The following is a 57191-nucleotide window of genomic DNA, read 5'->3' as shown; positions in this document are numbered from 1 at the left end:
CGGTCTCGCCCACCCGCAGGTCGGCCCGGTCGAGGAGGGTCTCGAGCTGGTCGAGCTCGGCGTTGACGGCGGTGTGCAGCGCGGTCAGCGTGGGGTGGGGCCGGCTGGAGAGTTCGACCTGCCCGCCGGGCTCGAGGGTGACGGCGGAGCCGTGGCGCAGGGGCAGTCCTGGACTGCTGGGGCGTAGGGTGCCGGGGGCATGATCGCCGAGGGCCTGACAGAGCCGCTCGCGATCGATCGGCGTGGAAGGGTCGTGCTGGTCGTGGACGGTGTACTCGATCTCGACGCCGACCGTCTCGGGTGGCCCGGTTTTGAAGCAGATCGATGCAATGTACCCTTCGGCCTGCTCGATCTCGCTGATCACCGCGTCCGAGTCGGCGGACTTGCGCGCGCTCTGCAAGGTCGCCATGCGAACCGACGCTACCCGCGGATCCGGCGTGCGGCGACTGCTGTGTGTGAACAAACCCTTACGAGTTGCCATGCCGTGGAAATGCGCGTGCAACGCCCCGCGCCGGATGCTGCCATGTCAGGATGAGCCCCGACCGGGACGGTCTCGGTGACCGGATGAAGACGTACGAGCAGGTCACCCGTGCGCTCCTGCCGCGTCGGACGTTCACCGTGCTGCGTGTCGACGGCCGCTCGTTCCACACGTACCTGCGCGGCGCCGCCCGCCCGTACGACATCGGGTTCATGGCGGACATGGACGCGGTGGCCGAGGGACTGTGCGCGGAGATCGCCGGGAGCGTGTTCGCCTACGTGCAGTCGGACGAGGTCAGTGTGCTGGCCGTCGACTTCGCGGGCGAAGGTACGCAGCCGTGGTTCGGTGGCGAGGTGCAGAAGTGGTGCTCGGTCGGCGCGTCGATCGCGACCGCGGTGCTCAACGCGCGCCGGCCGGGGAGCATGGCCATGTTCGACGCCCGCGTGTTCACCATCGCCGATCCGGTGGAGGTCGCGCGGTACTTCATCTGGCGCCAGCGCGACGCGGTGCGCAACTCGGTCGCGATGGCGGCGCAGGCCGAGTTCCCGCACCGGCGGCTGCAGGGCGTCGGGTCGGCGGGCATGCAGGAGCTGCTGTGGTCGGAGCGGGGCATCAACTGGAACGACTACCCCGACGGCTGCAAGCGGGGCCGGGTCGTGGTGCGCGAGCGGGCCGAGCGGCCGGTGACGTTCACGCACACGCGCACGGGCGTGGCGGAGACCGTCGTGGCGCTGCGGTCGTGGTGGCAGACGCGCCCCGCCCCGCACTTCACGACCGACGCGGGCGGGTTCCTGGCGGCGACGGTCCCGGTCCGACCGGCGCTGGGGGCGGCGGCGTGACGGCGCCGGTGTGGCTGCTCGACGTCGACGGTGTGATCAACGTCAAGCAGCCCGCGTGGCATGCGCCGCCGTGGACGGGCAAGGCGTATGACGCGCAGCTGGAGTACCCGATGCGGTGGGCGCCGCAGCTGACCACCCGGATCCGGCAGCTGCACCGGGCCGGGGTGGTCGAGGTGCGGTGGTGCACGACCTGGTGCGCCTACGCCGACCAGCTGGAGCGGCTGTTCCGGCTCCCGGTGCTGGACCGGGCGTTCACCGACGACCTCGACGGTGACGACGTACCACCGGTGAAGCTCGCGGCGGCCCGCGCCGTGCTCGCCGAGGGCCGGCGTCTGGTGTGGACGGACGACGCCGAGGTGCCGGAGCCGGGGCCGCTGTTCGACGAGCTCGCCGCCGGCGGCCGGGCGCTGCTGATCCGGCCCGACGCCCGGCGCGGGCTGACCCCGGCCCACCTCGACACGATCGAGGCGTTCAGCGCAGCGCCCGGTAGAGCGCCAGCGCGTCGCGGGTGACGGAGCGCAGCACCGGCAGGCGGGACATGCCGACGAGCCGGTCGACGAGGGGCACGGCCCGGTCGACGAGCAGGTCGGTCTTGGCCTGCTCCGGCGAGCTGTCGTGGACCCAGTAGAGGGTGATGCCCATCATGCACAGCCACAGCAGCTCGGGCAGGTCGCGGCGCAGCTCCGGGTCGATCTTCGTGGTGCTGCCGTCGACGACGGTGCGCATGATCTGCATCGAGCGTTCCCGGGCGGGGGCCGAGTCGGCGCTGAACGGGCTCACCGGCGAGCCCGGGTCGAGGGCGGTGCGGATGAACTTGCCGGCGAACCCGTGGTACGGCCGCATCGTCTGCATCAACGACCGCCAGGCGATGCCGAGGCGGTCGGCGAACGGCGCGGGGGCGGTGAGCGCCGCGGCGCAGGCGGCCGCGTGGTCCTCCTGCACCGTGGCGTAGAACTCCTGGACCAGATGGTCCTTGGAGGGGAAGTAGTAGTAGGCGTTGCCGACCGACAGGCCCGCGGCCTGGGCGATGCCGCGCATCGTCGTCTTGTCGTAGCCCTGCTCGCGGAACAGGCGAACGGCGGTGTCGACGATCAGGCGCTTGGTCTGCTCGCCCTTCTCAGATGGCGCAGGTTCCGTCACAGTCTCGACCATAGTTGCGGATGCGGGCGGCGGTCGCGACCACCGCGCGGGCGAGTGGTTGCATCGACGGTTCGGCGAGGCGCGCCGCCAGCCCCCGATAGTCGTCCAGCGCCCACAGGCAGATCAGCCACGCCCGGTCGCCGGTGTAGACGCCGCCGTCGTCGGCGACCACCGTGATCTCGGCGAGGGTGTCGTGCACGGTGAGCGCCGGATACCGGCGGCGCGCCTCGGTCGATCCGGCCGCCACGAACTCGAGCGGCACGAGCTGGGTCCGCGCCGCGAGCCACGCGCGTGCCGTCCGGCACAGCCCGCAGCCCGCGTCGTAGAGGACGGTGAGGTGGGTGATCACCGCTGCGGGACCGGCGGTAGCGGCTGGACGTACCGCTGCGGCTCGATCGGCGGGGCCATCCGCTCCAGCATCCGGCGCCGCCGGAACCGGCTGAGCACGAAGAGGTTGAAGAAGTGCACGGCGCCGAGCACGAGCAGGACCAGGCCGACCTTCCAGGCGAGGGCCTCCATGGCGGTGCTGGGGTCGAGCAGCGGCTCGCTGATCTTCAGGGCCACCGTGACGTAGCCGAGGTTGAGCAGGTAGAACCCGACGACGAGCAGGTGGTTGACCGACCGGGCGAGCTCCTCGTTGCCGAGCGCCTCGTCGAGGAACACCTGGCCGTTCTTGTGCAGGGTGCGGGCCACCCACACGGTGAGCAGCCCGCTGACCGCCAGGTAGATGAGGTAGGTGCCGAGCTTGTAGGTCATCGCCCCTCCTTGAACGTGTTCAAGAGTCAGCCTACGACTGAACTTGAACGTGTTCAAGTGGGTACTCCGCCGCGGTGTTACAGCGCGGCCACCAGCAGGGCGGAGACGAGCAGGGCGCCCTTGTGCAGCGCCTGGTCGGCGACGTACATGCCGTTGACGGGGGCCACGGTCTCGGCGAAGCGGGGCGAGCGGGTCGCGCGCAGCACCGCCCGCACCGGCCAGCGCCGGTCCAGCAGGCCGTGGGTGAGCAGCGAGAACGCCAGTCCGGCGACCACGCCCGGCGCCGACAGGGGCAGGCGCAGGGCGGCGGCGGTGACCAGCAGTACCACCGCGACGGTCAGGTGGTAGGACAGCAGGTGCCCGGCGAGGGCGCGCCAGCCGGCCGGGCCCGGCTCCGACTTCCGCGCCGCCTGCCGGTCGGTCTGCGCGATGTGGTCGCCGAGCGAGTGCCCGACGAGCATCGCGGCCAGCGCGACCAGGAAGACGACAGACCGGGTGAGTTCGTCATTTCCCACGATGGAACGGCTCCTCACGCGCGGATGACAGCTTGGAGCCGTCATCATGCGCCCCGTGACGGGCCCAGTTCTATGTCGAACCTTGCAGATGGCCTGTGTTACTGATCGCGTGTGACGGCCATCCCGCCAGGGAACACAGCTCTTCGGACATGTCCGACGTTGTCCGGACGTGCCCCTGCTCGACGCGTGGGCCAAGCGCTACCCGGACCGGTCGTACAGTCGTAACCTTCGAAGGATGGACCGGCTGCAGCAGGTCGCCGACGAGCTCGTGGAGTCCGGGGCGGAGCTCGGGCTGCAGGTCGCCGTGCACCGCGACGGGGTGCCGGTGGCCGACGTGGCCGCGGGCATCGGGCCCGACGCGCTGGTGCACACCTACTCGATGGGCAAGGCCCTCACCGCCGCCGTCGTGCACGTCCTGGTCCACCACGGCGCGTTCGGCTACGACACCCCACTCGCCGCGCTGTGGCCCGCATTCGGGCAGCAGGGCAAGGGCGCGGTCACGATCCGGCATGTGCTGACGCATTCGGCGGGGGTTCCGGCGGTACCGCCGCAGACCTGCCCGGAGGACCTGTGTGACTGGGACGGCATGTGCGAGCGGCTCGCCGCCGCCGAGCCGTGGTGGCCCGCCGGCGAACGGACCGGCTACCACGGCCTCGCGTACGGGTTCCTGGCCGGCGAGGCGGTCCGCCGGGCCGCCGGCGCGCCCGTCTCGCAGGTGCTGCGCGAGTACGTCGCCGCCCCGCTCGGCCTGGAGGAGGAGCTGTGGTTCGGGTTGCCGCCCGACCGCCACCACCGGCTCGCCCCGCTCGTCGACGGCTTCGACAACGCGCCGCCCGGCGACGCGCCGGTGCTGGCGATCACCCCGCGGGCGGTGCTGCCGACCGCCGCCTTCGGCAACCGGCCCGACGTCCTCGCCGCCGACATCCCGTCCGGCGGGACGATGACCGCCCGGGCCGCGGCCCGCCTCTACGGGGCGCTGCTCGACGGCAGCCTCATCCCGCCCGAGCAGCTCGCCGAGATCGCCGCCGTCGCCGTCGCGGGCACCGACGCCGTGTTCGGCAACCCGGTCCGCTGGGGCCTCGGCTTCGCGATCGGCCGCCCCGGTACGGATGCCGCGGACGCGTTCGGGATGGCCGGCGCCGGCGGCTCGTGGGGCTGGGTGGACCTGCCGACCCGCACCGCGGTCGCGGTGGTCAAGAACCGGCTCAGCCCCGACTTCGCGACCGCGTCCACGGTCGCCTCAGTGATCTAGGCCCACCAGGTGGCCTCGACGATCTTCTGGAAACCCAGCGACTCGTACAGCGGGCGCCCCAGCCGCGACGCGGTCAGTGTCATCGGGAGTTTGTCGTAGCGGCGCAGCACCGCGTGCATGATCGCCCGGGCGACGCCGCGCGAGCGGTACTGCGGCATCGTCGTGACCCAGTAGAGCCCCACGGTGCCGGCGTCCTGGATCGCCAGGCTGGCGCCGGCCGGCTCGCCGTCGATCGCGGCCACGAACAGCTCGACCCGGTCGAGGATCGCGTCCGGGAAGACCACGCCCGCCTGGTACGGCTGGAAATGCTCCAGCGCGAACCCGTCGACCACGATCCGCTCGGCCGTGCGCAGGTCGCCCAGCGACGTCACCCGCTCGACCTGCAGCGCCGGCTCCGGCAGCGGCTCGCCCTGGCCGGGATGGCGGATCATGACCGGCAGCTGCCGGGCGCCGAGCCCCAGCGGGCTCATGTCGACCGTGCCGTAGGCGTCCTCGACCACCACCCGGCCGCCGCGCTGGTCCCGGGCCAGCGCGATGAGCTCGGACAGCTCGGCCCCGGACAGGTCCGGCACCAGGGTGAGCACCCGCAGGCCGGCCCGCTCGTCGCCGGCGACGGCCAGGAACCCGGGGCGGCGGACCAGCGCATAGCCGCGGGCCTCGCCGACCGCGGTCCAGAAGGTGGCGGCGTTCTCCGTCGCGAGGGTGAGTGGCTCCGTCGACACACGGTCAGGGTAGGGCGTGCCCCGCCCGGCCCGCCGCCCGCGCCGCCTATGATGACCAGCGTCGATGTCCTCGCAGGTGATAAACTGGAGGATGGCCTCCACAACGCCCGAACCGAGGGAACCGCGACCGTGACCGAGCCGACACCCGCCGTGCGCCGACCCCAGCGCGCGGATGCCCGGCGCAACTTCGACGCCCTGCTCGCCGCCGCCCGGGACGCCTTCGCCGAGCACGGCACCGGCGCCTCCCTGGAGGACATCGCCCGCCGGGCCGGCGTCGGCATCGGCACGCTCTACCGCAACTTCCCGACCCGCCAGGACCTCTTCGACAGTGTCTACGTCGGCGAGATCGAGGACCTGTGCCGGGCCGCCGAGCAGGTCGCCGAGCTGCCGCCGTGGGAGGCGCTGACCGCCTGGCTGCGCCGGTTCGTCGCCTACGTGGCCACGAAGCGGGCCATCTCCGAGGCGCTCAACCGCGACTCGGAGATGATGCGCAGCAGCCGCACCGCGATGTACGCGGCCGGCGAGCCGCTGCTGGCCCGCGCCCAGGCCGCCGGCGTCGCCCGCGCCGACGTCACCTTCGACGACCTGCTGCGCCTCGTCGCCGGCCTCACCGGCGGCGGCTACGTCGACGACGCCCAGCGTGAGCGGGTCCTCGCCGTCGCGCTCGACGGGGTTCGCCTCAGGTAGGCGGCATCCCGCCGGGTAGCCTGGTCCGACGCGCGCTTCGAACGGCGGTCACGGGGCAGTGACGCCGCTAGGGGCGACTGCCAACGACTGGATGAGGTGCATCGCAGATGTCCGACCTGGCGCAGATCGGCGTGACCGGCCTCGCGGTGATGGGCCGTAACCTGGCCCGGAACCTGGCCCGCAACGGTTACGTCGTCGCCGTGCACAACCGTTCGCCCGAGCGGACCCGCCGGCTCGTCGACGAGTTCGGCCACGAGGGGACGTTCGTGCCGGGCGAGTCCATGGCCGACTTCGTCGCCTCGCTCGCCCGTCCGCGGGCCGTCATCATCATGGTGAAGGCGGGCGGCCCGACCGACGCCGTCATCGACGAGCTCGTCCCCCTGCTGGAGGAGGGCGACATCGTCATCGACGCCGGCAACGCCCACTTCGCCGACACCCGCCGCCGCGAGCAGGCCCTCCGCGAGCACGGCCTGCACTTCGTCGGCACCGGCGTGTCGGGCGGCGAGGAGGGCGCCCTGCTGGGCCCGAGCATCATGCCCGGCGGTTCCCCCGAGTCGTACCGCACGCTCGGCCCGATGTTCGAGAAGATCTCCGCGAAGGTCGACGGCACCCCGTGCTGCACGCACATCGGGCCGGACGGCGCCGGGCACTTCGTCAAGATGGTCCACAACGGCATCGAGTATGCGGACATGCAGCTCATCGCCGAGGCCTACGACCTGCTGCGGGCCGGTCTGGGCGCGACCCCGGCCGAGATCGCGGACATCTTCCGCACCTGGAACACCGGCGACCTCGAGTCGTTCCTGATCGAGATCACCGCCGACGTCCTCGCGCACGTCGACGGCGACACCGGCAAGGCCTTCGTCGACATCGTGCTCGACCAGGCCGAGCAGAAGGGCACCGGCCGCTGGACCGTGCAGAGCGCCCTCGACCTGGGCGTGCCGATCACCGGCATCGCCGAGGCCACCTTCGCCCGCTCCCTGTCCGGCCACGCCGACCAGCGCGAGGCGGCCCGCGACGCCTTCGGCACCGACCGCACGGCGATCCAGGTCGCCGACCGCGACCAGTTCGTCGAGGACGTGCGCCGCGCCCTCTACGCCTCGAAGATCGTCGCGTACGCCCAGGGCTTCGACCACATCGAGGCCGGCAGCGCCGAGTACGGCTGGGACATCGACCGCGGCAGCCTGGCCACGATCTGGCGCGGCGGCTGCATCATCCGGGCCCGCTTCCTCAACCGCATCCGCGAGGCCTACGACGAGAACCCGGGCCTGAAGAGCCTGATGGTGGCCCCGTACTTCGCCACCGCCATCAACGACGGCGTCCCCAGCTGGCGCCGCGTGGTCGTGGCCGCGGCCGAGGCGGGCATCCCCACCCCGGCGTTCTCGTCGTCGCTGTCGTACTTCGACGGCCTGCGCGCCGAGCGCCTGCCCGCGTCCCTGATCCAGGGCCTGCGCGACAACTTCGGTGCCCACACGTACCGCCGCACGGACCGCGACGGCACGTTCCACGTCGAGTGGGCCGGCGACAAGAAGGAACACACCGCCTGACGCACCGCGGCGTGGGGTGGACCGGCACCGCCCGCTCCACCCCACCGCCCCGCTCCCGTATGCGCAGACGCGTGTGGTCACGCCGGGGTCGGGGACGCGTGATCCTCAGTCGGTCGTGCCGGCCCGGCGAGCGGTGGCCGGGGGCGGCGGAGTGAGAGTGCGGCGCCCAGGGCCGCGCACCCCGCCGTGATCCAGAAGGCCGCGCCGAAGTGGTTGCCGGCCAGGACCAGCGTGAGGGTGGCCACCGTCACCGCGCCCGACAGGTACTGGGACGTCGTCAGGAGGGCGGCGGCCGACGACTGCTGCTCCGGCGGTACATCCCGAGCACCCAGGATGAACATGGACGTGTAGATCATCCCGTGGGCGAAGCCGCTCACCAGCAGGCCGGGCAGCAGGCCGGTGACGTAGGAGCCCCCGCCGCCCGCCGCCAGCGCCGCGAGGCCCGCCGCGGCCAGGCCGAAGGCGGCCGACAGGGTGCGGGCCGTGCCCAGCCGGCGGATCGTCGCGGCCGTCGCGGAGCTGCCCAGCGTCACCATCGCCGCCAGGGGCAGGAACGCGATGCCCGCCAGCAGCGGCTCGTAGCCGCGCAGCCGCTGTAGCAGCAGCGTCACCACGTAGAACTCGGAGCCGACGCTCGCCATGTACAGCGCCGTGGCGGCCGCGCCCAGGCGGAGCGAGCGGATGCGGCGCAGGGAGCGGTCGACGAGGGGTGCGGGGGAGTACCGCTCGTTGGCCAGGAAGGCCGCCGCCAGTACCGCGGCGAGGGTCCAGGCGACGAGGCTGCCGGCGAACGTCAGGGCCAGCACGACCGCCAGCGCGGCGCCGGTGCCGAGCAGCGACGCGCGCAGCGGGACCCGCCGCCGCGTGGCGCCCTGCGCGGCCAGCCACAGCAGGCCGCCCACGGCGCAGAACACGGTCACCGGCACGTTCACCAGGAACGTCCACCGCCAGCTGGCCCGGGTCAGCAGGCCGCCCAGGACCACGCCCGCGGCCAGGCCCGATGCGCCGACCGCGCCCCACACCGACAGGGCGCGGGTGCGGGCCGGGCCGGGCGCGAACGACATGCCGATCAGGCCCAGGATCGCCGGCTGGAGCAGCGCCGCGGCGACGCCCTGCGCCCCACGGGCGGCCAGCAGCACCGCGCCGTCGCCGGCCAGGCCGCCGGCGACGCTCGCCACGCCGAACAGCGCGGTCGCCGCCACGAACAGCCGCGACGCGCCGACCCGGTCGGCGAGCCGGCCGCCGACCAGCAGGAACCCCGCGAACGGCACCGCGTACGCGCTCACCACCCACTGCGCCGTGCCCAGGTCGAGCCCCAGGTCGTCGGCGATGCCGGGCAGCGCGACGTACACGATGGAGTAGTCCAGGGCCAGCAGGAACTGCGCCAGCGCGAGCACCACGAGGTTCATGTGGCGCATCGTCGGACGTTCACACTAGTGTGAAGGTCAATTGGGTTGGGGGGCACGTCACATGCGCATCGGCGAGCTGGCGGGGCGCACCGGCACGCCCGCCCGGCTGCTGCGCTACTACGAGGAGCAGGGGCTGCTCACCCCCGGGCGGCTCGCCAACGGCTACCGCGACTACGGCGAGCAGCTCGTCGGCCGGGTCCAGCAGATCCGTGGCCTGCTCGACGCCGGCCTGCCGACCCGCGTGATCAAGGACGTCCTGCCCTGCCTCGACACCCCCTGCGCGATCACCATGTCCGACGCCGGCCCCGAGGTGCTCGAGCTGCTGCGCCAGGAGCGCGACAAGATGGACGCCCGCATCGCGTGCCTGGCCCGCAACCGCGACGCCATCGACGCGTACCTGGCCCGCGTCACCGATGACAACCTTCGCGGCGCCCCGGGTCGTTGACCCCCCGTGGAGGACTTCGAGTCGTACGTGAGCGTCGCCTGGCCGCGCCTGCTGCGGTCGGCGTGGCTGCTCACCGGCGACTGGCACAAGGCGGAGGACCTCGTGCAGACGGTGCTGGCCCGCGCCTACGGCCGCTGGGCGCGCATCCGTGACGGTTCGCCCGACGCCTACCTGCGGGCGATGCTGGCCACGACGTACCTCAGCTGGTGGCGCCGCCGCTGGCGGGGCGAGCTGCCCACCGAGCGCCTGCCGGAGCCGCCGGCGGCGCCCGACCCGCAGGGCCAGGTGGAGCTGCGGCACGTGGTGGCGGAGGCGCTCGCCCGCCTGCCGCGGCAGCAGCGGGCGGTGTTGATGCTGCGGTACCTCGGGGACTTCACCGAGGAGGCGACCGCCCGCACGCTGGGCATGAAGGCCGGCACCGTGAAGTCCCACACGGCCCGCGCCCTGGCCGCGCTCCGCCAGGACCGGCACCTGTCGGAGGCGATCGGACGATGAGCTCCAATTCCGACCTTTCCCAGCTGGTCGAGCTCGGGATCCCGGAGGTACCGGCCGAGCTGCTCACTCCGCCGACGGCCCGGATCCTGCGGGCGGCGGCCCGCCGCCGTCGGCTCGCGGCCGCCTTGAGCGCGGCCGGCGCGGTCCTGGCGGTGCTCGCCGCCGGTGTCGCGCTGCGCCCCGCGGCGGCCCCCCTCGTGACCCCGCCACCGCCCAGCGGCGGCCCGTTGGAGATCGTCTCGGGGGTCGGCTGGCAGGTGGCCCGGGTCGCCCGCGACGGCCGCTCGGTCCGCCTGTACCTGGCCGCCCCGCCGTGCGCCGGCTACGGCGAGCTGAGCGTGGCGGTCGACGAGTCGGACGAGCTGGTGACGCTGACCGTGACGGGCGGCGAGCTGGTCGAGTCGTCGTGCGCCCCTGGTGACGACCCCGGCGCGGCCGAGGTCCGCGCCACCCTGGACCGCCCGCTCGGCGACCGCGCGCTCTCGGACGGCTCGGCGGCGGGCCGCGACCGGCTGGTGGTCCGCGAGGCCGACCTGCCGGCGTTCACGGGCTGGACGTCGATCCCGGCGAAGTACCTGAGCCTGACGGGCGAGTCGTTCCCGTTCGGCTACACCCGCCTGGGCGGCCCCGACCTGCGCTTCGAGGCGTTCCTGACCCCGCCGCGGCGGACGTCGCCGGCCGGCACGGTGCAGCTGGGCTCGCACACCGGCAAGCTCTACCCCACGGGCGACTGGTTCGAGGTCCTGTGGGAGGCCCACGGCGTGACCTACTCGCTGGCGGCCCAGCCGTCGGAGGGCCAGCGTCTGGAAAAGCCGCAGTTCGAACAGCTGATCCATGATATGACGTGGCCGTGACGACCCCTGACATCACGCTCGCGACGCCGGCCGACCGCCCCTCGGTGGTGGCGACGTTCGTGGCGGCCTTCGAGTCCGACCCGGCGATCCGCTACTTCCTGCCGTCCCCGGACACGTACGAGTCGGAGGCGGCGACGATGGCGGCGGCCCTGTTCGACCCGAGAGCGGCACGGGGCACGGTCTGGCTGGCCAACGCGGGCGCGGCGGTGGCGATGTGGGACGCCCCGACGAGGGCCCGCCACACGCCGGCCCCGGCGACGGACGACGCCTGGGGCCGCTACCAGTCGACGGTCCACGCGGCGCTGCCGGACTTCCCGCACTGGTACCTGGGCGTCCTGGCCACCCACCCGACATCGCGCGGCCGGCGCCTGGGCCGCGCGGTGATGGCGGCGGGCCTGGCGCGGGCGGACGCGGACGGCCTGCCGTCCTACCTGGAGACGTCGAACCCGGCGAACGTGGAGGTCTACCGCTCGGTGGGCTTCGAGGTGCAGCACCACCTGCTGGTGGACGCCCTCCCGGTCTGGATCATGTCCCGCCCCCCGGCGACATCGCGCTGACCACTCCCGCCGGGTGACGCGCCGGCCCGGGTGATGAAAGTCCGATTTGTATGGAAACGCGGCCACGGAAAAGTCACTAAGCTTGACTGTTGACTAGCGGAATGTTTTGCGGCCGGGCTATGTTGTAGCGCGCAGAACGAGGGGAACAGCCCCACGAAGGCCAGCGGAGCGTGCGAGATGCAGTTCGGAGTGTTCACCGTCGGTGACGTCACGCAGGACCCGACCAACGGGCGGACGCCGACCGACGCGGAGCGGGTCAAGGCGATGATGACCATCGCGCTCAAGGCCGAGGAGGTCGGGCTCGACGTCTTCGCGCTCGGCGAGCACCACAACCCGCCGTTCGTGCCCTCGTCGCCCACCACCATGCTGGGGTGGGTCGCCGCCAGGACCAGCAAGCTGCAGCTGTCCACGGCCACGACGCTCATCACCACCAACGACCCGGTGAAGATCGCCGAGGACTACGCCATGCTGCAGCACCTTGCGGACGGGCGGGTCGACCTCATGATGGGGCGTGGGAACACCGGGCCCGTGTACCCCTGGTTCGGCCAGGACATCCGCAACGGAATCGCTCTCGCCATCGAGAACTATGCATTGCTGCGGCGGCTCTGGCGCGAGGACGTCGTCGACTGGGAGGGGAACTTCCGCACGCCGCTGCAGGGGTTCACGGCCACGCCGCGGCCGCTCGACGGGGTGCCGCCGTTCGTGTGGCACGGGTCGATCCGCAGCCCGGAGATCGCCGAGCAGGCCGCGTACTACGGTGACGGCTTCTTCGCCAACCACATCTTCTGGCCCAAGGAGCACACGCAGCGGATGATCGACCTCTACCGGCGGCGGTTCGCGCACTACGGGCACGGCGACGCCGACCAGGCCATCGTCGGGCTCGGCGGGCAGGTCTTCATGCGCAAGAACTCGCAGGACGCCAAGCGGGAGTTCCGGCCGTACTTCGACAACGCCCCGGTCTACGGGCACGGGCCGTCGCTCGAGGACTTCACGGCGCAGACGCCGCTGACCGTCGGCAGCCCGCAGGAGGTCATCGACCGCACGCTCACCTTCCGGTCGTACGTCGGTGACTACCAGCGGCAGCTGTTCCTGCTCGACCACGCCGGGCTGCCGCTCAAGACGGTCCTCGAGCAGCTCGACATCCTCGGCGAGGAGGTCGTGCCGGTGCTGCGCAAGGAGTTCGCGATCGGCCGGCCGGCGCACGTGCCGGACGCGCCCACCCACGAGTCGCTGAAGGCTGCTCTCGACACGGAGAAGGTGCAGGCATGACGCGCAAGCTCGTAGCGGTCTCGGCCGGGCTCAGCAACCCGTCGTCGACGCGGCTGCTCGCCGACCGGCTCGCCGAGGCGGCCAGGAACGCGCTGGCCGCCCGCGGTGAGGACGTCGAGGTCCGGGTCGTGGAGCTGCGCGACGTGGCGCACGACATCACCGACCACCTGCTCACCGGGTTCCCGTCGCCCGCGCTCAAGGACGTGCTCGACGCGGTCGCCGGCGCCGACGGGCTGGTCGCGGTCAGCCCGATCTTCAACGCCTCGTACAGCGGCCTGTTCAAGTCGTTCTTCGACGTGCTCGGCGACGGCGTGCTCGACGACAAGCCGGTGCTGCTCGGGGCGACCGGCGGCACCGCGCGGCACTCGCTCGCGATCGAGCATGCGCTGCGGCCGATGTTCACGTACCTCCACGCCGTGGTCGCCCCGACCGGCGTGTTCGCGGCCACCGAGGACTGGGGGCACGAGGGCACGCTGCACCAGCGCATCAGCCGGGCCGGCGGCGAGCTGGCCGCCCTGGTCGCGGCGCGCGAGGCGGTCACCGTGACCGACCCGTTCGAGCTGACGACGACGTTCGACGATCTCCTCAACGGCGGCGGCCGCACGGTCACGAACGACATGCGGCTCTAGAAAGACCGGGCGGCGGCGCCGTCGAGCAGGGTCCGCAGACCGCGCTCGACGGCGCCGCCACGCCGTCGTTGTCCAGCGGAGGGACTAGGAGCCCGCCCCCTCGTAGCGGCGCAGGCCGCGGGAGAACACGAACCAGGCCACCACCGCGCAGTACACCGCCACCAGCGGCGTGAGCAGCCCCACCCAGGCCGGGCCGTGGCCGAACACGACGCTGACCGGGAAGAAGCTCACGAACGCGAACGGCAGCACGAAGCCCAGCGCGGCCTTCAGCGCCAGCGGGTACACCGACAGCGGGAACCGCGCCAGGTCGCCGACCTGGTGCACGGCGAAGGCGAACAGCGGGCTCGGGCTCTGCATCCAGAACGAGACGGCGTTGGTGCCCAGGTTGATCGCGACCTTGATCACGATCGCGCTGAGCAGCACGAGCAGCGCCAGCCCGACCCGGCCGGCGGACCACGCGATGTCCACGTTGGCCACCGCGAAGCCCAGCATCAGGCCGCCGGTCACGATGTTGCTCAGCCCGTTCAGGCCGATCTGCATGCTGCTGACCTGGAGCAGGATCGGGTACGGCCGGACCATCATGTAGTCGAGGTCGCCCTGGTTGATCTGCCAGGCCAGGTTCCACATGCCCTCGAAGAACAGCGAGCCGACGCCCTCGGCCACCGCCACCATGCCGAACATCGCCACGACGGCCCAGAAGGACCAGCCGTTGATGTGCGGCACCTTGGCGAAGATGGCAGACAGGAACGCCACGTTGACGACCTGCATCATGAGGGTGCCGAACATCATGAGCCAGAAGTCGGCCTCGTACTCCAGCAGGGACCTCAGGTGGGCGCCGAGCAGCCGCCCGTACAGCCGGATCATCGTCATCCCCCGTGCACCGTGAGCTGTCGAAGGGCGCCGCGGAACAGGGCCCGCGCCGCGTACCAGAGCACGACCGCCCAGCCCAGCTGCACGGCGACGAGCAGCACCGCCTCGCGGCCGCTCACCTGCCCGATGAAGATGAGCGCGGGGGTCGAGGTGAGGCCGGCGAACGGCGACCAGGTGGCGGCCGTCGCGAGCCAGTCCGGGAAGTACGCCAGCGGCACCAGCGCACCGGAGAGCAGGGCGGTGACCGCCTGGCGCGCCCACAGCACGCCGACGAAGTTCTCCGTCCAGAAGCAGGCGAGCGTGCTGAGGTACGACACGGTGAACTTGAGCGGCACGAGGAGCGTCATGCTGCACAGGAACAGCGCCAGCTCAGGCCCGTCCGGCGTCACCGGCAGCCCGCCGAAGACGACCGCCAGCCCGCCGACCAGCACGACGACGGCGATCTCGATCCAGACGCCGCCGACCGTCTCCCAGAACCGGGCCCGCTGGTAGTCGACCGGCTTGACCAGGTCGAGCGCGATGAGCCCGGACCGGATCCGGAACGACATGCGGAAGTCGACGAACGACCCGACGAGCGCACCGGCGGCGAAGGCGACCAGCAGGTACCCGCGCATGTGCTCCCAGTCGAACCCGCCGATGTTCGCCCCGCCGTCGAGCAGCACCCGCCACACCGCGAGCAGCGCGATGAGCTGGAAGGCGACCCCGCCGAGCGAGAGCAGGAAGCTGCCCCGGTACGCGAGCGCGCTGAGCGCCGTGGCCCGCGCAAACGCGCGGTACGCCCTCATGCGGCCGCGTCCAGCTGGAGCTCGCCGGAGTACACGCGGCGGATGACGTCCTCGATCGATGGCTCGTCGACGTGGAAGTCGACGAGGTTGGTCAATGGCGCCAGCGCCGTGACGGCCTGCCCGGCGGTCATCGCGAACCGGTCGAACCGGACGGCGAACTGCAGCGGCGTCTCGCCGGCCTCGACCTCCGCCCCCGGCAGCGCCGCGCGCAGCTTGTCGAGCGGCACGGCCGTCTCCGTCTCGAGATTGAGGATCCTCTCTCTCGCGAACGCGTCCTTGACGGCCTGCAGGTCCCCGTCGAAGATGATCCGCCCCTCATCGATGATGACCAGCCGCTGGCAGAACCCCTCGATGTCGCCGAGGTCGTGGCTGGTGAGCATGACGGTCGTACCCTCGTCCCGCACGGTGCGGAAGAACTCCCGCACCCGGTCCTTGACGGCGAGATCGAGCCCGATCGTCGGCTCGTCGAGGTAGACGACGGGCGGCGCGTGCAGCAGCGCCGCCGCGAGGTCGGCCCGCATCCGCTGCCCGAGCGACAGCTTCCGCCCCAGCACCGGCAGCACCTCACCCAGCTCCAGCACCTCCTCGAACCGGGCCATGCGCTGCCGATAGGTGCCGTGGTCGATCCCGTAGATGTCCCGCAGTACGGCGAGCGACTCCCGGACGGGCAGATCCCACCACAGCTGCGTCCGCTGCCCGAACAGCACCCCGATCTTGTGTGCGAGCTTCACCCGGTCCTGCTGCGGCGACAGCCCGTCGATGCGTACCTCCCCGCTGCTGGGCACGAGGATGCCACTGAGCAGCTTGACGGTGGTGGACTTCCCGGCCCCGTTCGGCCCGACGTACGCGACCGCCTCCCCGGCCTCGATCGAAAGATCCACATGGTCGACGGCCACCTTGTCGGTGAACCGCCGGACGAACAGATGCTTGACCGCTCCCCGCAGCCCCGGATCCTTCTCCGGCCGCCGGAACACCTTGGTCAACTGACGTGCCTCAACGAGTGCCATCGACTCCCACCCCCGCGCACCGATAGTTCGCGACCAAAATTAAGCGATTGCGCCCGGCATTGCCGCCCCATTTTCCGGCGGGACGGCTCCGACTCCGACTGCTCGGGACCCCGCGCACTTCGTCAGCTCCACCGCCCCATGCGGACCGGAGCCGGAACCGGACCATCGATCGGCCTGACCGGCCGATCGGTTCTGCCGATCCGGGGCGAGCACGCGCTGTCTACTGTGAGATCACCATGGCGCGAGGGGTGGGCATGGGGTCGTCGAACCGGCGGAACGCGCTGGTGGCCGTCGCCACGGCGCTGCTCATGGGCATCGGGCTGGTCGCCGACGTCCTGGGCATCCGCTCGGCCCTGACCGGCGACGACAAGCCCGACACCACCCCGACCGGCGCCACGACCACCGTCATCGCCGCCCCGAAGACCGAGGGCGCCCTCGATCCCGTCGTCGATCCGGACGAAGAGGAGCCCGACCCGCCGGCGACCACCACGACCCGGCCCGAGCCGAAGCCCACGACGAAGGCGCCGTCGTGCCTCGTCGGCACCTGGCGGCTCACCGCGCGGACCCTCGACGAGCAGGTCGAGGGCGTCGGCACGGTGCGGCTGACGCTCCTGCAGGGCTACGAGAGCCGGCAGTTCCGCTCCGACGGCTCGACCGAGGTCCAGCTCGGCTCGGTCCTGCAGGGCCGCGCGGCCAACGGCGAGGTCTTCGCGCGGGCCACCAACGGCAGCGCGACCGCGCGGTACACCGTGCGCTCCGGCAGCATCGTCGAGACCGACACCCGCTCGACCGGCAGCATCGACCTCTACCGCAACGGCGTCCTCGTCAACCGCTACACCGCCGCCATCTGGGTCGACGGCACGTCGGACTACACCTGCTCGTCCACGACCCTGAGCGTGCAGGAGTCCAACGGCACCGCCCGCTACACCCGCCAGTGACTCAGCGCCCCGCGGCCGCGACGACGAGCTCCTCCAGCACGTCGAGGGGGAGCGGGCCGTGGGCGAGCACCTCGTGGTGGAACGCCCGCACGTCGAGCGACCCGCGCGTGCGCTCGCGCAGCTCGTCGATGCGCAGCCGGCCGATCATGTACGCCAGCGCCTGCCCCGGCATCGCGATGTACCGGTCGACCTCGTTGGCGATGTTGGTCTCCGACAGCGCGGTGTTCTCGCGCATGTAGGCCAGTGCCCGGTCGCGGGACCAGCCGAGGTGGTGCAGGCCGGTGTCGACGACGAGCCGGCAGGCCCGCCAGGCGTCGAACGAGACCATCCCGAGGCGGCTCAGCTCGCTCGTGTAGAGGCCCATCTCGTCGCTGAGCCGCTCGGCGTAGAGACCCCAGCCCTCGCCGTGGGCGTCGAAGTAGGCGAAGCGGCGGAACCGGGGCAGGTCGGCGCGGGACTGGGCGAGCGCGATCTGCAGGTGGTGGCCGGGCACGCTCTCGTGGAACGCCAGCGCCTCGTACTCGAAGCGGGGACGCAGGTCCGGGCGGTACGTGTTGATCACGTGCGTGCCGGGGCGCGTGCCGTCGGCGGACGGGGCGAGGTAGTAGCCGAGCACCGAGTTCTCCGCCTCGGCCGGGTCCATCTCGCGGACCGTGCACGGGGCGATGTCGTAGCCGGCGAACCAGTCGGGGACGGCGGCCTCGGCCCGCCGCAGCGCGTCGGTGACGGTGCCGACGATCTCCGCCCCGGCCGCGAACCGCAGCGCCGGGTCGTCGCGGAGCCGCCCCAGCACCTCGGCGACGTCCGTCGTGCCGAGCGCCCGGCCGCCCCGCTCGGCGAACTCCTCCCGCAGCCGTGCCACCAGCTCCAGACCCTGACGGTGAATCACCTCCGGTCCGAGATGAGTGGTGGTGTACTGCTGGACGAGGGCGAGATAGCCGTCGCCGCCACCGGGGACGTGCCCCACGCCGACCTTCTCCCCGGGCCGCGCGACCGGCAGCAGCTCCTCGGCGAGCACGGCGCGGAACCGAGCCAGCGCCGGGCGTACCGTGGCATCGATCACCGCCGTGGCCTCGGCGCGCACCGAATCCCGCCGCGCCAGCGGATCCCGCTGCAGGGGCGTCGCCAGATAGGCGTCGACCTGCGCGACCGCCTGCCGCACCCCGAGCGCGGTCGCGAACCGCCCGTCGGCGGCGGCCCGCAGGTAACGATCGGCCCAGGCGTCGAAGTAGCCGCCGAGCCTGCCGAGCCGGGCCAGGTAGGCGTCGTCGGGGCCGGTCGCGACCGGCACGGTCGAGATCACCTGGGCGAACGGCCCGGCGATGCTGGCCGTCACCGCGACCTCGACGAGGCCGTCGTCGAGGGTCCGCTGCCCGTCCCGCAGCAGCCGGCCCAGCACAGCGCGGCTGACGGGGTCACCCCCGTCGACGGCGTCCAGCCGCGCCTCCAGCCGCCCCAGCTCGGCCCGGTGCGCCGCGGCCGCCTCCCGGCTCGGGTCCGGCACCTCCGCCTCGAACCCGGCCACGCCGAAGCTCCCGGCGAGGAACGGATCGGCCGCGAAGTGCCGGTCGAAGTATTCGTCACCGATCCCGTCGAGCGTGTCCATGTCCCGCATCCTCCCACCGTCGGCCGCCCCGCTCGGTGCCGGTGACGTCGTACCGCACGGCGCGCGTGATCGACCATTCGTGTATGGCATTCCGCCAAACCCTCGGTCATCCTGACCCTACCGACCGTAGGGGGTTGCCGTGGATCGATGGCTCCGGCGGTATCGATCCGGATCCGAGGGCGGGCTCGTCGCGCTGGCGCTCGCCGCCCCGGCCATCGTCGCGGGCGTCGTGGCGGTGGTGGCGCCGCGGCACGGGTTTCCGCTGCTCGTCGCGGTGGCCGCCGGGTACCTCGTCGGCATGCTCGTGCACCTGAGCCGGCGCTCCGCGCGGCTGCCCGTGTTCGTGCCGCCGTCCAACCTGCCGCCGCCCCCGACGTACATCGCCGGGCGCGGTGCCGAGGTGTCGAAGCTCGAGGCGTTCCTCCGCGGCCCGTCGGGCGGCCCCCGCGTGGCCAACATCTGGGGCGTCGCGGGCATCGGCAAGACGGCGCTGGCCGTCTACACCGCCCACCGCGTCGCCGACCGGTTCAACGGCGGCGAGCTGTTCGCGCGGTTCGTCACCGGCACCACGCCGGAGCCGGCGGCGTCGCGCGCCGACGCGGTCGGCACGATGCGCCGGCGGTTCATCGAGGCGCTGAGCCCGGCCGCCTCGGTCATGCCCGAGCGGCCGGAGGCGCAGGCCGCGCTCTACCGCCGGCTGACCCGCCGGCTCAGCCGGCGCAACCAGCTGCTGATCGTGCTCGACGACGTCTCCGACGTCGACCAGGTGACGCCGCTGCTGCCGCAGAGCCCGTGGTGCGCGGTGATCGTCACCTCACGCGGGCCCGTCGAGGGGCTCGCCGCCGAGCCGTTCCCGCTGGCCGAACTGGCCCCCGACGACGCGCTGGTGATGCTCGGCGCGATCGCCGGCGACGAGCGGGTGAAGGCCGAGCCCGCGGCGGCGCGCGAGCTGGTCCGGGCGGCGGAGTACCACCCGCTGGCGATCCAGCTGGTGGGGATGGCCCTGGCCCAGCGGCCGCACAGCCGCCTCGCCCTCGCCCAGCAGCTGATGGCCGAGCACAGCGACGCCAGCCAGCAGAAGTTCGACAAGGCACTCGACGTCGCCTACGCCATGCTCACCCGCGGCGAGCAGTACGCCGTCGTCAGCCTCGGCCTGCTCGACGGGCGGGTCTTCGCCCCGTGGGAGCTCGGCATGCTGCTGGGCAGCACCGAGTCGGACGCGTGGACGTACTGCCTGCGGCTCACCGATGCCGGCCTGCTGGAGCGGCGCAGCGACGACGCCGCTGGCATCCAGTCGTTCCGGTTGCTGGAGCACATCGACCGCTACGCCCGGCGGATCGCCGCCGACGTGCTCGACGACGACGAGCGGGGCGCGGCGCGCAAGCGGCTCGCGGACGGCCGGGCCGACCGCCGGCAGCGCCGCGACGAGCTGGGGGAGGTGTTCGAGCGGGTGCAGACGACCATGGAGAACGGCGCGATCTCCCGGGCGTTCAAGGACGCCCGCGACGCCGTGGCCCTGGCCCGGGAGGTCTCCCCGGCTGGGGCGGCCGAGGCGGTCGTGGCGCTGGCCGACCTGCACGCCGAACTCGGCGGCCTCGAGGACGTGCGGGAGCTGCTGGCCCTGTCGCCGCTGCAGGGCGAGTCGCTGGCCCGGATCCGCGCCCTGCGGATCGAGGCGAAGCTGCTGCGGCGGCTGCGGCAGCTCGACCCCGCGCGGGAGCGGCTCACCGAGGCGCTCGACCGGTGCCGCCGCCTTGACGACCGGGTCGAGCACGTCCGGCTGCTGCGTGAATTCGCCGTCATCGAGTCGCTGGGGCCCGACCCGCAGCTCGGCCGGCAGTACATCGGGGAGGCCCGGCGGCGCAGCGCCGGTCAGCCCCGGCAGTGGGCCCCGCTCGCGTACTCCGAGAGCCGGGTCCTGCTGGCCCTCGACCTGCCTGGCGACGCCGAGGAGGCGCTGCGGGTCGGCGCCGACCACGCGGAGCGGCTGGGGCAGAAGCTGTGGTACAGCTGGATCGGCTACGAGCGGGCCCAGGCCGCGCGGAAGGCCGGGCGGCCCACCGACATGATCGCCATGGCCTCGGAGGCGCTCGACGGCTTCGAGGAGATGCGCCACCGCTACGGCAGCGGCCATTGCCGGGAGATCATCGGCTGGGCACTGCAGGCCGAGGGTGACACCGAGGCCGCCGTGCGCTTCCTGACCGAGGCGCTGGAGACGTTCAGCAACTGCGGCGACACCTGGGTCGAGGCCCGGGCGGCCGACCGGCTCGCCGCCGCGCAGGCCGGCCTGGGGCAGCACGACGAGGCGCAGAATCTGTGGCGGATGGCCGAGCGGCTCTACCGCTCGGTCGGCAACCACCGGCGCGCCGAGCGGGTGCGCGCCGCCCGCCGCGCCGCGCGGTCGCAACGGGCGCCGGTCGGGCATTCGGTCGGGCATTCAGTCGGGAATTCGGTCGGGGCGAAAGGCGGTGCGGGGCGATGACCAGAGCCGTGTGGCTCACCGGGGTCGCCGTGGCGGTCGGGTCGGCCGTCGGCGTCGGGCTGCACTTCGCGTCCGGTGCCCGGTGGTCGCAGGGCCTCGGCCTGGTCCTGCTCGCCGCCGCGGCCGCGACGGCGGTTCAGCTGGCCGTGCTCGCCCGGGTCCGGCCGATGCGGCTGCGTGAGCGCCCGCCCCGCCTCGTCACGTTCCGGGGCCGCGACTGGGAGCTCGGCCGGCTGCGGCGCCAGTTCGACGATCTGCGGCGGCCCGGTGAGTCCAACGGCGCCATCATCCTGCCGATCCACGGCATGCCCGGGGTCGGCAAGTCCGCGCTCGCCCGGGAGCTGGCCCGGGAGCTGGCCGACGAGTTCCCCGACGGGCAGCTCTACGCCAACCTTGGCAACGCCGGCAACATCCGGGCCGAGGCCGAGATCCTCAGCCGGTTCCTGGCCGCCCTGCGGCCCGGCGAGGCGGTGCCCGCCTCGACGATCGAGCGTTCGGCCCGGTTCCGCTCGTTCACCGCGTCCGCCCGCGTGCTCGTCATCCTCGACGCCGCCCGCGATCAGGACCAGGTGGCCCGGCTCATCCCGACCGGCAAGGACTGCGCGGTCATCGTCACCAGCCGCCGCGACCTCGGCCCGGCGCTCGGCGTCCGGTCGTTCCGCCTCGACGTGCCCGACATGGACGGCGCGCTGGAGATGCTGCGGGCGGTGACCAACACGGCGGCCAACGACGAGAAGTTCGCCATCGAGATCGTCGACCGGCTCGGGCGGCTGCCGCTGGCCATCCGCGCCGTCGGCGACGCGGTGGTCCGCGACCGCATCGGGCTGCCCCAGGCCGCACGGGGCCTGCGCGAGCTGGCGGCGGGGATGGCCGAACCGGAGCGGAAGGAGACCGACGACGACGGTGAGCTCTCCGACGACCTGCAGATCGTCTACGAGCGGATCGAGAGCGAGTACGCCCGGCTGACCGCCGACGAGCAGCGCGCGTTCGAGCTGCTGTCGCTGGTGCAGACGCCGAGCCTGGTGCCGTGGATGCTCATCCCGCTGCTCGGCCTCGACAGCGACCGCGGCGACCAGGCCGAGATCGCCTCGATCGTGAGCCGGCTGGCCGAGCGGCAGCTGCTCGACCTCGCCGGGCTCGACCAGGTCAGCGGCCTGGACCGCTACCGCTTCCACCCGCTGTTCCGGGCGTTCGCCCAGACCCGGCTGCGCGGCAGCGGCGTCGACACCCACTGGCCGATGCGGCGCTTCGACGAGGTCTACCAGGAGGCGTTCCGGCTGGCCGGCGAGGAGCCTCCGGAGCCGGGGAGCCTGCCGTACTCCCACACCCTCGACGAGGAGCCACTGCCCGACCGCTGGGTCCGCGCGGAGTACCGCAACCTGCTGCGCTGCGTCCTCGCGACCGACGCCGCCGGCCGCGACGAGGTGTGCTGGCGCATCGCGGCGCAGCTCGGCGACGCGGTCCCGGACGAGGTGGACCGGCGCGACGTCATGGCGGCGTTCGAGGTGGCCGGATGGAACGCCGAGACGGGCGCCGAGACGGGCCACGACCCGCACGCGCTGATCCGGGTCCTGCTGGCCCGGGGCCGGTTCCTGGGTCAGCTGGGCGGCTACCGGCAGGACGGCCGAGAGTTCCCCGGGCTCGCCGAGGCGTTCGCGGCGCTGGACGCCGCCGCGACGGCGGCGAACACCGACGCCACCTGGGGCTCTGCCCGCCTCGAAGCCGAGGCACATCGCCGGATCGCCGAGGCGCTCCTGCGCGCCGGCCACCTCCGCGACGCCGACCACGAGCTGCGCCGCGCGGCGCTGCTGGCGCGGCGGGTGGGCGACCGGGACACCGAGCGGCTGATCGATCTGATGCGGGTGGCGGCGGCGTACGACCTGCGCTCGGTCGGCGATCCTCCCATCGGCGACGACGACGCCGAGGCGACGTTCTGCTACGGATGGGCCCGGGCCGAGGTGCTGCGTCGAGAGGGCGACTGGCGGGCCGCGTCGACGGTGTTGCGCGGACTGCTGCCGAAGTTCGAGGATGACGCGTCGCGGGCCGCCGCGATCCTGCTCCGGCTGGCCGAGCTGCGCCTCGACGAGTTCCAGGCCGACCGGCGCAACCGACGCCACACCGGCGCCCGCGCCGTGCACCGGGCGGCGGAGGCCCTCTACCGGTTCCAGCACATGCACGACCACGTCGGCGCCGTCCGGGCCCGCGGCGTGCTCGTCCGGGCGCTGCTCGCGTGCGACCGCCAAGGCGACGCCTTCGAGCAGTACCAGTACGCCACGTTCGACGCCGAGCTGGTCGAGCCGCTGCTGTGGCACGACCGGGCGCCGCTGTGGGCCGGGCTGCGCTGGGCCGAGGGCGAACTGCTGCGCCGCACCGGCGACGGCGCCGGGGCCACCCGCGCGCTGGTCGCCGCGGCGCTGGTGTTCCACGCGCACGGCGACCCAGCCGGCGAGGCGGGTGCGCTCGCCGCGGCGGGCCTGTCGCGGCTGCCGGTCGACGCGTTTTCCGGCGAACCGGCCGGGCGGGCACCGGTCGCCTGGCTCGAGCGCGCCGACGACGCGCCCCTGCGCGTCGGCGAGCCGTTCACCGTCGGCTACTCGATCACGGCGCCCGCGCTGACGCAATCGCTGCCGCCGGCCGGCGCCCGCCGGGTGACGGTCATGCTCGACACGGACGGCGCCGACGTGACGCCGCGGGCCCGGTCGGCCCGGCTCGACGCCTGGGCGCCCCTCGACGAGCAGGTCTTCACGGTCGTGCCGGTCCGGCCCGGCCCGCTGCGCATGCGCGTCGCGCTCTACGACGCCGACCAGGGGGCCCTGCTGCAGCGCACCGACCTCGCACAGCAGGACGTTGTCCCGTCGCACGACAGCGTGGCGGCATGACGCGGCACGACCTCGGACCGGCCAACTCGATCGACAACGTCAACAACTTCCGGCGGCCGGTGCCGGCGTGCGAGCGCCGGGACCGCACCCTGAACATCCGGATCACGGCGGCGCCCCAGGGCGGGTACGAGGTGATCGCGGTCGGGAACGATCTACGGATCAACGGCCAGTTCCCGGTCGGGCTCCTGGAGGCGGATCCGAAGACGGTCAAAGGCTGGATCGACGACCTGCACGAGACCTGGTCGAAGCAGGTGATCGAGTGGCAGGACCCGGCCGCGGTGGGCCCCGAAGCCAACTACCAGCGGCCGTTCACCGACGCCGTCGACCTGCGCACGGTGGACCGCGCCGCGGTCGACCGGATGTGGCACGCGGTCGCCTCCGCCGGCTACCAGCTGTTCTGGCAGCTGTTCCACAGCGGCGGACCGGCGCTGCAGAAGATCGGCGACCAGGTGTGGGCCGCGCTGTGGCGGCGCGAACAGGTCGTCACGTTCACCTCCAACGGCCTCGTCGCGCCGTGGTCCATGCTCTACGTGCCGCGCGAGGGATGGCACCGGCCGAAGCTCGGCGCCGTCGACCCGCAGGCGTTCCTCGGCTACCGGCACCTCGTCGAGCACCGCTTCGAGCGCAAGTACGAGCTGGACGGCGACATCCGCTTCACCGGCGAGCGGATCGCCGCCAGCGCCTACTACGACGAGCGGCTCGACGGCCCGCGGCGCGGGGGCACGCGCACGGCCGTCGTCGCGCCCGTGGTCGCCACGCTGGAGCGGCACACCACCACGCACCGGGCGACGACGCGGCAGGCCGTCGACGAGCACCTGTCCGGCGAGGGCGCCGCCGCGCACCTCATCTACTTCTGCTGCCACTGCGTGCTGTCGGCGACCGGCGAGGCGCACCTGCGGCTCGCCGACAACGCCGAGGAGCGGATCTCGGCCGGCGACTTCAAGTTCTGGATCGGCACGGAGGGTCTGCGCAGCCATCCGCTGGTGCTGCTCAACGCCTGCCAGAGCGGACGGTTGTACACGGCGTCGGCGAGCCAGCTCGGCGCGACGCTGCTCGAGCACGGCGCCGGCAGCCTGCTAGCCCCGTGCGTCAACATCCCCGCCGGGTTCGCGGCCGCCTTCGCCGAGCAGCTGTTCAAACAGGTGCTGCCGCTGGGCCGGCCGCTCGGGCCGGCGGTCCGCTCGGCCGTGCGCACCTTCGCCGGCAAGCGGCGCAACCCACTCGGCCTCACCTACTCGCTGTACCAGGGCATCGACAGTCACTTCTGCCAGATGGAGGCGTCCGATGGACTCGCCGCTGCCGGAGGCTGACGCCTTCACCGCCTATGACACGGTGCGCCTCAACGCCGAGGGGATGCTGCTCGACGGCCGCGAGGCGGTGCCGCCCGCCCAGGTGGCCCGGCACCTCGCCCGCCTCGTCAGCCTGCCCGAGCGGGTCACCGACATCTTCGTGTTCGCCCACGGCTGGCAGACCACGGCCGAGCGGGCGGCCGCCTCATCCCGGCGGCTGTTCTCCGCCATCTGGGAGCTCTACCGCGAGGCCCCCGACCGGTACCCGCCGCTCACCCCGTTCCGGCCGTTCTTCGTGTCCGTCCAGTGGCCCTCGCGGAGCAGTCCGCTGCCGGCGGGCTACCGGCGCATGCGCGACCGCGCCCATGCGATGACCACCACCGGCCACGCCGCCCACGTGCTCGCCGCCCTGCTCGGCTACCTCGACGACGAGCGCCGCCGGCCCGCCGGCGCCGACGTGCTGCGCACGGCCGGAGGGCAGTACCTGCACTGCGTCGGGCACTCGTTCGGCTGCCGCCTGCTGGGCGAGGCCATCAAGGAGGCCGCGGCGCCGCCCGAGCACCGCACGCTCGCCTGGCCCTGGCCGCAACGGTTCCCGTTCGCCGTCGACACCTTCCTGGGCCTGCAGATGGCGGCGCCGCCGAGCATATTCACCGGCCGCTTCCGGCCGCTCGTCAACGGCGCCGCGCCGATCGCCGGCCCCACGGTGCTGACGTTCAGCCCGCACGACCGCGCGCTGGCGCTGTGGCACGCGGTGCCCGAGGGGACGCCGGGGCTGGGCGCCGTCGGCGCCGCCGGCGCACGCGTGACCGACCTGCGCCCGGTGGAGGAACCCTACGCGGCCGGCGACTTCACCAGGTTGACGAGCGTCGACGCCACCTGGCGCTACCAGGACGGCAGCCTGGTCCAGGGCGCCCATTCGGACATCTGGTACCCCGAGACGGTGCACCTGCTGCTCTCGCTGGCCGCCCTGGGCCGCTGACCCCGCATCAGCTCCGCTCGGGGTCGCGCGGTGACGGGTTGCTGAGGGTGTGGGAGGAGATGACCGGGTTGTCATCTTGAGGCCGCCTGGTGGCCATGATCAACCGGCAGGCTGCCTGGCATGGATCGTCGTCAACTGCTCATCACGAGTGCGAAGGTGGGGGCCGCGACCGGGATCGCCGGTGGGGCCGTCACGCTCGATCCCGTTGCCTTCGAGGCTGCGGCCGCGCCGGCGCCCGAGGGCGACAGTGTGCAGACTCGCACGATCAGCGGGCGGATCGAGTACGGGGCGCCGGACTGGGTCTACGTGCCGCTGGAGATTCCCGCCGGGGTCAACCGGATCACCGTCAGCTACAGCTACGACCGGCCCGCCGCGCCGCCCGGGCAGAACGGGAACGCGCTGGACATCGGGCTGTTCGACCAGAACGGGATCGAGCTCGGGGACTCGCGGGGGTTCCGCGGGTGGTCGGGCGGGTTCCGCACCGAGTTCACCGTGTCCGCCTCGGACGCCACCCCAGGTTACCTGCCCGGACCCATCCGCAAAGGTACCTGGCACGTCATCTTCGGTCCGTACACCGTGCACCCGCAGGGGCTCAACTGGACGCTGAACGTCACGCTCACGTTCGGTGCCGAAGGGGCGCCGTTCAAGCCCACGCCCGCGCCGGTCAAGGCGAAGGGGCGCGGGTCGGCCTGGTACCGCGGCGACATGCACCTGCACACCGTCCACTCCGACGGCCGCCGGCAGCCCGCCGAGCTGGCCGCCGCCGCCCGCGCCGCCAAGCTCGACTTCTTCGTGTCCACCGAGCACAACACCTCCAGCGCGGCCGGGGTCTGGGGGCAGCACGCCGGCGACGACCTGCTCATCGTCGACGGTGAGGAGATCACCACGCGCAACGGGCACTTCACCGCGCTCGGGCTGCCGGCCGGGACCTGGATCGACTGGCGGTACCGGGCCAGCGACGGGGCGCTCGCGCGCTTCGTGCAGCAGATCCACCGTGCCGGTGGGCTGGCCGTTGCCGCGCACCCGCTCGCCACCTGCGTGGCCTGCGGGTGGCGGTTCGGGTTCGCGGGGCTCGACGCGGTCGAGGTGTGGAACGGGCCGTGGACGCTCGACGACGAGGCCGTCGTGGCCAACTGGGACAGCCTGCTCGTCGCCGGCGGACGCACCGGGCAGTGGATCCCGGCCGTCGGCAACAGCGACGCGCACAGCGAGCCGCAGGTCGTCGGGCTGCCGCACAACGTCGTGCACGCCGGCGGGCTCGACCGGCGCTCGATCCTCGACGGGGTCCGGGCCGGGCGGCTGTGGATCGCGGAGTCGGCGGGCGTCGATCTCACCTTCACGGCCGCGGCCAAGGGGCGGACCGTGGGCATCGGGCAGCGCCTGGAGGTCGGCGACGACGAGCCGGTGACGGTGACCCTGGCCGTGAGCGGCGCCGGGGGCTGCGCGGTGCGGCTCGTCACCGACCAGGGGCAGCGGCTCGCGACGCTCCTGCCGGCCGAGGGTACGGGCACCGTCAGCTGGACCACCAACCCGCGCAACTCGAACTATGTGCGGGCCGAGGTGCGTCGGCAGACGCCGACCCCGACGACCGCGGACACGATGGTGGCGCTGACGAACCCGATCTTCCTGGGCCGGGTCGGGGGACATCGGTAAGTTTCGCTGCTCCAGCCGTACAAAATGGGAAAAATGTGACGGGTGGACCACCTCCCTTCCGTCGGGCGCTCATGGTGCTCGATGGAAGGGAGACACACATGATCGGAAGATGGAAGGCCGGGCTCGCCGCGCTCGGGCTCCTCGCGGCGGCTGGCACCGCCGTGGTCCTCACCGCCACATCGGCGTCCGCGGACACCGTGATCTGCGAGAAGTACGGCTCGACCACGATCCAGGGTGGGCGGTACGTCGTGCAGAACAACGTCTGGGGCACCGACCAGCCGCAGTGCATCACCGTGACGAGCACCGGCTTCAGCATCTCGCAGGCCAACCACAACGTGCCGACGAACGGGGCGCCCGCGTCGTACCCGTCGGTGTACTACGGCTGCCACTACGCCAACTGCAGCAGCGGGAGCATCCTGCCGCTGCGGGTCAGCGACGCCCGGTTCGCGACGCTGCAGAGCAGCGTCAGCATGAGCTACCCGGGGTCCGGACAGTGGGACGCGGCGTACGACATCTGGTTCGACCCGACGCCGCGCACCGACGGGCAGAACACCGGCGCCGAGATCATGATCTGGCTCAACCACGCCGGTGCGCCGCAGCCGGTCGGCTCCCGCGTCGCGACGGTCAACCTGGCCGGTGGGACCTGGGACGTGTGGTTCGGCAACATCGGCTGGAACGTGATCTCGTACGTGCGGACGCAGGGCACCGGGTCGCTGAACTTCGCCCCGGCGACGTTCTTCAACGACACGGTGTCGCGGGGTTACGCCCAGACCTCGTGGTACCTCACCAGCCTCCAGGCCGGCTTCGAGCCCTGGACGGGTGGGCAGGGCCTGGCGGTCAACTCGTTCAGCGTGACCACCGACGGCCAGCCGCCGACGTCGAACCCGCCGACGTCGTCGTCGCCCCCGCCGAACCCGGGCGGCGGCAAGTGCTCGGCGACGTACGTCAAGAACGACTGGGGCAGCGGCTTCACCGCCGAGGTCACGGTCACGAACACGGGCAGCTCGGCGATCTCGGCCTGGACGGTCGGCTGGTCGTTCTCGGGCAACCAGCGCATCACGAACTCGTGGAACGCGACTGTCTCGCAGTCGGGCACGGCGGTCACGGCGCGGAACGCTTCCTACAACGGCACGATTCCGGCGGGTGGCAGGACCACGTTCGGGTTCCAGGCGTCGTACTCGGGCGGCAACCCGGTGCCGTCGCTGACCTGCTCGTGATCTGACCGGAGGGCGGCGGGGGAGTCCGGACGGCTCCCCCGCCGCTTCGCGTCCGCCCCGCGCCCCTTTTGTGGCGCCTGACAAAACCGGGCATCGTGGGAGGTTCGCGGCGCCACAATTCCAAGACCGGCGCGCGAAAATGCTGGTGGGTGGCGTGCGGGAGAGAGCGCTCCCGAACCCGCGGCGATCAGCGTTCTTCCATGGGTTACCACCCGTCATCGGGGCGTGACCTGCAGGGAATCGATGCTTGGAGAGCGCTCTCCCATTCCCTCACAAGGATTGACACGCCTCGACCTAGGGCGCATTGTGAACGGATCTGAGAGAGCGCTCTCTCAGCTACCGCCACGCAACACCCCCACGAATGGAGTTCTCCTATGGATTGGTCGGTACCCCGCCCCGGCCATCGATCCACCAGAGCGCTGCGATACGGCACCATCGCGCTCGCGGTGGCCGCCATGCTGTGCGCCTACCTCGTCGTGGTCGTGACCCGTGCCGACGCCGCGGAGACCCTGCTCTCGCAGGGCAAGCCGACGACCGCATCGTCGGCCGAGAACGCGGCGACGCCGGCCGCCAGCGCCACCGACGGCAACACCGGCACCCGCTGGTCCAGCGCCTTCACCGTGCCGCAGTGGATCCAGGTCGACCTCGGCTCCGCCCAGGCGATCAGCCGCGTCGCGCTGAACTGGGAGGCGGCCTACGCCACCGCGTTCCAGATCCAGACGTCCAACGACGGCACCAACTGGACGAACATCTACACCACGACCACCGGCACCGGCGGCAACCAGAGCCTGACCGTGACCGGCAACGGCCGCTACGTGCGCCTCAACGCCACCGCCAAGGCGACCCAGTACGGCGTCTCGCTGTGGGAGTTCCAGGTGTACGGCGGAACTCCTGACAACCCGGGCACCTGCGGCACCGCCAATGTCGCGATCGGCAAGACCGCCACCGCGTCCTCGACCGAGAACGCGGGCACGCCCGCCTCGAGCGCCGTCGACAACAACCTCGGCACCCGCTGGTCCAGCGCCGCCGCCGACCCGCAGTGGCTGCAGGTCGACCTCGGCAGCAGCCAGCTCGTCTGCGGCGTCACGCTGAACTGGGAAGCGGCGTACGCGACGGCGTTCCAGATCCAGGTGTCGTCGAACGGCACGACGTGGACGAACGTCTACTCCACCACCACCGGCACCGGCGGGACGCAGGTGCTGACGGTCACGCCGACGGCCGGGCGGTACGTCCGGGTGAACGGTACGGCCCGCGCCACGCAGTGGGGCTACTCGCTGTGGGAGTTCGCGATCCGGGTCGGCGGCACGGTGCCGACGACCAGTGACACGCCCGGCAGCCCGAGCCCGAGCAACCCGGGCGGCACCAACGTGCTGCTGTCGTACAACAAGCCGGCGGTGGCCTCCACCTGGCAGAACGACGTCAACTGCAACCCGTGCTCGCCGGACAAGGCGTTCGACAACGACGCGGCCAGCCGCTGGGCGACCAGCTCCACCAACGGCTGGGTCGACCCGGGCTGGATCTACGTCGACCTCGGCGCCGTCGCGCAGATCAAGCAGGTCGTCCTGCAGTGGGACCCGGCCTACGCCGTGTCGTACCAGATCCAGACGTCGAACGACGCGACCAACTGGACGCCGATCTACACCACCACGACGGGCAAGGGCTTCCGGGAGACCCTCACGGTCAACGGCTCCGGCCGCTACGTGCGGATGTACGGCACCCAGCGCTCCAACGGCTACGGCTACTCGCTGTGGGAGTTCAAGGTGTACGGCACCGGCGGCAACCCGACCCAGCCGCCCGCGCAGCCGGCCGACCCGGTGTTCCCGGCCACGAACCTGGTCTGGGCCGACGAGTTCAACACCGGCACGCTGCCCGACCCGGCCAAGTGGACGATCGACCCGGGCACCGGCCAGAACAACGAGATCCAGTACTACACGAACAACGGCAACGTGAGCATCCAGGGCGGCTCCCTGGTGATCGAGGCCCGCAAGGAGACCCAGGGCGGGCGTGACTACACGTCGCACCGGATGAACACCAGCAACAAGTTCTCCACCCAGTACGGCCGGGTCGAGGCGCGTGTCCGGGTCCCGAAGGGCAACGGCCTCTGGCCCGCCTTCTGGATGATGGGCACCGACTTCCTGCAGGGCCGCCCGTGGCCGTACAACGGCGAGATCGACATCATGGAGATCCTCGGCCGGAACACCAACGAGATCTACTCGACGCTGCACGCGCCGGCCTACAACGGCGGTGGCGGCTACGGCCAGAAGATCTCCACGGTCGACCTGTCCCTGGACTACCACCTGTACTCGGTCGAGTGGGACAGCAAGCACATGACGTTCCGCGTGGACAACCAGGTCATCCTGGTGGCCGACAAGGACACCGTCGAGACCACGCGTGGTCCCTGGGTGTTCGACCACCAGTTCTACCTGATCCTGAACCTCGCGGTCGGCGGTGACTTCCCCGGCCCGATCGACGCCACCACGCCGTTCCCGTCGCGCATGTACGTCGACTACGTGCGGGTGTACAAATGAGACTCCGTCGACTGATCATCGGGGCATCCCTCACCGCCGTCGTCGCGGCGGCGGTCGGGATGCGGATGCTCACCGCCGCCGACGCGGCGGAGGTGCCGATCTCGCAGGGCAAGCCGGCCACGGCGTCCTCGGTGGAGAACGGCGGCTCGCCCGCCGCCAACGCCGTCGACGGCAACGCCGGCACCCGCTGGTCGAGCGCGTTCAGCGACCCGCAGTGGCTGCAGGTCGACCTGGGCGCCTCGGCGACCATCACCCGGGTCGTGCTGAACTGGGAGGCGGCCTACGCCCGGGACTTCACCATCCAGACGTCGGCCAACGGCAGCTCGTGGACGACGATCAACACCACCGTGAACGGCACCGGCGGGGTGCAGACCCTCAACGTCAGCAGCTCCGGCCGCTACGTGCGGATCAACACCACCCGGCGGGCCACGCAGTACGGCGTGTCCCTGTGGGAGTTCCAGGTGTTCGGCACGGGCGGCGCGACCACCCCGCCGACCACGATCCCGCCGAACGTGGTGCGGGTGGCGGAGTTCCTGGCCGACTGCCCGTTCTCGCACCGCCTGCCGGACGACCCGATCGTCTTCCCCGGGCTGGCGGGCGCCTCCCACATGCACAGCTTCTTCGGCAGTACCGTCACCAATGCCAACACGACGGTCAACGACCTCGCCAACGGGCCGAGCAACTGCAACCCGGCGGTGGACAGGTCCTCGTACTGGGTGCCCACCCTGTACAAGGACAACGTGCCGGTGGAGCCCGTGATCACCACGTTCTACTACCTGGGTGAAGGGGTCAGCGACGCCGTCCGGGAGCAGACCCAGCCGCTGCCCTTCGGGCTGCGGATCGTCGCCGGCAACGCCAAGGCGACGGCGCCCGACGCCACCACCATCTCCCGCTGGTCCTGCCTGCACCACAACGAGGCCGGCGCGGGGAAGGACTTCATCAACTGCCCGGCCGACTCGATGCTGGAGTCGTACCTCGACTTCCCGCAGTGCTGGAACGGGCGCGACCTGGACTCCGCCGACCACAAGAGCCACATGGCGTACCCGGTCAACAACGCCTGCCCGAGCACCCACCCGGTGCACGTGCCGAAGCTGCGGCAGGTGCTGCGGTACCCCGTCAACGGTGACCCGGCACGCATCCGGCTGTCGTCGGGGGCCGGGTTCACCATGCACGGCGACTTCTTCAACGCCTGGCCGCAGGCCGAGATGGAGCGCCGCGTCAACGACTGCATCCGTCCGAAGATCAAGTGTGGCGCCGACGGGCGTCCGTAGGTAAATGACAAGCCGGCCGCGGGTGGACGTGATGCGCCGAGTCCGTCCACCCGCGGCTCCTCATCGCTACGGGGCACGATCTACCGTGACAACCATGACGGGCAGCGACTCGCGACCGCCCACCCTTGAGCAGGTCGCCAACTACGCCGGGGTGTCCCGCGCGACCGTGTCCCGGGTCATCAACGGCGTACAGACCGTGGACCCCGAGCTACGCCGCACGGTGGAGCGCGCGATCGCCGTGACCGGCTACGTGCCCAACCTCGCGGCCCGCTCACTCGTGACCCGGCGGACCGACTCGATCGCGCTGGTGGTCTCGGAGCCCGAGCGCAGCGGCTACGAGACACCGTTCCTGACCAGGATGTTCACCGACCCGTACCTCGGCCGCGTGACCGCCGGCGCGCAGGAGGTGCTCCGCCCGCTCGGCATCCACCTGGTCATCTTCCTGGCCGACCCGCCCGCCCGGCCGCACCTGCTGCGCTACCTGCGCCAGGGCCATGTCGACGGCGCCCTGCTCATCTCGAGCCACGTCGACGATCCGCTGCCGGCCCAGCTGGTGGATCTGGGTGTTCCAGTTGTACTGTCCTGCCGCCCGGGCCGGCCGGTGAACACCAGCTTCGTCGACGTCGACCAGCGCGCGGGCGTCCGGATGGCGGTGGACCGGCTGGTGTCCCTGGGCCGGAGCCGCCTGGCCACCATCACCGGCCCACTGGACATGCCGGCCGCCCAGGACCGCCTGTCGGGGTACGAGGCGGCGGTGGCGGCCCACCAGCTGGGCCCCGCCCTGCACGTGGAGGGCGACTTCACCCGGGCCGGCGGCGAGCGCGCCGTGCGCAAGCTCCTGGCCACGGCCCCGGACCTCGACGGCATCTTCGTGGCCAACGACCTCATGGCCGACGGCGCCCTGCGCGTCCTGCAGGAGTCCGGCCGGAGCGTCCCGGAGGACGTGGCGGTCATCGGCTTCGACGACAGCACGGCCGCGCTGGAGTGCCACCCCCCGCTGAGCACGGTCCGCCAGCCGGTCGAGGAGATGGCCGGCGAGATGGCCCAGCTGCTCCTCACCCGCCTCCGCGAGCCGACCCGCTCCCCCCGCTCGGTCATCTTCAACCCGGAGCTGGTCCTGCGCGCCTCAGCCTGACGAGACGCCGGCTCGCTCCAGGAGGTGGCGGGCGTCGGTTCTCGACGCGATGCGGACGAAGGTCAGCGACGACCACTCCGGGGCCGTGGCGGCGGTGCGGTAGCGGGTGCGGTACGTCTCGTGCCTGGCCCAGGCCCAGCGGAGGATCGACTCCTGCGGGTCGGTGCTCAGCAGGTCGCCGAGGCGTTCGCGGTTGCCGTTCCACAGTTCGGTGCCCGTCAGGCCGCGGCGGAGGGTCCTGAACAGGAGCTGGCGCATCATCGTGCGGCGGGGGAGGTCGAACCAGACCACCGTGTCGGCGCGGGCCCAGATCAGGTCGCGGACCGCGCTGTAGTTGCCGTCGATGACCCAGCCGTCGCCGGCGCAGGCGGCCGACACCCGGTCGCGGAACTCGGGTGTGCCGAGGGGCTGCCAGCCCGGCTGGTGGAAGATGCCGTCCAGCTCGACGAACGGCACGCCCAGCCCCGTGGCGAGCGCGCGGCCGACCGTCGTCTTGCCCGAGCCGGAGTTGCCCACCACCGATACCCGCCGCACCAGCGCACTCTACGCGGCGGTCCTCGGGCGCTCGCCAATCATGCGGGTAGAAGTCGGGTCTTTTCCGGAGGATTGACATGCGACGGTCCGGCGCCCGAGGTTCACCTCGGTGCCGCCCCCGGGCCACTCGCCGCGTCTAGCGTCCGGGGACATGGCAAACGTTGACCGGCGTACATTTCTCCAGCTCGCGGCGGCTGCCGCCGTGCCGCTGCCGTTCGAGCAGGCCCTGTCGATCCCCGCCCACCATCGGACCGGGTCGATCGAGGACGTCGAGCACGTCGTGTTCCTCATGCAGGAGAACCGCTCGTTCGACCACTACTTCGGCACGCTGCGCGGCGTCCGCGGGTTCGGCGACCCGCACCCGGTGAAGCTGCCCTCCGGCAAGCCGGTGTGGCACCAGGCCTCGGGTCAGGGCGACCTGCTGCCGTTCCGCCCGCCGGTGCGCGACCTCGGCCAGACGTTCCTGCCCGACCCGCCGCACGGCTGGAACGACACCCACGCCGCCTGGAACGGCGGGCAGCACGACCAGTGGGTGCCCAACAAAGGCGTCACCGCGATGACCCACCACACCCGGGCCGACCTGGCGTACCAGCACGCCCTCGCCGACGCCTTCACGATCTGCGACAACTACTTCTGCTCGCTGCTCGGCCCGACCGACCCGAACCGCTACCACATGTGGAGCGGCTGGGTCGGCAACGACGGCAAGGCCGGCGGCCCGGTGATCACCAACGCGGAGCTCGGCTACGACTGGTCCACCTACCCCGAGCGGCTCGACCGCGCGGGCATCTCGTGGAAGGTCTACCAGGACGTCGGCGTCGGCCTCACCGCCGAGGGCTACTGGGGCTGGACGGGCGACCCGTTCATCGGCAACTACGGCGACAACTCGCTGCTGTACTTCCACCAGTACCAGAACGCCGCCCCCGGCACCCCGCTGGCCAAGGCGAAGACCGGCACCGAGATCTCGAAGCTGGACCGCAGCCCCGACGCGCTGCTGACCGACTTCGCCGCCGACGTGCGCGCCGGCCGGCTCCCGGCCGTGTCGTGGATCGTCGCCCCCGAGGCGTACACCGAGCACCCGAACTGGGAGCCCGGCTACGGCACCTGGTACACCTCGAAGGTCATCGACATCCTCGCGTCGAACCCGCAGGTGTGGAGCAAGATGGCCCTCTTCATCACCTATGACGAGGAGGGTGGCTTCTTCGATCATCTGGTACCGCCGACGCCGCCCGCCTCGCGCGAGCAGGGCCTGTCGACGGTGCCGGTGACCAACGAGATCTTCGCCGGCGACGCCGGCCACGTCCCCGGCCCGTACGGCCTGGGCATGCGGGTGCCGATGCTCATCGTGTCGCCGTGGACCCGGGGCGGCTACGTCAACTCGCAGCTGTTCGACCACACGTCCCTGATCCGCTTCCTGGAGGCGCGCTTCGCGCGCGGCAACCGCGACCTGGTCGAGTCGAACATCACGCCCTGGCGGCGCGCGGTCGTCGGCGACCTGACCAGCGCGTTCGACTTCCGCACCCCGAACGCGTCGCGGCGGGTCGACCTGCCGGACACCGACACGTTCAAGCCGTCCGCGCTGACGCGGCAGCCCGACGAGGTGCCGGTCCCGCCGGCCGACCCCCGCCTGCCGCGCCAGGAGCAGGGCGTGCGCCCGGCCCGCGCGATCCCCTACACGCACCACGCGGACGGCCGCCGCGCCGGCGGCGGGTTCGCCGTGGACTTCCGCAACGCCGGAGGAGCCACGGTGGTGTACCACGTCCGCTCCTCCGCCGGCACCCCGCGCACGTACACGGTGGAGCCGCGCAAGCAGCTGTCGGACGAGTGGCCCCTGGTCGCGGGCGCGTACGACGTGGCGGTCCACGGCCCGAACGGCTTCTACCGCCACTTCCAGGGCACGGCGACCGGCGCGGCCGTGACGGTGCGGGCCCGCTACGACGAGCCCCGTGACCGCCTGGTCCTGGAGCTGACGAACACCGGATCGTCCCGGGTGGAGCTGTCGGTGACGGACCGCTACGGCTCGCCGCGCCGCCGCCTGACCCTGCGCCCGGGCGAGACCCGCGCCGAGGACTGGTCGGTGCGCAAGACCCGCGGCTGGTACGGACTCACCCTGACGGCCCCGGGCTTCGAGGCGGAGTACGCGGGCCACATCGAGAACGGCGCGGACTCCATCACCGACCCCCTGCTGGGCGGCCTCCTGTAGGCCCCGGGTCAGCAGGGTCAGCAGGGTCAGCAGGTGGAGTGGAACAGGCCGCCGACCGGGGTCGTCCCGGTCAGGTCGTTGTAGAGGGCGATCGCCTCCGGCGTCGGGGCCACGTGCACCTCGACGCCGCGGGACTCCAGCGCCTGGACGGTCGACGGCGCGACCTCCAGGCGCTCCTCCATGCCCTGCGACAGCACCACCACGGTCGCGCCGTGGTCGAGGAGCTCCTCCACGTCCGCGACCTGGATGCCGGGGGAGTGGCGGGTGCCCGTCTCGGACCAGTCCCACTCGCGGGCGCCGCCCGGCCACGCCTTCAGGTCCTTGACCACGCCCAGGCCCTCGACGTGCAGCTTGCCCCAGGACGATGCCACAATTCTGGGTGAGCGCATCGGGACAAAACCTCCGAAAGGTCAGAACCGTGCCGAAATCCGAGCTCGACCAACGATACAGCGACCCCATCGCCACCGCCGTCCCCTGGGAGCGGACCGAAGCGACGCTCGGCGACGCCGGGGTGTACTGGCTGACATCGATCAGAGCGAGTCACCGCCCGCACGTCACGCCGCTCATCGGGGTGTGGCTGGACGACGCCTTCTGGTTCTGCACCGGGCCGCAGGAGCAGAAGGCGGTCAACCTCGGCAACAACCCCGCGGTCGCCGTCACCACCGGCGTCAACGCGCTGCACGAGGGGCTCGACGTGGTCGTCGAGGGCGACGCGGTCAAGGTCGCCGACCCCGCCGCGCTGGAGCGGGCCGCCGCGGCGTGGCTCGGCAAGTACGGCGAGGAGTGGCGGTTCGAGCCCCGGGACGGGCAGTTCCATCACGCCAGCGGCGCCGGTGCCGCCGACGTGTACCGGGTCGCGCCACGAAAGGTCACCGCGTTCGGGAAGGACCCCTACAGCCAGACCGCCTACGCGTTCTGAAGCCGCAGCCGGGCCACCCGCTCGCGGGTCGGCCAGCGCACGTCCCAGGCCCAGCCCGCCTTCTCGAACAGCCAGATCAGCCGGGCCGAGATGTCGATCTGGCCCGGCAGGACGCCGTGGCGGGCGCTCGTCGGGTCGGCGTGGTGGAGGTTGTGCCAGGACTCGCCCATGCTCAGGATCGCGAGGGGCCAGAAGTTGGCCGAGCGGTCGCGGGCGGCGAACGGACGGTCGCCGATCATGTGGCAGACCGAGTTCACCGACCAGGTGACGTGGTGCAGCGCCGTCACGCGGACCAGGCCGGCCCAGAAGAACGCGGTGATCGCACCCCACCAGCTCCAGCTGATCAGCCCGCCGAGCACGGCCGGCAGGGCGAGCGTGACGATCGTCAGCGGGCCGAAGAGGCGGTGCACGATGCGCATGTCCCGGTCGGCGAGCAGGTCGGGCGCGAACCGCTCCTGGTTGGTGAGGTTGCGGTCCAGGACCCAGCCGAGGTGGGCGTGCCAGAAGCCGCGGGCGAGCGCGAGCGGCGACGTGCCGAACAGCCACGGCGAGTGCGGGTCGCCCTCCTTGTCGGCGAAGGCGTGGTGGCGGCGGTGGTCGGCGACCCAGTGCAGGATCGGGCCCTGCACGGACATGCTGCCCACGACCGCGAGCACGATCCGCAGCCAGCGGCGGGCCTTGAAGGCGCCATGGGTGAAGTACCGATGGAAGCCCACCGTCGCCCCGAGGCACGTGACCACGTAGAACGCCCCGGCCAGCACGATGTCCAGCCAGGCGAGGCCCCATCCCCAGGCGACCGGCACGGCGGCCAGCAGCGCGAGGAACGGGATGATGACGAACGCGTAGACGGCCACGTGCGCCGGCACCGGCCGCTTGTGTCCGAGGAGGGGCTTCACGCCGCGACCATAGACGCCCGTCGTGACCGGCACCCCGCGCGCAAGCAGCCGTCAGATGACGTGATTGGCGACAATGAGCCCGCCCGGGTCGACGGCGGCCCGTACGGCCCGCAGCCGCGCCCAGGTCGCCGCGTCGAACGCCAGCGCGGTGTCGATCGCCGTCTCGGTGAGGTTGAGGTAGGCCCGGTCCTCGGCCCACGGTCGCATGGCGTCGACGACCCGGGCCGCCTCGTCCAGCCCGGTGGGGCCGCCGCTGAACAGCAGGAAATCGCCCTCGACGCAGGCCAGCGCGCCCGCGCCCGCCGCCGGGCGGTGCAGCGCGCCGCCGAGCTGGCGCAGCTCCGCCGTGACCATGAGCGGGCTGCCCGAGCCGGGGCCGGCCACCGCCAGCAGGGCGTCCAGCGCCGCCGGTGGCAGCGGCCCGAGGACCGCCGACCGTGAGACGCCGGCCGTGGGACCCTCGGGATCCATGTGGAGGCGGATCAGCTGCTCCGCCGGTACCGTCGCGAAGGTGTCCAGCGACGGACCGAGCGCCCGCAGCGGCGCCAGCACGCCCGGGTCACCGAGCGTGGCGCCGTCGATGACGATCAACTGCCGCCCCGGTACCAGCGAAGGCAGCTGGACCAGCCGCAGCGCGGTGGTGATCTCGTCCGGTGCGTCGGCGGCCCACGACACCCAGGCCGGCAGCACCCGCTCCGCGTGCGTCCAGTCCCACACCAGCAGCCCCGCGTAGGCGCGCTCGATCGGGAACAGCTCGAACTCGATCGCCGTGACCACGCCGAAGTTCCCGCCGCCGCCCCGCAGCGCCCAGAACAGCTCCGGCTCGTGCCCGGCGTCGGCGCGCACCCGCTCGCCGGCCGCCGTGACCAGCTCCACGGCGGTGATCCGGTTGGCCTGCAGTCCGAGGCTCCGGCTGTACCACCCGAGGCCGCCACCGAGCGAGTAGCCGACCACGCCGACGTCGGGGGCGGAGCCGTGCAGCGCGGCCAGCCCGTGCGTCGCGGCCTGCTCGACCACGTCGACCCACAGCGCGCCGGCCTCCGCGCGGGCGATGCGCCGCCCCGGGTCGACGGCGACGCCGGTCATCGCCGACGTCCGCAGCAGTACCACGTCGTCGAGCGGGCCGAGCGGGCCGGCGTTGTGTCCGGTGCCCTGGGGCGCGACCCGCAGCCCGGCCGCCGCCGCGGCCCGCACCACCTCGACGACCTCCACCACGTCGGCCGGGTACGCCACCGCGGCGGGCCGCTGGTCGACCGCGACGTTCCACGGCACCCGGGCGGTGTCGTAGCCCGGATCGCCGGGCAGGTGGACGGCGCCGCCGCAGAGGCCGCGCAGCGAGCTGGCAGTGGTGGTCACGGTGGTCCTTCGCGTCGGTGGCTGTCGGGGACCACCGTGCGGTACGCGGGTTGGAGCGAACTTGAACCTGACCTGAACCGCGATGCCGTGCCTAGACCTCGGCGAGGTCGGCGACCCCGAACCGGCGGCGGATCGTGTCGAGGGTGTCGCGGACCGTGTGCGGGGTGAGGAACAGCGCCTGGGCGATCTCGCGGTCGTCGGCCCCGCCGACGTGCATCGTCACCAGCCGGCGCTCGCCCGTGGTCAGCGCGGCCGGCGGCTCGGCCGGCACCTGGTCGCCGCGGGCGGCCAGGGCCTCGGCGACCTCGGCCCGCAGCGGGGCGGCCCCGCACTCCTCGGCGAGCTTCAGCGCCTCGCGATACAGCTCGACGGGCTCCGGCGAGACCCGGCCCAGGTCGTACAGCGCCCGCGCGTGTTCCAGGCGCGCCGCCGTGCCGGCCAGCAGCGTCACCGCCTCGCGCAGCACGTCGGGGTCGCGCCGCAGGCTGCCCAGCAGGCGCAGCCCGCGGCCGATCGCCCGCCGGGCGCCCCAGTCGCGCATCCGGACGAGGTCGTCCGCGGCGAGCGCGACCGCCTCGTCGAGCCGGCCGAGCGCGGCGAGCGCCCTGGCCCGCAGCGACCGCTCCTCGAACCACATCGGGTTGCCGAGGTAGTCGGTGGTCAGCTCGGTGTCGAGCACGGACAGGGCGTCGGCCGGCCGGCCCTCGGCCATGAGCAGGTCGACCTTGGCCTGGGCGAAGAGGCGGATGCCGTCGCCGATGCGGATGCGGGTCTCGTGGGCGTCGACGAACGCCCGCGCCCCGGCGAGGTCGCCACGGTCGACGAGCACCCGCACGAGGTACGCCTCGCCATAGGAGATACCGAGGGCCGGCACGCCGCCCCAGCGCAGGTTCTGCTCGTTGGCGGCGACCAGGTTGTGCTGCGCCTCCGGCAGGTCGCCGCGCTGCCACAGCCGCCAGCCGAGCCACAGCTGGGCGGCGAGCACGGTGAACAGCGAGCCGCGCGTGTGGCCGAGCGCGAGCGCGTCGTCCCACAGCGCGCCGGGTTCGACGTCGGCGTTCTCCAGCACCACGCCCGCGATCACCCAGAACAGGCCCGGGTCGCCGCGCAGCAGGATGCCCTCGGCGAGGGCGAACTGGGCCAGCCGGACCGCCTCGGTCCGGTCGGTGCCCCGCGCCACCAGCTCCCAGGCCCGGCAGGCGGACAGCATCCGCGCCCCGAGCCCGCCGCCGGTGATCTCGGTGGTGAGCTCGCCGGCCGCGAACGCGTCGCCGCTGTACATGTAGGCCGCGATCCGCTCCAGCGCGACCATGCCGAGCCGCTCGTCGGCGAACTCGGCCGCGAGCCGCACCGAGGCCTGCCGGGCGAACTCGGGGGCGTTGCCCTCCGGCCCGGCGAAGATCAGCGTGTGGATGAGCATCCGGGCCACGGCCGCGAAGGTGGCCGGGTCGGTGATCGGGTCGTCGTACGCGGCGCGCAGGTGGGCGATCGCGGCCGGCCCGTCGTTGAGGGTCTCCACCTGCCCCAGATGCAGCAGTACCGCCGGTCGCTGGGCCGCCGGCGGCGGCTCCGCGAGCGCGCGGCGCAGGTACGTGGCGGCGCCGTCCGGGGCGCCGCGGTTGAGCGCGGTCCCGGCTGCCGCCCGCAGCACGTCGACGACCCAGGGGTCGGCCCGTTCGGGGATCTGCAGCAGGTGCGCGGCGATCTGCTCCGGCGCGGCCGACATGCCCTGCAGCACCCGCGCGGCCCGCTCGTGCTGCAGCTGCCGCTCGCCCGGCGGCAGGTCCTGGTAGACAGCGTCGCGCACCAGGGGATGCACGAAGCCGATGGGGTACTCGTGGCGCACCACCTCGGCCCGCGCCAGCGCGGCGACGGCGGCCGCCGCCTCCGGCTCGTCCACCCCGGCGAGCGCGGCGATGGTCGGCAGCCCGGCCCCGTCGCCGAGCACCGCGATGGCCCGCGCGACGGCGGTGCTCGCGGCCGGCATGCGGCGCAGCCGGATGAGCACCATGCTGGACACGGCCCGCGACCCGATCGCGGTCACCGTGCCGACGTGCGCGGCGCTCGGCCGCACGCCGTTCGCCTCCAGAGCCTTCAGCAGCTGCCGCAGCAGCAGCGGGTTGCCCGAGGTGGTGCGGTGGCAGGCGGCGATGAACCGGCTCTCGGCGGTGCTGCCGAGCCGCTCCCGCACGAGGTCGGCGACGCCGTCCGGGGACAGCGGCCCGGGCCGCACGGCGATGGTGGCCGGGTCGAGCTGGAGCTCGGCGAGCAGCGCGTCGTCCTCGTACTGCTCCCCGGTCCGCAGCGTCGCCACCACGAGCACCGGCAGCCCTTCGAGCCGGCGGACCAGGTACGCCAGGAACCGCAGCGACCCGGTGTCGCACCACTGCAGGTCGTCGACGACGATGGCGAGGCTGCGCGCCGCGGCGGCGTTCGCGGTGAGCCAGTAGAGGCCGTGCAGGGCCGCGAACGTGTGGTCGCCGCGCGGCGGCTCGGCCCCACCGAGGTCGAACACCGAGCCGGCCGAGGCGGCGGCCCCGCTGAGCAGCCGCTCCCGCTCGGCGGGCTGGGTGAGCAGCGCCTCGAACAGCTGCCGGGCGGCCCCGAACCCGAACTCCTTCTCGAGCTGGCTCCCGCGGGCGGTGAGCACGAGCGCCCCGTGCTCCTCCGCGATGCGCCGGGCCTCGGCGAGCAGCCGGCTCTTCCCGATCCCGGCGGGCCCCTCGATCACGGCGAACCGCGCCAGCCCGTCGAACGCGTCGGCGGCGGCCTGCCGCAGCTCGAAGACCTCCCGCTCCCGATCGACCAGCACGTCTCCGCGCGGGGCGGCGGGGCGCTCCTCGGGTACAACCGGTCTGCTGGACGGTTCCGGAATGCCGGCCGAGGGCGCGGTCGGCGCAGTCGCCGGCGTCACCACGGCCGGCGCCGCGTTGAGCGACGGGGCCTGGGCCAGGACCTCGGCCTCCAGCGAGCGCAGCGCCGGACCCGGGTCCACCCCCAACTGCTCGGACAGCGTCTGCCGGGCGCGCCGCAGGGCCGCGAGGGCGTCGCCCTGGCGGTGGGCGCGGTACAGGGCCAGCACCAGGAGCCGCCAGCGCTTCTCCCGCAGTGGCTCCTCGGCGACCAGCGCCTCGAGCTCCGGTACCAGGACCGCCGACTCACCCAGCGCCAGGCGGGCCGAGAGCAGCTGCTCCCGCGCCACCTCCCGCAGCTCGGCCAGGCGGGCGGCCTCCGGCTGGGCCCACGACTCGTCCGCGTACTCGGCGTAGGCCGGGCCCTGCCACAGGCGCAGCGCCTGGGGGAGCAGGTCGCGCTGGGCGGCGTCGTCGTCCTGGAGGGCCGTCTGGATGAGGCGCTCGAAGCGCCAGGCGTCGACCGCGTCCGGCGGCAGGGTCAGGGCGTAGCCCGGCGGGCGGCTCACGATGATGTTGCCGCGGGCCCGCGCGGTGCCGCCCGGTTCGAGGCGGCGGCGCAGGTGGGAGACGTACGCCTGGAGCGCCCCGGCCGCGTTCGCCGGCGGGTGGTCGCCCCACACGCAGTCGACCAGGCGGTCGGTGGGGACGATGTCGCCGCGGTTGAGGACCAGGACCGCGAGCACGGCCCGCTGCCGGCGTCCGCCGAGGTCGACCGGCTCCCCGCGCACGGCGGCCGTCATGTCGCCGAGCACGCTGACCGACAACTCCACCCGGCAACTCCCTGATCGACCCCTTGGGCGATCAAAGTACCCCGGGCGGGAGCCCCGGAGGTAGACGTCCAAACGGCCGGTGAACAGGCGCTGCGTTCGTCGGAGGCGCTGCTGCTGGATGGCGTTGCCGACCCGCTCGAAGTTGAGGCGGGCATCCTCCGCTCGTTGCCGCAGGCCTCCCGCTCCCCGCACACTCACGGTCCGCAGATGGCGACGTTACGTTACCGTGGCTGGCTTCCTGGGCTGGGTCACCGCGCCGGCCGTGCCGTGCAGCCGCGACCGCGTGCTACCTGGCCTGATCGTGCCGCGCGGCCAGCCGGGCGAGGTTGTGCAGCTGGCGGCGCATCATGATCAGGTCGCCCCAGGCCAGCAGCGGGCGCGCGATTCGGTGCCGGAGGTCCTGGTCGGTGGGGACAACGAGCTTCGCGACCAGCCGGGACCGTCCCGGCCCGGACGGCCCGGCCGGGCGGATCGTGTAGCTCACCAGCAGGTCCCCGAACGCCCGGCGGCCCGGCCCGGGCCGCATCCGCACGGTCAGGTGCTCGTCCTCGGCGAAGCTCGCCAACTCGAAGATCGTCATCATCGTCTGCCCGACGGTGAGCCGCTCCAGCCCCGGGACGAGCCGCTGCGGGCTGCGCCGGCCGAGGTTGTCGACGAGGTCGTAGCTGTACGGCGCGACGCGCAGCTGGCACAGCCACCGGAACAGGGCCGCCGGTTCGGCGTCGACGTCGACCCCGCGGAACCACTCGACCGTCGGCCCGGCGAACACGCCGTCGCACGGATAGGGGCGGGCGACCTCGTCGTCCGTGACGCCCCACACTTCAGGAAGTTTTAGAGGCACGCCTCTAAAACTAGCAGGGACCCCGCCGCCCGGGAAACCATCATTTCGGCCCCGGCCGGGATCCCTTTGCCCCGCCGCAGGTGCCGCCGCACCACGGCGCCCGGCAGGTCGATGGTCGCCACGGTCAGTAGCTCGACAAGGTCCGCGGGATGGCGCGCGTCGGTGGTCGCTTTGTTCGCGGCGCGCAGGCGGGCGGCGAGGTCGCGCAGCGCGGGCCCGATGCGGGCGTTGAGCCGGCGCAGCTCGGCCCGGGCCTCGGGGGCCCATCCCGGCTCGTCGAAGTCCGCCGCCCCGTACAACAGCACCCGCGCCTCGGCCTCGTTCGCCCGGCTCCACGCGACCACATGCCCGGCCGCGGCCGCCGCCGCCCGCTCGGCCGGATCCGCGGCGAGGGCGGCGAGCCACCCTTCCTGGAACCGCGCGACGGTCCGGTTCCACAGCGCCGCGGCGAGGGCGGGCCGCCCGGCGAACCGGTGGTACACCGACCCGGTCGGCCCACCCACCGCCCGCGCCACGGCCGCGACGGTCACCGCCGCCGGCCCGCCCTCCCCGGCCAGCCGGACGGCGGCGTCAAGCATGCTGTCGGCATCGTGCCGCGGCGGTCGCCCCATGCCAGCCGACGCTACCGCGTCGGAAACCTCCCCACGCTGTAGTGCTTGATCGCGCTGCGCGCGGTCGCCTCGTCCGTGTGGACCCACGAGAGGCGGGCCACCTTGAACGTGCCGGTGACCGGGTCGAGGCGCGGGACGTACAGAGGATCGTGGCGCAGCGTCGAGCCCTCGCGCAGCTTCACCCGCAGCCAGCCGTCGGACAGCAGCACCTCTGTGGCCTCGCTCCACGGATAGTGGCGGCGGGTGGAGAACCGGAGGTGCGTGATGCCGGTGCCGTCGAGCCGCACGGTGTGGCCCGGCCGCCGCCGCAGCTGGAAGCGGACCAGCAGATAGCCGAGGTAGACCGCACCCAGCCCCGGGATGACCATCAGGAAGTAGGCGCCGCCGTCCTCGATGGTCACCGCGATGCCGCCGCCGGTCAACCCGATCGCGGCGTAGGCGAGCGGCAGCAGCGCGAGCCAGGTCAGCGACCACAGCGCCACGCTGCGGCGGTTGGTGTAGACGACCTCGCCCGAGGGCGGCTCGGCCGTGGGGGCTGTCGCCGGTACCACCTCATCGGGATGGAGCGTGGCGAGCCAGGCGTCCCTCGTGACCGTCGCGCCCGGCTCCGTGTGCCATTCCACGAGGCGGCCGCCGCGGTCCGGGGCGTAGAGGCGCAGCAGTGCGCCGTCCTCGGTGCGCAGGACGACCAGCTCCGCGCCCGCCGGGTAGCGCTCGCCCGGGCGCACCGTGAACTTCACGACCTTCGCGGCGCCGCCGGGGATGGCCCAGCGCATCGGGACGTGGTCGGGGTCGGTCTCGGTCACCGTCACCTGGCGGCCGCCGCCGCGCCCGACCCAGGTCGCGCCGCCCTGCACGACCGACAGCTCCGGGTCCTCGGCGTGCCGCAGCGGCCGGCCGAAGCGCCGGCCCACCAGGTCCTGCACGATCGGCATCCGCGAGCTGCCGCCGACGAGGACGACCGCCGAGAGCTGCTCCGGCCGCACGCCGCAGCGGTTGAGCAGGCTGGTGCTGCAGGCGACGGTGCGGTCAAGCTCGCGCTCGGTGAGCTTGATCAGCTGGTCGCGGCTGAGGTGGAACGCCGGCGCGGCCGGCGTGATGTAGTCCTCGACCGTGGCCGAGTCGCTGAGCTGGTGCTTCACCCCGCGGGCGAAGTCGCCCAGCTGGAGGGTGGCCCGCAGGCGGGCCGCGCTGTCGGGGCCGTCGAGCGCCGCGGCGAGCGCCTCGCCGCCCGACTCCTGCAGCTCGCGGGCGATGACGACGTCGAGGTCGCGGCCGCCGCAGTCGTCGAGGGCGGCGTGTCCCAGGACCTCGTGGTCGGCCGTGGACGTGAACCGCACGACGGCGGCGTCGAAGGTACCGCCGCCGAAATCGTAGACGAGCACGACGTCACCGGCCGTGAACGCGGCCCCGGTCATCGGCGCCAGGGCCGCCGCCACGGGCTCCTGGAGCAGCTCCACCTCGACGAAGCCGGCCGCCTCACCGGCCTTGATCATGAGGTCGCGGCGGGGATCGCCGGGGCCGTGGGAGGCCGGCACGGTGAGTACCAGCCGCTCCACCGGGCCGCCGGCCAGCTCCCGGGCGCGGCCGGCCAGCGCGGTGACCACGGCGGTGACCAGCTCGCCGACCGGGAACGAGCGGTCGCCGAGCGGGGTCGGGTAGGCGTCGCCGAGGTCGCGCTTGAACTCCCGGCGGTACGCGGCCGGGTCGGTGCGCTTGCGCCGCTCGGCGGCGGTGCCGACGAGCAGGGTGGTGCCGTCCCAGCACACGGCGGTCGGCCACGAGTACGAGCCGCTGGTGGGCTCCTTGATGAGTCGCTGCTGCCCGTCGGGCAGGACCAGCACGGCGGACGAAGTGGACGTGCCGAAGTCGATCACGAGCGTCGGATCGGTCACCGGAGGCTCCAGGGAAGTGGTACGGAACGGAGGATCGTCGGTGAGATCAGGCTGCCTGGCGAAAAGTTTCCGCGCTTCGGCTGTTCGGTGTTCGTAAGAGACCGTCGGGACGGCGGTTTCCGGGCGTTGACGCACAGCCGGTACCGTCGAATCTGTCGAATCACCGAGACGCCGGTCACGTTCCGGAATCGTTGCTGCGCGCAGCGGTTGCCTCATAGTGTCACGGCGGCAGTCCGACGAAAGAGGCGCGCATCCATGTCAACCGACCCGGTCCTGCAGGAGTCCGACAACCGGCACGCCCCGCCCGCGACAGTGGTCATCTTCGGCGCGTCCGGCGACCTCACCCGGCGCAAGCTGATCCCGGCCATCGAGAGCCTCGCCCGCCACAACCGCCTCCACGAGCGGTTCGCGGTGGTCGGCGTCGCCCGCACGCCGATGGACGACGAGAAGTTCATCCACAACGTGCTCGGCGACAAGGGGCTGTCGGGCATGCCGCAGCTCACGGGCGCGGTGCGGTACATCGCCGGCGGCTATGACGACCCCGAGACCTACAAGCGGCTCGCCACCGTGCTGGACGAGCTGGACGAGCAGCGCGGCACCGCCGGCAACCGGGTGTTCTACCTGTCGACCCCGGCCGAGGCGTTCCCGCTCGTCATCAACGGCCTCGCCGGCGCCGGGCTGAACCAGGCCCGCGAGGGCTCGTTCGCGCGGCTGGTCATCGAGAAGCCCTACGGGCACGACGAGCGCAGCGCCAAGCAGCTCGACGCCACCGTGCACGCCGCGTTCGACGAGAGCCAGGTCTTCCGCATCGACCACTACCTGGGCAAGGACACCGTCCAGAACGTGCTCGCCCTGCGCTTCGCCAACTCCATCTTCCAGCCGATCTGGGACCGCACCTGGGTCGACCACGTGCAGATCACCGTGGCCGAGACGCTCGGCGTCGGCACCCGCGGCAGCTTCTACGAGCACGCCGGCGCCATGCGCGACATCGTGCAGAACCACGTGCTGCAGGTCCTCGCGCTCGCGCTCATGGAGCCGCCGGCGTCGTTCAGCGCGGAGGCCGTGCGCAACGAGAAGGTGAAGCTGCTGCAGGCCATCCGCCTGCCGCGGGGCCGCGACATCGACGACATCTCGGTGCGCGGGCAGTACACGCGCGGTGGCACCCGCGAGGAGCTCATGCCCGGGTACCGGGAGGAGACCGGCGTCGACCCGCTCTCCCGCACCGAGACCTACGCGGCGCTGCGCCTCGATGTCGACAACTGGCGCTGGAAGGGCGTTCCGTTCTACGTGCGGACGGGAAAGCGGTTGCCCAGCCGGGTCACCGAGGTGGTGCTGCAGTTCCAGCGCCCGCCGCACCTGCCGATCCCCGACTCGCAGCTCACCGAGCTGCAGCCCGACGCGCTGATCCTGCGCATCCAGCCCGACGAGGGCATCGCGCTACGCTTCGGCGCGAAGGTCCCCGGCCACTCGTTCCGGGTCCGCTCGGCGAGCATGGACTTCTCGTACGACAAGACGTTCCGCGAGGAGTCCCCGGAGGCCTACGAGCGCCTGCTGCTCGACGCCCTGATCGGCGACACGACGCTGTTCATCCGCTCGGACGAGGTCGAGCAGTGCTGGCGCATCGTCGACCCGATCATCGAGCGCTGGGCCCAGGACACCAGCCCGATCCCGACGTACGAGGCGGCGTCGTGGGGCCCGACGGACGCCGAGCGCCTGATCGGCCGCAGCGGCCGCGCCTGGCGCAACACCGTCGCCTGACGCACGTCCGGCAACGCCCGCCGCTGCGGTCAGTCCCAGCGGTGGGCGTTGTCGTCGTTCAGGGTGCCAGGCTTGTCGGGCACCACGCAGAACACCTGGCCCGACGGGTCACGCATGACCTGCCACGGGCCGGAGCCGCCCCCGGCGCGGGTCGCGCCGAGGGCCTCCAGCCGGGCCACCTCCGCGGCCAGGTCGTCGGTGTGGATGTCCAGGTGCACGCGCGGGTCGCCGTCGCCGAGGCGCTGGGCCAGGAACAGCATCCGCTGGTGCGCCAGCAGGGTGCCGTGGAACTCCGGGTACTTCTCGACGCGCGGGATCGGCTGGCCCAGCGCGCCCTCCCAGAACGACACCGTCGAAGCGTGGTCGTCGGCCGGGACGTCGAGCACGATCGCGTGCAGTCTGCTGTAGTGAGCCACGCCGAGCAGGCTACCGCCGGCGCGGCGCCTCCAGGGTGGTGCTCCACAGCACCGCGCCGGTCAGGTCGCGCAGGCGCACCGTGAAGTCCCGCGACCACGGGTTGATCTCGACCTCGCCGAAGTGCTGGAAACCGTCCAGCGGCGACGTGTTCGCCGCCGGTGGGGCGTGCACGAACGCGGCCTGCGGGCCGAACGTGCCGTCCAGCGCGTTCGGGCCGAACGCGCCCGCGTTCGCCGGGCCGGAGACGAACTCCCAGAACGGCGTGAAGTCCTGCACCGCGGCCCGCGAAGGGTCGTAGTGGTGCGCCGCCGTGTAATGCACGTCGGCGGTCAGGAACACGATGCCGGTCACGCCCGCCCGGTGCGCCGCCCGCAGTACCGTGGCGAACTCCAGCTCGCGACCGAGCGGCGCGCCGCCGTCGCCCTGGGCCACGCCCTCCTGCGCGGTCGCGCCGTCCGGCACGACCAGGCCGAGCGGCAGGTCGATCGCGATGACCTTCCACGTCGCCCGGGAGGCGAGCAGCGAGCGGATGAGCCAGGCCCGCTGGTCGGGGCCGAGCAGGCCGCGCCTGGGGTCGGCGTACGTGTTGGCGTCGTTCGCGTCCTTGTACGTCCGCATGTCGAGCTTGAAGACGTCCAGGAGCGGACCGTAGGAGTACTGGCGGTACACCTTGCCGGGCTCCAGCGGCGTCCACTCGAAGAACGCCTGCCGGGCCCGGGCGGCGAGGACGTCCACCCGCTGCTCGGTGTACCGGGCGTCGTTCAGGACCTCGCCCGGGTACCAGTTGTTGGTGACCTCGTGGTCGTCCCACTGGTTGAGCTGCGGTACCTCGGCCAGGAACGCCTTCAGGTTGGCGTCGAGCAGGTTGTACGCGAACTGCCCGCGGTACTCGTCGAGCGTCTCGGCGACCTTCGCCTTGGCCGGCGTGACGATGTTGCGCCACACCCGGCCGTCGGGCAGCGTGACCGACTCGGCCAGCGGGCCGTCGGAGTAGACGGTGTCGCCGCTGCACAGGTAGAAGTCGGGCCGTAGCGCGCGCATCGCCCCGAAGATCCGCATCCCGCCGAGCTCCGGATTGATGCCCCAGCCCTGCCCGTTGATGTCGCCGGTCCACACGAACCGGATCGGCCGGTGCCGGTCGGGGAAGCCGAACGAGCCGGTCAGCGGAGCGCTCGGGTGGTCGCCGTCGACCTGGACCCGGTAGTACGTGCGCTCGCCGGGCCGCAGGCCGGTCAGCCGCAGCTTGCCGGTGAAGTCGCCGTCGGCGGTCACGACCGGGCCGCGCAGCCGGCGGGCGTGCTTGAAGTCGGGCCGCTCGCTGACGTCCACGTACATGCGGCCGGCCCGGTCGGCCCGCGTCCACACATACGCCGACGTGCCGGTCACCTCGCCGCTCTGCACGCCGTGGGTAAGCACCGGGCGGCCCGACGTTACGAACGCCGCGGCCGGCCGCGGCAGGAGCACACCCGCGGCGGCGGCCGCGGCCGATGCGCCGAACAGGGCGCGCCGATTCATCGAAATCGTCATGAGTGACGTCTATCGGGCAGAGATGAACGCCGATCAAGCTTTGTCCGATTGACGGGAAAACCTGGGCATAGCAACGCCCGCGTCCCTTCCCGTTGTTCACCTCATGCATGTCCGGCGTGCAGGTGCACACGCAACGAAGGTCATGCGCTGTCCCGAACGTGTGTCCCAGAACGTGGACAGGCGGGCGGAGGGCGGGGGAGTGCAGCACGCGAGGTTCGTCTTCTTGGCGTTGGCCGCGGCCGCCGTCGATGACCCCGGCGCGATGGCCGAGGCCGTGACCTGGATGCTCGTGTCGCCGAACAACCGCCCCCTCGGCCGCGCCGGGCGCACGTTCGACAGCCTGGCGGCCAGCCGCGACGCCGTCCAGTCCCTACGCGACGGGTTTTCGGCCCTTCGCAGTACCGTGGCCGCCGTCGAGACGTCGGGACACTGGATGTGGCGCGTCGACCTGGCCGGCGCGGTCGTCGGTATCTCCGGGCGCTCCTATCTGCGCGCCCGGGAATGTCACTACAACCTTGCTCGCTTCCTGGAGGCCGTGCCGGCGGCGGTAGTGGCGGCCGGCACCCGCAGTGTCCGAGGTGGTCGCCCGCCGGCACCGAACCATGGCGGCGACACGGCAGCGCTCACCGCGCGCCCGGCACCGCGGGGCGCCCGGACCCGGGCACAGGACGTGCCGGCTCCGGGCGCCCGCCCACGCTTCACCTGAGGTTGGTTGCGCGCGCCTTGCGCGTTCGCTCACGATCGTGCAATGAGTGAGGTCGACTTCTCCGCCGTCGCGGCCGATCACGGCGCCGCCCTGCACACCCCGCCGGACACCGTTCTGGCGGTGGCCCCCGACGAGGCGGTCGAGGACGAACTGGCGGCCGACGCGGATGACGCCCCGTTCGACCTGGCCGCCGACGTGGCCCACCCGACGCCGGGCCACGCGGGCCCGGCCTTCGACGTGGCCCGCGACATCGCCTCGCCCTAGATCACGTCCGCGAGGGCGTCGGCCACAGCGATCCGGGGCTTGTCCGGGTTGGCCCGCGTCCAGTCCGGGTGTGCGCGGTTGGTGAGCAGCACGACCACGAGCCGCCGGTCGGGATCGACGACCAGCGAGGTACCGGTGAATCCCGTATGCCCGAACGTGACGGGGCGCGCCAGCCGCCCCATGAACCAGGGCTGCTGCAACTCGACCCCGAGCCCATGATCAGCCGACCGCCCGGGCCGCTCGGCATCGATCGCCGGCAGCCCCATGTTCACGTTGGTGATCATCGCCCGGACGGTACGTTCGGACAGGATCCGCTGCTGCTTGTACTCCCCGCCGTTGACGAGCATCTGCCCGACGACGGCGAGGTCGGCAGCGGTCCCGAACATCCCGGCATGCCCGGCCACGCCGCCGAGCGCGAGGCAGAGATCGTCGTGGACGACGCCCCGGGTCAGCCCACGGGCCTTGCGAGCCTCGGTGGCGACGAGCCGCGGATCGTCCTTCTGCAGCCGTTTGAGCGGCGTGAACATGGTGTCCCGCAACCCGAGCGGCGCGGCGATGCGCTGCTGGACGGCTTCGTCGAGGCTGAGCCCGGTGAGCTTCTCGACGAGGCGCCCGAGGACCATGAGCCCGACGCCGCTGTACCGGAACGTGCTCCCCGGCGCCGCCTGCGCCACGAGCGGCGCGGTGAGGACCCGCCTCCACCGCTCGGTGTTGTCCTTGGCCCCGGCGAAGCTGACACCCCCCGGCAGCGCCCCGGTGTGCGCGAGCACCATGCCGACGGTGACCTGCTGCTTCCCGAACTGCGGCAGGTAGTCGGCGACGGAAGCGTCGAGCCGGACCTTCCCCTGGTCGACGAGCTGCAGCACCAGCAGCGCCGTGAACACTTTGGTGATGCTCGCGAGGTCGAAGATGGAGTCGTTGAGCATGGCGACCCGCTGCGACTTGGGAAGCTCGGCCGGCCCGGTCCCGTAGCGAAGCGCGTCACCGACCGCGTCGTGCACGGTGACCTGCCCGTCGACGGCGACGAGCAGCACGGCCCCGGCGTAGGCGGGGTACTTGGGATGGTCCGGATTCGGCGCCAGGTACTTGGTGATGACCTTGCTGAGCGCGCCGGCGTACGCGGCCGGCGTCTGCAACGGAACGACGGTCCGCCCGGGCGTGAAGGCGACCTGCTCGGGCGTCTCGGCAGGCCCGGTCCGCGCGGGCGCTGCCGCGCTCGACCCGCCGGTAGCGGACGGCATGCCGGCCCGCGAGGCCGGCGGCTGCCGACTGCCGCACCCACCGAGCAGCGCCGCAACACCGCTCCCGAGCACCGCCCGCCGCTGAACTCCCATCGCCCGATGATGCCACCCGCCAGCGATCAGCCCATTACGAAACCTCGCGCGACGCGACCGGCATCCTCTTGGTGCCGGTCAGCCCGATCGGCAACGAGCCTTCGGCAAGCTTTTCCAGACGTCCGATCCGAACGATCACGCGGGCACTCCAGCGTTCAGGCACACCCGATGCTGGCCCTGGCGGAGTCCTGGCAAGCACCGTTGGACTGTGTGGCGGGCCGGCCGCCACTAGGCGGTGTCTTCAAAGGGTCATAGCCATTGCAGGAGTGCGGCGATGGTGACGGTGGCCTGGAACGATGTGGCGGTTTTGTCGTAGCGGGTGGCCACGGACCGGCACTGTTTGAGCCGGTTGAAGCAGCGTTCCACGACGTTGCGGCGCCGGTAGGTGCCGGGATCGAACGCTGGTGGCCGCCCGCCGCGGCTGCCGCGCCGGGCGCGGTTGGCCTGCTGATCGGCGCGTTCGGGAATGGTGTGGCTAATGCCGCGGCGGCGGAGCAGGTCGCGGATGGCTTTGGTGCTGTAGCCCTTGTCCGCGATCACGTGGTCGGGGCGAACCCGGGCACGGCCGGGGCCGTGCCGGGCCACCCGGATCGCGTCGAGCACGTGCGTGAAGCGCGTGCAGTCGTTGACGTTGCCGCCGGTGAGCACAAAACCCAAGGTCCGCCCGGCGCCGTCGCAGACCAGATGGATTTTTGTGGTCAGTCCACCTCGAGATCGCCCGATGGCGTGAGCCGGTTCCGCGCCGGTGACGACCGGCCCGATGTCCGGTTCGTCGGGTTCCCGTCGCCCCCTTTACCGCCGGCGGCGTGCTGATGCGCCCGCACGATCGTCGAGTCCACCGACACCAACCAATCGATGTCGCCTACCGCATCAGCATCCGCCTGCACCCCGGCCAGCATCCGCACGAACGTGCCATCCAGGGCCCACCGCCGAAACCGCGTATACAGCGACTGCCACGACCCATACCGATCCGGCACATCCCGCCACGGCGCTCCGGACCGCACCTTCCACACGATCCCGTTCAACACCCGCCGATCATCCTGCCGAGGCCGGCCACCAGTCACCACCGACGGCAGATACCGCGACAACAACTCCCACTCAACATCCGTGAGTTCATACCGGCGGATCACGGGTCAGATCATGCCCGACCCATGATCCTTTGAAGACACTGCCTAGAGGGCGCTGTGGCTCGCCATCCATCGTCACGCTCCGTACGCCGCTCTGGCCGGCCCTGACCCACGGTCCGTTGCGCGCTCATGCCGATGAGTGTGCGCGTCGCCCTTGCGTGTTCGCCGCAGTAGCGTTGCTGAATGTTTACAACGCGTGCCGCGCGCCCGGCCGATGTTATGGCTGTCGCTCGTCTCTGGACCGCAGCCAACATCGCCCGGCATGCGGAGACTGGGCTGCCTTTAGGCCCGGTCGTTGGTGTCGGAACCGCCGAGGCCGAACGACAGGTGCGAGTCCGGCTGGTCGACGGTGCCGGTTTCGCACTGCTCGTCGAGGAGGCTGACGAGCTGGTTGCGATGGCGTTCCTACTGCAGGCCCTCGCTCAGGATGGGGCCAGCGAGGATCCACTGCCGGGGCTCGCCCATGTGTCGATGATTGCCGTCCATCCGGATCGATGGGGGCAAGGGCTGGGGACTCTGGTCGTAGAACAGGCACAACACCACGCCCGAGAGCGCGGGTTCACCCGAGGCCAGCTTTGGACGCACGCAAGCAATCAACGCGCCCAGCGGCTCTACGCACGGCTTGGATGGACGGCCTCCGGTAGAGCGAAGATTGACGATCACGGCGAGCGCATCCTGCACTACGTTCGCGAGCTGTAGACGTTGGGCCGCTAGAACTCTTCTAGTACCCGCGATCCGCGCTCTACGCAGCGTGATGGACCCGCAGCTGTTCGGCTCGCGGATCTGCCGATGAGAGTATGTTGGAGCAGCGGGGAGGGGCGCGCAGTGATCCCGGTACTGATTGTGTTCGGCCTTGTTTTCGGACGCTGGTGGCGGTTGTCACTCGTCGCTGCCGCTGTGGGATGGCCAGCCTTGCTCGTCGCTACCGACGTGATGGGTGTGGAGCCGGGGTTGCTGGCCGCGTCTGGGCTCGCCATAGCCAACGCCGGTGTCGGCGTATTGATACATCAGGGCGTCCTGCGAATGATTCGGCGTTGGGGATCGTGGCGTTCGGGCGCATGAGATTCTCGACAGCGCGCCCTTGAGACTCGCGAGGCGCGCGTCGTCCTCTACTGCCGCTGAGCGCGCGCGTTACGGCTCGACAGCAGATGGTCGAGCCGATTGGAAGTACCGGCTCACGGGTCGAAGGGCCAGCAGCAACATCGCGCTGAGCAGGCCTGGACACTTCGGGTTCCCGCGTCGAGCGAAGGTGTAATCCAGTGCGTGCTCCGAAGCTATCGACCTGTGGTGTCGCTGGTGACCCCGGCGTTGTGGCGGAACGCGAGAAGGTCTGCCGCGTGGGGTAGCCGGATCGGCGGATCGGCGGCGCGCATCGCTAGGAGGCCGGGCATAGCATCGCGGTATGTAATGGCTCTTCCGATGCCGCAGTCACAGGGATGGGGTATCGGACATATCTATATCGAATCCACTCACTTCATCGTAAACAATCGATGGCCACAGGGCATTGAATATTTGCCATATCGCCCCCACTAGCGGCCAATCGACTTCGACTCCAGATAACGTTACTACAGCCACGGTGTTCATCTCGAAGAATCTTGCATCGGAAGCTTCACCCCTCAGCAGATCGAATCTTCTTTGCATCACCCCAGAGTCTCGGAATACCTCCAACATGAGACCATCCGTGGGGTTGCCACCTTCACTGTCGAATATATACCCAGACCAGCCATCCTCATACGCGTCACCCACGCCCACACCCAGACGAGTCGCGGAGATAGAACGTTTCCTATCACGGAGGTGCTGGATCAGTGTCGACACTACGCTTTCCGCCGACTCTGAGGCCTCAAGATAAATATCAATGACGTAGGTCAAATCCGGCGCCTCATCTGCTCAACTATTTCCATGTCGAGCTGCCCGTTGTCAAGGTGACTTTGAATCACCTGGATTCTCATCCAAGGATGCGCTCTTAGCAGAGCCTCATCCTTGCCGCGATTCGCGTGCTCACGATTGGCGCCTGCTCGATTGCAACCCGCTACGGTTTGGGCAACCTTGCCTCCGTGCGGTCGAGAATCCGCATGAGGAGACTCGCAGTCTGAACTGCTTCCGCGGCCTCGGCTACGTTGTCGTAGTTGACTTCGCGATGGCCTGCGGGGTTGCGCAGCACCGCGTACGCGCCAGCGAAGAGCGCTCTGGTGCCGTCCTGTTCACCCTTTACCGCGCCTCGATCGGTAAGTGGGCCTGTGGGTCCAAACGCCTTGTTCATCAGGTCCACGCCAACGGTCTCATCACCGAATCCGCCGAGCTCGCGCACGCGGACCTCTACTGCCCTCATGGCTGCGAAGACCCCGAGCTCGTACTGACCGATGAGAAACTGCGGCCTTACTTGCTCTTCAATTGCTTGGTGAATGCCGCCCTGCAGCCGCTCGTTGGCGTAGAACGTCTGAGGCCCCTCAGTCGCAACCCGACGGCCTGTCCGGGTCACGAAGATCGCTGCGTCCGACGTCTGACCCGGTGTGCGGGCGATCAATGCCTTGGCGCGGAGCCATGCCATGGCCTCGGCGATCGCCTCGGCTGCCTCGCTGCCCTGGTAGGCCCGCGATGCACCTAGCAGGTAGTTGTATTCGTTCCACTGGTTGGTGGAGATCAAGTCTTGAAGCACCGCAAACCCAAGCTGATCAACGGGCAACGCGGCGACCCGATCCGCAGGCAACGAGAGCATGAGGGCACCTTGCCAGGATCACGTCGGGCACAGAGCGCGGCGCGCCGTAGGCCATCCGATCTGTCGCAGGTCGAGGGGCGGTTGCGATAACCGAGGTGCCCGAGCACGTGCGCGCTTATGCCGCCGGCCGCGCGCTGCTCGTGGAATTGTGGTCACGCTCGGCTCTGTTCCT

Annotated in this window: 51 protein-coding genes and 1 pseudogene (1 of these 52 running past the window's edge); 27 read left to right on the top strand and 25 right to left on the bottom strand. The window is 72.1% G+C overall.

Annotated features, from left to right (window positions below; translation table 11 throughout):
• Positions 1-409: the 5' portion of an ergothioneine biosynthesis glutamate--cysteine ligase EgtA gene (gene egtA, locus ABZS66_RS21810; RefSeq protein WP_354760348.1), read on the bottom strand. It extends 794 nt beyond the left edge of the window; 409 of the gene's 1203 nt are visible here — the first part of the coding sequence; its start codon is at positions 407-409; its stop codon lies beyond the left edge, outside the window.
• A gap of 122 nt (positions 410-531) precedes the next feature.
• On the opposite strand from egtA, the gene ABZS66_RS21805 reads away from it, so the two are divergent.
• Positions 532-1317 carry a tRNA(His) guanylyltransferase Thg1 family protein gene (locus ABZS66_RS21805; protein WP_354760346.1) on the top strand — a complete coding sequence of 262 codons (786 nt, stop codon included), beginning with the start codon at positions 532-534 and terminating at the stop codon, positions 1315-1317.
• Positions 1314-1829 carry a hypothetical protein gene (locus tag ABZS66_RS21800; RefSeq protein WP_354760344.1) on the top strand — a complete coding sequence of 172 codons (516 nt, stop codon included), beginning with the start codon at positions 1314-1316 and terminating at the stop codon, positions 1827-1829. The genes ABZS66_RS21805 and ABZS66_RS21800 overlap by 4 nt, the downstream gene beginning before the upstream one ends.
• Here ABZS66_RS21800 and ABZS66_RS21795 read toward each other — a convergent pair.
• The 4 genes from ABZS66_RS21795 to ABZS66_RS21780 form a co-directional block, all read right to left on the bottom strand.
• Complete coding sequence (locus ABZS66_RS21795) at positions 1789-2457, bottom strand: TetR family transcriptional regulator (protein WP_354760342.1); 669 nt, start codon at positions 2455-2457, stop codon at positions 1789-1791. The two genes, ABZS66_RS21800 and ABZS66_RS21795, sit on opposite strands and share 41 nt — an antisense overlap.
• The gene (locus tag ABZS66_RS21790; RefSeq protein WP_354760340.1) at positions 2435-2806 is read right to left on the bottom strand and encodes a DCC1-like thiol-disulfide oxidoreductase family protein; all 372 of its coding nucleotides are present in this window, start codon (positions 2804-2806) and stop codon (positions 2435-2437) included. The genes ABZS66_RS21795 and ABZS66_RS21790 overlap by 23 nt, the downstream gene beginning before the upstream one ends.
• Positions 2803-3213, bottom strand: a complete 411-nt coding sequence (locus ABZS66_RS21785; protein WP_354760338.1) for a hypothetical protein — start codon at positions 3211-3213, stop codon at positions 2803-2805. The genes ABZS66_RS21790 and ABZS66_RS21785 overlap by 4 nt, the downstream gene beginning before the upstream one ends.
• Positions 3214-3290: 77 nt before the next feature.
• Positions 3291-3728 carry a DUF3307 domain-containing protein gene (locus ABZS66_RS21780; RefSeq protein ID WP_354760336.1) on the bottom strand — a complete coding sequence of 146 codons (438 nt, stop codon included), beginning with the start codon at positions 3726-3728 and terminating at the stop codon, positions 3291-3293.
• 235 nt (positions 3729-3963) lie between these two features.
• Here ABZS66_RS21780 and ABZS66_RS21775 point away from each other — a divergent pair, with 235 nt between their 5' ends.
• Positions 3964-4980 (top strand): serine hydrolase domain-containing protein, encoded by a 1017-nt coding sequence (locus ABZS66_RS21775; RefSeq protein ID WP_354760334.1) that lies wholly within the window; start codon positions 3964-3966, stop codon positions 4978-4980.
• Here ABZS66_RS21775 and ABZS66_RS21770 read toward each other — a convergent pair.
• On the bottom strand, positions 4977-5702 hold the full coding sequence (locus ABZS66_RS21770) for a GNAT family N-acetyltransferase (RefSeq protein WP_354760330.1): 726 nt from the start codon (positions 5700-5702) through the stop codon (positions 4977-4979). The genes ABZS66_RS21775 and ABZS66_RS21770 overlap by 4 nt on opposite strands.
• 129 nt (positions 5703-5831) lie before the next feature.
• Between ABZS66_RS21770 and ABZS66_RS21765 the strand changes: the two genes are divergently transcribed.
• Positions 5832-6389 carry a helix-turn-helix domain-containing protein gene (locus tag ABZS66_RS21765; protein WP_354760328.1) on the top strand — a complete coding sequence of 186 codons (558 nt, stop codon included), beginning with the start codon at positions 5832-5834 and terminating at the stop codon, positions 6387-6389.
• A gap of 107 nt (positions 6390-6496) precedes the next feature.
• Positions 6497-7933: an NADP-dependent phosphogluconate dehydrogenase gene (gndA, locus tag ABZS66_RS21760; RefSeq protein ID WP_354760326.1), complete on the top strand. Its 1437-nt coding sequence runs from the start codon at positions 6497-6499 to the stop codon at positions 7931-7933.
• A gap of 77 nt (positions 7934-8010) precedes the next feature.
• On the opposite strand, the gene ABZS66_RS21755 is transcribed toward gndA, so the two are convergent.
• Complete coding sequence (locus tag ABZS66_RS21755) at positions 8011-9342, bottom strand: MFS transporter (RefSeq protein WP_354760324.1); 1332 nt, start codon at positions 9340-9342, stop codon at positions 8011-8013.
• Positions 9343-9403: 61 nt separating this feature from the next.
• Between ABZS66_RS21755 and ABZS66_RS21750 the strand changes: the two genes are divergently transcribed.
• From ABZS66_RS21750 to ABZS66_RS21725, 6 genes are all read left to right on the top strand, one after another.
• The gene (locus tag ABZS66_RS21750) at positions 9404-9787 is read left to right on the top strand and encodes a MerR family transcriptional regulator (protein WP_354760322.1); all 384 of its coding nucleotides are present in this window, start codon (positions 9404-9406) and stop codon (positions 9785-9787) included.
• 6 nt (positions 9788-9793) lie between these two features.
• Entirely contained in the window at positions 9794-10282 is a 489-nt protein-coding gene (locus tag ABZS66_RS21745) for a SigE family RNA polymerase sigma factor (protein ID WP_354760320.1), read from the top strand.
• Positions 10279-11136, top strand: coding sequence for a hypothetical protein (locus ABZS66_RS21740; RefSeq protein ID WP_354760318.1), 858 nt, complete (start codon positions 10279-10281; stop codon positions 11134-11136). Before ABZS66_RS21745 ends, ABZS66_RS21740 begins: the two co-directional genes overlap by 4 nt.
• Positions 11133-11693 carry a GNAT family N-acetyltransferase gene (locus ABZS66_RS21735; RefSeq protein ID WP_354760316.1) on the top strand — a complete coding sequence of 187 codons (561 nt, stop codon included), beginning with the start codon at positions 11133-11135 and terminating at the stop codon, positions 11691-11693. Before ABZS66_RS21740 ends, ABZS66_RS21735 begins: the two co-directional genes overlap by 4 nt.
• A gap of 177 nt (positions 11694-11870) precedes the next feature.
• Complete coding sequence (locus ABZS66_RS21730; protein ID WP_354760314.1) at positions 11871-12962, top strand: LLM class flavin-dependent oxidoreductase; 1092 nt, start codon at positions 11871-11873, stop codon at positions 12960-12962.
• Entirely contained in the window at positions 12959-13591 is a 633-nt protein-coding gene (locus ABZS66_RS21725; RefSeq protein ID WP_354760312.1) for an FMN reductase, read from the top strand. Before ABZS66_RS21730 ends, ABZS66_RS21725 begins: the two co-directional genes overlap by 4 nt.
• An 84-nt stretch (positions 13592-13675) precedes the next feature.
• Here the strand turns inward: ABZS66_RS21725 and ABZS66_RS21720 are convergent, their stop codons facing one another.
• From ABZS66_RS21720 to ABZS66_RS21710, 3 genes are read right to left on the bottom strand one after another with little or no spacing between them, the layout of a single operon-like run.
• Positions 13676-14461, bottom strand: a complete 786-nt coding sequence (locus ABZS66_RS21720) for an ABC-2 family transporter protein (protein WP_354760310.1) — start codon at positions 14459-14461, stop codon at positions 13676-13678.
• Positions 14458-15246: an ABC-2 family transporter protein gene (locus ABZS66_RS21715; protein WP_354760308.1), complete on the bottom strand. Its 789-nt coding sequence runs from the start codon at positions 15244-15246 to the stop codon at positions 14458-14460. The genes ABZS66_RS21720 and ABZS66_RS21715 overlap by 4 nt, the downstream gene beginning before the upstream one ends.
• On the bottom strand, positions 15243-16253 hold the full coding sequence (locus ABZS66_RS21710; RefSeq protein ID WP_354760306.1) for an ATP-binding cassette domain-containing protein: 1011 nt from the start codon (positions 16251-16253) through the stop codon (positions 15243-15245). The genes ABZS66_RS21715 and ABZS66_RS21710 overlap by 4 nt, the downstream gene beginning before the upstream one ends.
• Before the next feature lie 236 nt (positions 16254-16489).
• On the opposite strand from ABZS66_RS21710, the gene ABZS66_RS21705 reads away from it, so the two are divergent.
• Entirely contained in the window at positions 16490-17191 is a 702-nt protein-coding gene (locus tag ABZS66_RS21705) for a hypothetical protein (protein WP_354760304.1), read from the top strand.
• A gap of 1 nt (position 17192) precedes the next feature.
• Here the strand turns inward: ABZS66_RS21705 and ABZS66_RS21700 are convergent, their stop codons facing one another.
• A complete protein-coding gene (locus ABZS66_RS21700; RefSeq protein ID WP_354760302.1) occupies positions 17193-18806 on the bottom strand; it encodes a DUF885 domain-containing protein in 1614 nt (537 codons plus the stop codon).
• Between the two features lie 130 nt (positions 18807-18936).
• Here ABZS66_RS21700 and ABZS66_RS21695 point away from each other — a divergent pair, with 130 nt between their 5' ends.
• From ABZS66_RS21695 to ABZS66_RS21655, 9 genes are all read left to right on the top strand, one after another.
• The gene (locus ABZS66_RS21695; protein WP_354760300.1) at positions 18937-21279 is read left to right on the top strand and encodes an NB-ARC domain-containing protein; all 2343 of its coding nucleotides are present in this window, start codon (positions 18937-18939) and stop codon (positions 21277-21279) included.
• The gene (locus ABZS66_RS21690; protein ID WP_354760298.1) at positions 21276-24158 is read left to right on the top strand and encodes an AAA family ATPase; all 2883 of its coding nucleotides are present in this window, start codon (positions 21276-21278) and stop codon (positions 24156-24158) included. Before ABZS66_RS21695 ends, ABZS66_RS21690 begins: the two co-directional genes overlap by 4 nt.
• Positions 24155-25468, top strand: coding sequence for a CHAT domain-containing protein (locus ABZS66_RS21685; RefSeq protein ID WP_354760296.1), 1314 nt, complete (start codon positions 24155-24157; stop codon positions 25466-25468). Before ABZS66_RS21690 ends, ABZS66_RS21685 begins: the two co-directional genes overlap by 4 nt.
• Entirely contained in the window at positions 25443-26429 is a 987-nt protein-coding gene (locus tag ABZS66_RS21680; protein ID WP_354760294.1) for a hypothetical protein, read from the top strand. The genes ABZS66_RS21685 and ABZS66_RS21680 overlap by 26 nt, the downstream gene beginning before the upstream one ends.
• A gap of 120 nt (positions 26430-26549) precedes the next feature.
• A complete protein-coding gene (locus tag ABZS66_RS21675) occupies positions 26550-28082 on the top strand; it encodes a CehA/McbA family metallohydrolase (protein WP_354760292.1) in 1533 nt (510 codons plus the stop codon).
• 98 nt (positions 28083-28180) lie between these two features.
• A complete protein-coding gene (locus tag ABZS66_RS21670; protein WP_354760290.1) occupies positions 28181-29299 on the top strand; it encodes a cellulose binding domain-containing protein in 1119 nt (372 codons plus the stop codon).
• 374 nt (positions 29300-29673) lie between these two features.
• Positions 29674-31827 (top strand): discoidin domain-containing protein, encoded by a 2154-nt coding sequence (locus tag ABZS66_RS21665; protein ID WP_354760288.1) that lies wholly within the window; start codon positions 29674-29676, stop codon positions 31825-31827.
• Entirely contained in the window at positions 31824-33098 is a 1275-nt protein-coding gene (locus ABZS66_RS21660; RefSeq protein WP_354760286.1) for a DUF1996 domain-containing protein, read from the top strand. The genes ABZS66_RS21665 and ABZS66_RS21660 overlap by 4 nt, the downstream gene beginning before the upstream one ends.
• A gap of 94 nt (positions 33099-33192) precedes the next feature.
• Complete coding sequence (locus ABZS66_RS21655; protein WP_354760284.1) at positions 33193-34233, top strand: LacI family DNA-binding transcriptional regulator; 1041 nt, start codon at positions 33193-33195, stop codon at positions 34231-34233.
• Here the strand turns inward: ABZS66_RS21655 and ABZS66_RS21650 are convergent.
• Complete coding sequence (locus tag ABZS66_RS21650) at positions 34225-34767, bottom strand: shikimate kinase (protein WP_354760282.1); 543 nt, start codon at positions 34765-34767, stop codon at positions 34225-34227. The genes ABZS66_RS21655 and ABZS66_RS21650 overlap by 9 nt on opposite strands.
• A 151-nt stretch (positions 34768-34918) precedes the next feature.
• On the opposite strand from ABZS66_RS21650, the gene ABZS66_RS21645 reads away from it, so the two are divergent.
• Positions 34919-36967 carry a phosphocholine-specific phospholipase C gene (locus tag ABZS66_RS21645; RefSeq protein ID WP_354760280.1) on the top strand — a complete coding sequence of 683 codons (2049 nt, stop codon included), beginning with the start codon at positions 34919-34921 and terminating at the stop codon, positions 36965-36967.
• 26 nt (positions 36968-36993) lie between these two features.
• On the opposite strand, the gene ABZS66_RS21640 is transcribed toward ABZS66_RS21645, so the two are convergent.
• The gene (locus ABZS66_RS21640) at positions 36994-37356 is read right to left on the bottom strand and encodes an Mth938-like domain-containing protein (protein ID WP_354760278.1); all 363 of its coding nucleotides are present in this window, start codon (positions 37354-37356) and stop codon (positions 36994-36996) included.
• Positions 37357-37385: 29 nt separating this feature from the next.
• Between ABZS66_RS21640 and ABZS66_RS21635 the strand changes: the two genes are divergently transcribed.
• Positions 37386-37886, top strand: coding sequence for a pyridoxamine 5'-phosphate oxidase family protein (locus ABZS66_RS21635; protein WP_354760276.1), 501 nt, complete (start codon positions 37386-37388; stop codon positions 37884-37886).
• On the opposite strand, the gene ABZS66_RS21630 is transcribed toward ABZS66_RS21635, so the two are convergent.
• From ABZS66_RS21630 to ABZS66_RS21605, 6 genes are all read right to left on the bottom strand, one after another.
• On the bottom strand, positions 37874-38782 hold the full coding sequence (locus tag ABZS66_RS21630; RefSeq protein WP_354760274.1) for an acyl-CoA desaturase: 909 nt from the start codon (positions 38780-38782) through the stop codon (positions 37874-37876). The two genes, ABZS66_RS21635 and ABZS66_RS21630, sit on opposite strands and share 13 nt — an antisense overlap.
• A 51-nt stretch (positions 38783-38833) precedes the next feature.
• Positions 38834-40138: an FAD-binding protein gene (locus tag ABZS66_RS21625; protein WP_354760272.1), complete on the bottom strand. Its 1305-nt coding sequence runs from the start codon at positions 40136-40138 to the stop codon at positions 38834-38836.
• Positions 40139-40229: 91 nt separating this feature from the next.
• Entirely contained in the window at positions 40230-43823 is a 3594-nt protein-coding gene (locus tag ABZS66_RS21620; protein WP_354760270.1) for a BTAD domain-containing putative transcriptional regulator, read from the bottom strand.
• 286 nt (positions 43824-44109) lie between these two features.
• On the bottom strand, positions 44110-44643 hold the full coding sequence (locus ABZS66_RS21615) for a hypothetical protein (protein WP_354760268.1): 534 nt from the start codon (positions 44641-44643) through the stop codon (positions 44110-44112).
• An 11-nt stretch (positions 44644-44654) separates the two neighbouring features.
• Complete coding sequence (locus ABZS66_RS21610; protein WP_354760266.1) at positions 44655-45242, bottom strand: TetR family transcriptional regulator; 588 nt, start codon at positions 45240-45242, stop codon at positions 44655-44657.
• A 44-nt stretch (positions 45243-45286) separates the two neighbouring features.
• Complete coding sequence (locus tag ABZS66_RS21605; RefSeq protein WP_354760264.1) at positions 45287-47170, bottom strand: Hsp70 family protein; 1884 nt, start codon at positions 47168-47170, stop codon at positions 45287-45289.
• Positions 47171-47425: 255 nt separating this feature from the next.
• Between ABZS66_RS21605 and zwf the strand changes: the two genes are divergently transcribed.
• Positions 47426-48928: a glucose-6-phosphate dehydrogenase gene (zwf, locus tag ABZS66_RS21600; protein ID WP_354760262.1), complete on the top strand. Its 1503-nt coding sequence runs from the start codon at positions 47426-47428 to the stop codon at positions 48926-48928.
• Positions 48929-48957: 29 nt separating this feature from the next.
• Here the strand turns inward: zwf and ABZS66_RS21595 are convergent, their stop codons facing one another.
• Positions 48958-49344, bottom strand: a complete 387-nt coding sequence (locus ABZS66_RS21595) for a VOC family protein (protein ID WP_354760260.1) — start codon at positions 49342-49344, stop codon at positions 48958-48960.
• 10 nt (positions 49345-49354) lie between these two features.
• Positions 49355-50872: an alkaline phosphatase D family protein gene (locus tag ABZS66_RS21590; protein WP_354760258.1), complete on the bottom strand. Its 1518-nt coding sequence runs from the start codon at positions 50870-50872 to the stop codon at positions 49355-49357.
• A gap of 223 nt (positions 50873-51095) precedes the next feature.
• Here ABZS66_RS21590 and ABZS66_RS21585 point away from each other — a divergent pair, with 223 nt between their 5' ends.
• Positions 51096-51578, top strand: coding sequence for a hypothetical protein (locus tag ABZS66_RS21585; RefSeq protein ID WP_354760256.1), 483 nt, complete (start codon positions 51096-51098; stop codon positions 51576-51578).
• A 42-nt stretch (positions 51579-51620) separates the two neighbouring features.
• Complete coding sequence (locus ABZS66_RS21580; protein ID WP_354760255.1) at positions 51621-51842, top strand: hypothetical protein; 222 nt, start codon at positions 51621-51623, stop codon at positions 51840-51842.
• Here ABZS66_RS21580 and ABZS66_RS21575 read toward each other — a convergent pair.
• Positions 51839-53176, bottom strand: a complete 1338-nt coding sequence (locus tag ABZS66_RS21575; RefSeq protein WP_354760253.1) for a serine hydrolase domain-containing protein — start codon at positions 53174-53176, stop codon at positions 51839-51841. The genes ABZS66_RS21580 and ABZS66_RS21575 overlap by 4 nt on opposite strands.
• A gap of 249 nt (positions 53177-53425) precedes the next feature.
• Positions 53426-54306, bottom strand: a pseudogene (locus ABZS66_RS21570) (IS5 family transposase).
• Between the two features lie 180 nt (positions 54307-54486).
• Here ABZS66_RS21570 and ABZS66_RS21565 point away from each other — a divergent pair.
• Entirely contained in the window at positions 54487-55002 is a 516-nt protein-coding gene (locus ABZS66_RS21565; protein ID WP_354760251.1) for a GNAT family N-acetyltransferase, read from the top strand.
• A gap of 729 nt (positions 55003-55731) precedes the next feature.
• Here ABZS66_RS21565 and ABZS66_RS21560 read toward each other — a convergent pair.
• Positions 55732-56049: a hypothetical protein gene (locus ABZS66_RS21560; protein ID WP_354760249.1), complete on the bottom strand. Its 318-nt coding sequence runs from the start codon at positions 56047-56049 to the stop codon at positions 55732-55734.
• Between the two features lie 283 nt (positions 56050-56332).
• Complete coding sequence (locus ABZS66_RS21555) at positions 56333-57019, bottom strand: TIGR02391 family protein (RefSeq protein WP_354760247.1); 687 nt, start codon at positions 57017-57019, stop codon at positions 56333-56335.
• Positions 57020-57191: the final 172 nt, after the last annotated feature.

Source organism: Dactylosporangium sp. NPDC005572 (genome assembly GCF_040605515.1).
Taxonomy (GTDB): Bacteria; Actinomycetota; Actinomycetes; order Mycobacteriales; family Micromonosporaceae; genus Dactylosporangium.
The sequence above is the reverse complement of the archived record's forward strand: the minus strand, read 5'-3'. Positions and strand labels throughout refer to the sequence as shown.

Excerpts from the sequence above, each read along its gene's own strand:
- ABZS66_RS21805 (WP_354760346.1), top strand. The coding sequence starts at position 532 with ATGAGCCCCGACCGGGACGGTCTCGGTGACCGGATGAAGACGTACGAG.
- ABZS66_RS21785 (WP_354760338.1), bottom strand. The coding sequence starts at position 3,213 with ATGACCTACAAGCTCGGCACCTACCTCATCTACCTGGCGGTCAGCGGG.
- ABZS66_RS21775 (WP_354760334.1), top strand. The coding sequence starts at position 3,964 with ATGGACCGGCTGCAGCAGGTCGCCGACGAGCTCGTGGAGTCCGGGGCG.
- gndA (WP_354760326.1), top strand. The coding sequence starts at position 6,497 with ATGTCCGACCTGGCGCAGATCGGCGTGACCGGCCTCGCGGTGATGGGC.
- ABZS66_RS21755 (WP_354760324.1), bottom strand. The coding sequence starts at position 9,342 with ATGAACCTCGTGGTGCTCGCGCTGGCGCAGTTCCTGCTGGCCCTGGAC.
- ABZS66_RS21750 (WP_354760322.1), top strand. The coding sequence starts at position 9,404 with ATGCGCATCGGCGAGCTGGCGGGGCGCACCGGCACGCCCGCCCGGCTG.
- ABZS66_RS21740 (WP_354760318.1), top strand. The coding sequence starts at position 10,279 with ATGAGCTCCAATTCCGACCTTTCCCAGCTGGTCGAGCTCGGGATCCCG.
- ABZS66_RS21730 (WP_354760314.1), top strand. The coding sequence starts at position 11,871 with ATGCAGTTCGGAGTGTTCACCGTCGGTGACGTCACGCAGGACCCGACC.
- ABZS66_RS21725 (WP_354760312.1), top strand. The coding sequence starts at position 12,959 with ATGACGCGCAAGCTCGTAGCGGTCTCGGCCGGGCTCAGCAACCCGTCG.
- ABZS66_RS21720 (WP_354760310.1), bottom strand. The coding sequence starts at position 14,461 with ATGACGATGATCCGGCTGTACGGGCGGCTGCTCGGCGCCCACCTGAGG.
- ABZS66_RS21715 (WP_354760308.1), bottom strand. The coding sequence starts at position 15,246 with ATGAGGGCGTACCGCGCGTTTGCGCGGGCCACGGCGCTCAGCGCGCTC.
- ABZS66_RS21710 (WP_354760306.1), bottom strand. The coding sequence starts at position 16,253 with ATGGCACTCGTTGAGGCACGTCAGTTGACCAAGGTGTTCCGGCGGCCG.
- ABZS66_RS21705 (WP_354760304.1), top strand. The coding sequence starts at position 16,490 with ATGGCGCGAGGGGTGGGCATGGGGTCGTCGAACCGGCGGAACGCGCTG.
- ABZS66_RS21700 (WP_354760302.1), bottom strand. The coding sequence starts at position 18,806 with ATGCGGGACATGGACACGCTCGACGGGATCGGTGACGAATACTTCGAC.
- ABZS66_RS21690 (WP_354760298.1), top strand. The coding sequence starts at position 21,276 with ATGACCAGAGCCGTGTGGCTCACCGGGGTCGCCGTGGCGGTCGGGTCG.
- ABZS66_RS21685 (WP_354760296.1), top strand. The coding sequence starts at position 24,155 with ATGACGCGGCACGACCTCGGACCGGCCAACTCGATCGACAACGTCAAC.
- ABZS66_RS21680 (WP_354760294.1), top strand. The coding sequence starts at position 25,443 with ATGGACTCGCCGCTGCCGGAGGCTGACGCCTTCACCGCCTATGACACG.
- ABZS66_RS21675 (WP_354760292.1), top strand. The coding sequence starts at position 26,550 with ATGGATCGTCGTCAACTGCTCATCACGAGTGCGAAGGTGGGGGCCGCG.
- ABZS66_RS21670 (WP_354760290.1), top strand. The coding sequence starts at position 28,181 with ATGATCGGAAGATGGAAGGCCGGGCTCGCCGCGCTCGGGCTCCTCGCG.
- ABZS66_RS21665 (WP_354760288.1), top strand. The coding sequence starts at position 29,674 with ATGGATTGGTCGGTACCCCGCCCCGGCCATCGATCCACCAGAGCGCTG.
- ABZS66_RS21660 (WP_354760286.1), top strand. The coding sequence starts at position 31,824 with ATGAGACTCCGTCGACTGATCATCGGGGCATCCCTCACCGCCGTCGTC.
- ABZS66_RS21655 (WP_354760284.1), top strand. The coding sequence starts at position 33,193 with ATGACGGGCAGCGACTCGCGACCGCCCACCCTTGAGCAGGTCGCCAAC.
- ABZS66_RS21645 (WP_354760280.1), top strand. The coding sequence starts at position 34,919 with ATGGCAAACGTTGACCGGCGTACATTTCTCCAGCTCGCGGCGGCTGCC.
- ABZS66_RS21640 (WP_354760278.1), bottom strand. The coding sequence starts at position 37,356 with ATGCGCTCACCCAGAATTGTGGCATCGTCCTGGGGCAAGCTGCACGTC.
- ABZS66_RS21610 (WP_354760266.1), bottom strand. The coding sequence starts at position 45,242 with ATGCTTGACGCCGCCGTCCGGCTGGCCGGGGAGGGCGGGCCGGCGGCG.
- zwf (WP_354760262.1), top strand. The coding sequence starts at position 47,426 with ATGTCAACCGACCCGGTCCTGCAGGAGTCCGACAACCGGCACGCCCCG.
- ABZS66_RS21590 (WP_354760258.1), bottom strand. The coding sequence starts at position 50,872 with ATGACGATTTCGATGAATCGGCGCGCCCTGTTCGGCGCATCGGCCGCG.
- ABZS66_RS21580 (WP_354760255.1), top strand. The coding sequence starts at position 51,621 with ATGAGTGAGGTCGACTTCTCCGCCGTCGCGGCCGATCACGGCGCCGCC.
- ABZS66_RS21575 (WP_354760253.1), bottom strand. The coding sequence starts at position 53,176 with ATGGGAGTTCAGCGGCGGGCGGTGCTCGGGAGCGGTGTTGCGGCGCTG.
- ABZS66_RS21565 (WP_354760251.1), top strand. The coding sequence starts at position 54,487 with ATGTTTACAACGCGTGCCGCGCGCCCGGCCGATGTTATGGCTGTCGCT.
- ABZS66_RS21555 (WP_354760247.1), bottom strand. The coding sequence starts at position 57,019 with ATGCTCTCGTTGCCTGCGGATCGGGTCGCCGCGTTGCCCGTTGATCAG.